The sequence below is a fragment of the Oceanobacillus sp. FSL W7-1293 genome (assembly GCF_037969815.1).
GTDB lineage: Bacteria > Bacillota > Bacilli > Bacillales > Amphibacillaceae > Oceanobacillus > Oceanobacillus oncorhynchi.
This window is the reverse complement of the sequence record NZ_CP150212.1, coordinates 2,295,833-2,353,503: the sequence shown is the minus strand read 5'-3', so window position 1 is coordinate 2,353,503 and position 57,671 is coordinate 2,295,833. Positions and strand designations below refer to the sequence as shown.

Annotated in this window: 58 protein-coding genes (1 of these 58 cut by a window edge); 18 read left to right on the top strand and 40 right to left on the bottom strand. The window is 38.3% G+C overall.

Going from position 1 to position 57,671, the window contains the following annotated elements; genetic code table 11:
* The 6 genes from MKY65_RS11535 to MKY65_RS11510 form a co-directional block, all read left to right on the top strand.
* A protein-coding gene (locus tag MKY65_RS11535) for a betaine/proline/choline family ABC transporter ATP-binding protein (protein WP_339184946.1) crosses the window boundary here: on the top strand, window positions 1–251 show its final stretch. It extends 898 nt beyond the left edge of the window; 251 of the gene's 1,149 nt are visible here — the last part of the coding sequence; the start codon falls outside the window, past its left edge; the stop codon is at window positions 249–251.
* Between the two features lie 17 nt (window positions 252–268).
* Entirely contained in the window at window positions 269–916 is a 648-nt protein-coding gene (locus tag MKY65_RS11530; protein ID WP_042533932.1) for an ABC transporter permease, read from the top strand.
* A gap of 14 nt (window positions 917–930) precedes the next feature.
* Window positions 931–1,842, top strand: coding sequence for an osmoprotectant ABC transporter substrate-binding protein (locus MKY65_RS11525; RefSeq protein ID WP_339184944.1), 912 nt, complete (start codon window positions 931–933; stop codon window positions 1,840–1,842).
* Window positions 1,842–2,483, top strand: coding sequence for an ABC transporter permease (locus MKY65_RS11520; RefSeq protein WP_339184942.1), 642 nt, complete (start codon window positions 1,842–1,844; stop codon window positions 2,481–2,483). Before MKY65_RS11525 ends, MKY65_RS11520 begins: the two co-directional genes overlap by 1 nt.
* 262 nt (window positions 2,484–2,745) lie before the next feature.
* Window positions 2,746–4,131: an FAD-linked oxidase C-terminal domain-containing protein gene (locus tag MKY65_RS11515; protein ID WP_339184940.1), complete on the top strand. Its 1,386-nt coding sequence runs from the start codon at window positions 2,746–2,748 to the stop codon at window positions 4,129–4,131.
* Window positions 4,128–5,087, top strand: a complete 960-nt coding sequence (locus tag MKY65_RS11510) for a bile acid:sodium symporter family protein (protein WP_339184937.1) — start codon at window positions 4,128–4,130, stop codon at window positions 5,085–5,087. The genes MKY65_RS11515 and MKY65_RS11510 overlap by 4 nt, the downstream gene beginning before the upstream one ends.
* A gap of 75 nt (window positions 5,088–5,162) precedes the next feature.
* On the opposite strand, the gene MKY65_RS11505 is transcribed toward MKY65_RS11510, so the two are convergent.
* The 4 genes from MKY65_RS11505 to MKY65_RS11490 form a co-directional block, all read right to left on the bottom strand.
* Entirely contained in the window at window positions 5,163–5,513 is a 351-nt protein-coding gene (locus MKY65_RS11505) for a hypothetical protein (protein ID WP_339184935.1), read from the bottom strand.
* 440 nt (window positions 5,514–5,953) lie between these two features.
* Window positions 5,954–7,474: a plasmid pRiA4b ORF-3 family protein gene (locus MKY65_RS11500; RefSeq protein WP_339184933.1), complete on the bottom strand. Its 1,521-nt coding sequence runs from the start codon at window positions 7,472–7,474 to the stop codon at window positions 5,954–5,956.
* Window positions 7,475–7,572: 98 nt separating this feature from the next.
* Complete coding sequence (locus MKY65_RS11495) at window positions 7,573–9,444, bottom strand: serine hydrolase domain-containing protein (protein WP_339184931.1); 1,872 nt, start codon at window positions 9,442–9,444, stop codon at window positions 7,573–7,575.
* Between the two features lie 218 nt (window positions 9,445–9,662).
* Window positions 9,663–10,061, bottom strand: a complete 399-nt coding sequence (locus MKY65_RS11490; protein WP_339184930.1) for a cytochrome c — start codon at window positions 10,059–10,061, stop codon at window positions 9,663–9,665.
* A gap of 733 nt (window positions 10,062–10,794) precedes the next feature.
* Between MKY65_RS11490 and MKY65_RS11485 the strand changes: the two genes are divergently transcribed.
* Window positions 10,795–11,697 carry an alpha/beta hydrolase gene (locus MKY65_RS11485; protein WP_339184928.1) on the top strand — a complete coding sequence of 301 codons (903 nt, stop codon included), beginning with the start codon at window positions 10,795–10,797 and terminating at the stop codon, window positions 11,695–11,697.
* A 358-nt stretch (window positions 11,698–12,055) separates the two neighbouring features.
* On the opposite strand, the gene MKY65_RS11480 is transcribed toward MKY65_RS11485, so the two are convergent.
* The 6 genes from MKY65_RS11480 to MKY65_RS11455 form a co-directional block, all read right to left on the bottom strand.
* Entirely contained in the window at window positions 12,056–12,238 is a 183-nt protein-coding gene (locus MKY65_RS11480; protein ID WP_339184927.1) for a hypothetical protein, read from the bottom strand.
* Between the two features lie 350 nt (window positions 12,239–12,588).
* Window positions 12,589–12,918, bottom strand: a complete 330-nt coding sequence (locus tag MKY65_RS11475; protein ID WP_339184925.1) for a PadR family transcriptional regulator — start codon at window positions 12,916–12,918, stop codon at window positions 12,589–12,591.
* A 1,121-nt stretch (window positions 12,919–14,039) separates the two neighbouring features.
* Window positions 14,040–14,795 (bottom strand): hypothetical protein, encoded by a 756-nt coding sequence (locus MKY65_RS11470; RefSeq protein ID WP_339184923.1) that lies wholly within the window; start codon window positions 14,793–14,795, stop codon window positions 14,040–14,042.
* Window positions 14,792–15,601 carry a hypothetical protein gene (locus MKY65_RS11465; RefSeq protein ID WP_339184921.1) on the bottom strand — a complete coding sequence of 270 codons (810 nt, stop codon included), beginning with the start codon at window positions 15,599–15,601 and terminating at the stop codon, window positions 14,792–14,794. The genes MKY65_RS11470 and MKY65_RS11465 overlap by 4 nt, the downstream gene beginning before the upstream one ends.
* Window positions 15,601–16,347 carry an ATP-binding cassette domain-containing protein gene (locus tag MKY65_RS11460; protein WP_339184920.1) on the bottom strand — a complete coding sequence of 249 codons (747 nt, stop codon included), beginning with the start codon at window positions 16,345–16,347 and terminating at the stop codon, window positions 15,601–15,603. The genes MKY65_RS11465 and MKY65_RS11460 overlap by 1 nt, the downstream gene beginning before the upstream one ends.
* Window positions 16,348–16,625: 278 nt before the next feature.
* The gene (locus MKY65_RS11455) at window positions 16,626–17,495 is read right to left on the bottom strand and encodes a DMT family transporter (RefSeq protein WP_339184918.1); all 870 of its coding nucleotides are present in this window, start codon (window positions 17,493–17,495) and stop codon (window positions 16,626–16,628) included.
* Between the two features lie 126 nt (window positions 17,496–17,621).
* Here MKY65_RS11455 and MKY65_RS11450 point away from each other — a divergent pair, with 126 nt between their 5' ends.
* Entirely contained in the window at window positions 17,622–18,992 is a 1,371-nt protein-coding gene (locus MKY65_RS11450) for a PLP-dependent aminotransferase family protein (RefSeq protein WP_339184916.1), read from the top strand.
* Window positions 18,993–19,132: 140 nt separating this feature from the next.
* On the opposite strand, the gene MKY65_RS11445 is transcribed toward MKY65_RS11450, so the two are convergent.
* From MKY65_RS11445 to MKY65_RS11425, 5 genes are read right to left on the bottom strand one after another with little or no spacing between them, the layout of a single operon-like run.
* A complete protein-coding gene (locus MKY65_RS11445) occupies window positions 19,133–20,182 on the bottom strand; it encodes an ATP-binding protein (RefSeq protein ID WP_339184914.1) in 1,050 nt (349 codons plus the stop codon).
* Window positions 20,179–20,904 carry a response regulator transcription factor gene (locus tag MKY65_RS11440; RefSeq protein ID WP_339184913.1) on the bottom strand — a complete coding sequence of 242 codons (726 nt, stop codon included), beginning with the start codon at window positions 20,902–20,904 and terminating at the stop codon, window positions 20,179–20,181. Before MKY65_RS11440 ends, MKY65_RS11445 begins: the two co-directional genes overlap by 4 nt.
* Window positions 20,905–20,942: 38 nt before the next feature.
* Entirely contained in the window at window positions 20,943–21,731 is a 789-nt protein-coding gene (locus MKY65_RS11435; protein WP_339184911.1) for an ABC transporter permease, read from the bottom strand.
* A gap of 31 nt (window positions 21,732–21,762) precedes the next feature.
* Complete coding sequence (locus tag MKY65_RS11430) at window positions 21,763–22,536, bottom strand: ABC transporter permease (RefSeq protein WP_339184909.1); 774 nt, start codon at window positions 22,534–22,536, stop codon at window positions 21,763–21,765.
* Window positions 22,536–23,270: an ATP-binding cassette domain-containing protein gene (locus MKY65_RS11425; RefSeq protein ID WP_339184906.1), complete on the bottom strand. Its 735-nt coding sequence runs from the start codon at window positions 23,268–23,270 to the stop codon at window positions 22,536–22,538. The genes MKY65_RS11430 and MKY65_RS11425 overlap by 1 nt, the downstream gene beginning before the upstream one ends.
* A gap of 418 nt (window positions 23,271–23,688) precedes the next feature.
* On the opposite strand from MKY65_RS11425, the gene MKY65_RS11420 reads away from it, so the two are divergent.
* Together MKY65_RS11420 and MKY65_RS11415 are read left to right on the top strand one after the other, a co-directional pair.
* Window positions 23,689–24,156 carry a DUF6323 family protein gene (locus MKY65_RS11420; protein ID WP_339184904.1) on the top strand — a complete coding sequence of 156 codons (468 nt, stop codon included), beginning with the start codon at window positions 23,689–23,691 and terminating at the stop codon, window positions 24,154–24,156.
* 3 nt (window positions 24,157–24,159) lie between these two features.
* Window positions 24,160–25,596: a DUF6179 domain-containing protein gene (locus MKY65_RS11415; protein WP_339184902.1), complete on the top strand. Its 1,437-nt coding sequence runs from the start codon at window positions 24,160–24,162 to the stop codon at window positions 25,594–25,596.
* A 176-nt stretch (window positions 25,597–25,772) separates the two neighbouring features.
* Here MKY65_RS11415 and MKY65_RS11410 read toward each other — a convergent pair whose 3' ends face one another.
* From MKY65_RS11410 to MKY65_RS11390, 5 genes are all read right to left on the bottom strand, one after another.
* Complete coding sequence (locus MKY65_RS11410; protein ID WP_339184900.1) at window positions 25,773–26,411, bottom strand: methyltransferase domain-containing protein; 639 nt, start codon at window positions 26,409–26,411, stop codon at window positions 25,773–25,775.
* 30 nt (window positions 26,412–26,441) lie between these two features.
* On the bottom strand, window positions 26,442–27,203 hold the full coding sequence (locus tag MKY65_RS11405) for an ABC transporter ATP-binding protein (protein ID WP_339185221.1): 762 nt from the start codon (window positions 27,201–27,203) through the stop codon (window positions 26,442–26,444).
* Window positions 27,204–27,206: 3 nt separating this feature from the next.
* Window positions 27,207–29,522, bottom strand: coding sequence for an FtsX-like permease family protein (locus tag MKY65_RS11400; RefSeq protein WP_339184898.1), 2,316 nt, complete (start codon window positions 29,520–29,522; stop codon window positions 27,207–27,209).
* 10 nt (window positions 29,523–29,532) lie between these two features.
* Entirely contained in the window at window positions 29,533–30,165 is a 633-nt protein-coding gene (locus tag MKY65_RS11395) for a TetR/AcrR family transcriptional regulator (protein ID WP_339184897.1), read from the bottom strand.
* Between the two features lie 220 nt (window positions 30,166–30,385).
* Window positions 30,386–30,796, bottom strand: coding sequence for a MerR family transcriptional regulator (locus MKY65_RS11390; RefSeq protein ID WP_339184895.1), 411 nt, complete (start codon window positions 30,794–30,796; stop codon window positions 30,386–30,388).
* Window positions 30,797–30,890: 94 nt separating this feature from the next.
* Here MKY65_RS11390 and MKY65_RS11385 point away from each other — a divergent pair, with 94 nt between their 5' ends.
* Window positions 30,891–31,901, top strand: a complete 1,011-nt coding sequence (locus MKY65_RS11385) for an aldo/keto reductase (RefSeq protein WP_339184893.1) — start codon at window positions 30,891–30,893, stop codon at window positions 31,899–31,901.
* A gap of 99 nt (window positions 31,902–32,000) precedes the next feature.
* On the opposite strand, the gene MKY65_RS11380 is transcribed toward MKY65_RS11385, so the two are convergent.
* The 3 genes from MKY65_RS11380 to MKY65_RS11370 form a co-directional block, all read right to left on the bottom strand.
* The gene (locus MKY65_RS11380; protein ID WP_339184891.1) at window positions 32,001–33,209 is read right to left on the bottom strand and encodes an MFS transporter; all 1,209 of its coding nucleotides are present in this window, start codon (window positions 33,207–33,209) and stop codon (window positions 32,001–32,003) included.
* Window positions 33,210–33,500: 291 nt separating this feature from the next.
* Window positions 33,501–34,043, bottom strand: a complete 543-nt coding sequence (locus MKY65_RS11375; protein ID WP_339184889.1) for a PadR family transcriptional regulator — start codon at window positions 34,041–34,043, stop codon at window positions 33,501–33,503.
* A 278-nt stretch (window positions 34,044–34,321) separates the two neighbouring features.
* Entirely contained in the window at window positions 34,322–35,440 is a 1,119-nt protein-coding gene (locus MKY65_RS11370; RefSeq protein WP_339184887.1) for an Rpn family recombination-promoting nuclease/putative transposase, read from the bottom strand.
* A gap of 386 nt (window positions 35,441–35,826) precedes the next feature.
* Between MKY65_RS11370 and MKY65_RS11365 the strand changes: the two genes are divergently transcribed.
* A complete protein-coding gene (locus MKY65_RS11365) occupies window positions 35,827–36,354 on the top strand; it encodes an isopentenyl transferase family protein (protein WP_339184886.1) in 528 nt (175 codons plus the stop codon).
* Between the two features lie 162 nt (window positions 36,355–36,516).
* On the opposite strand, the gene MKY65_RS11360 is transcribed toward MKY65_RS11365, so the two are convergent.
* Window positions 36,517–36,807 (bottom strand): CD3324 family protein, encoded by a 291-nt coding sequence (locus tag MKY65_RS11360; RefSeq protein WP_339184884.1) that lies wholly within the window; start codon window positions 36,805–36,807, stop codon window positions 36,517–36,519.
* A 505-nt stretch (window positions 36,808–37,312) separates the two neighbouring features.
* Between MKY65_RS11360 and MKY65_RS11355 the strand changes: the two genes are divergently transcribed.
* Window positions 37,313–39,079 (top strand): DUF2207 domain-containing protein, encoded by a 1,767-nt coding sequence (locus tag MKY65_RS11355; RefSeq protein WP_339184882.1) that lies wholly within the window; start codon window positions 37,313–37,315, stop codon window positions 39,077–39,079.
* A gap of 283 nt (window positions 39,080–39,362) precedes the next feature.
* Here the strand turns inward: MKY65_RS11355 and MKY65_RS11350 are convergent, their stop codons facing one another.
* The 6 genes from MKY65_RS11350 to MKY65_RS11325 form a co-directional block, all read right to left on the bottom strand.
* Window positions 39,363–40,847 (bottom strand): helicase-related protein, encoded by a 1,485-nt coding sequence (locus MKY65_RS11350; RefSeq protein ID WP_339184880.1) that lies wholly within the window; start codon window positions 40,845–40,847, stop codon window positions 39,363–39,365.
* 372 nt (window positions 40,848–41,219) lie between these two features.
* Window positions 41,220–41,651 carry an IS200/IS605 family transposase gene (gene tnpA, locus MKY65_RS11345; RefSeq protein ID WP_339184878.1) on the bottom strand — a complete coding sequence of 144 codons (432 nt, stop codon included), beginning with the start codon at window positions 41,649–41,651 and terminating at the stop codon, window positions 41,220–41,222.
* A gap of 670 nt (window positions 41,652–42,321) precedes the next feature.
* Window positions 42,322–43,059, bottom strand: a complete 738-nt coding sequence (gene erm, locus MKY65_RS11340; RefSeq protein ID WP_339184876.1) for a 23S ribosomal RNA methyltransferase Erm — start codon at window positions 43,057–43,059, stop codon at window positions 42,322–42,324.
* A 259-nt stretch (window positions 43,060–43,318) separates the two neighbouring features.
* Window positions 43,319–44,725: a HAMP domain-containing sensor histidine kinase gene (locus tag MKY65_RS11335; protein ID WP_339184874.1), complete on the bottom strand. Its 1,407-nt coding sequence runs from the start codon at window positions 44,723–44,725 to the stop codon at window positions 43,319–43,321.
* 1 nt (window position 44,726) lies between these two features.
* Window positions 44,727–45,425 carry a response regulator transcription factor gene (locus MKY65_RS11330; RefSeq protein WP_339184872.1) on the bottom strand — a complete coding sequence of 233 codons (699 nt, stop codon included), beginning with the start codon at window positions 45,423–45,425 and terminating at the stop codon, window positions 44,727–44,729.
* 263 nt (window positions 45,426–45,688) lie between these two features.
* The gene (locus tag MKY65_RS11325) at window positions 45,689–46,873 is read right to left on the bottom strand and encodes an IS110 family transposase (RefSeq protein ID WP_339185204.1); all 1,185 of its coding nucleotides are present in this window, start codon (window positions 46,871–46,873) and stop codon (window positions 45,689–45,691) included.
* A gap of 316 nt (window positions 46,874–47,189) precedes the next feature.
* On the opposite strand from MKY65_RS11325, the gene MKY65_RS11320 reads away from it, so the two are divergent.
* From MKY65_RS11320 to MKY65_RS11300, 5 genes are all read left to right on the top strand, one after another.
* Entirely contained in the window at window positions 47,190–47,945 is a 756-nt protein-coding gene (locus tag MKY65_RS11320; protein WP_339184870.1) for an ABC transporter ATP-binding protein, read from the top strand.
* Window positions 47,942–48,667 (top strand): ABC transporter permease, encoded by a 726-nt coding sequence (locus MKY65_RS11315; RefSeq protein ID WP_339184868.1) that lies wholly within the window; start codon window positions 47,942–47,944, stop codon window positions 48,665–48,667. The genes MKY65_RS11320 and MKY65_RS11315 overlap by 4 nt, the downstream gene beginning before the upstream one ends.
* On the top strand, window positions 48,664–49,416 hold the full coding sequence (locus MKY65_RS11310) for an ABC transporter permease (RefSeq protein ID WP_339184867.1): 753 nt from the start codon (window positions 48,664–48,666) through the stop codon (window positions 49,414–49,416). The genes MKY65_RS11315 and MKY65_RS11310 overlap by 4 nt, the downstream gene beginning before the upstream one ends.
* An 8-nt stretch (window positions 49,417–49,424) precedes the next feature.
* Window positions 49,425–49,703 carry a hypothetical protein gene (locus MKY65_RS11305; protein ID WP_339184865.1) on the top strand — a complete coding sequence of 93 codons (279 nt, stop codon included), beginning with the start codon at window positions 49,425–49,427 and terminating at the stop codon, window positions 49,701–49,703.
* Window positions 49,704–49,798: 95 nt separating this feature from the next.
* Window positions 49,799–50,050, top strand: a complete 252-nt coding sequence (locus MKY65_RS11300) for a hypothetical protein (RefSeq protein ID WP_339184863.1) — start codon at window positions 49,799–49,801, stop codon at window positions 50,048–50,050.
* Between the two features lie 130 nt (window positions 50,051–50,180).
* Here MKY65_RS11300 and MKY65_RS11295 read toward each other — a convergent pair whose 3' ends face one another.
* From MKY65_RS11295 to MKY65_RS11250, 10 genes are all read right to left on the bottom strand, one after another.
* Window positions 50,181–51,218: a serine hydrolase domain-containing protein gene (locus tag MKY65_RS11295; protein ID WP_339184861.1), complete on the bottom strand. Its 1,038-nt coding sequence runs from the start codon at window positions 51,216–51,218 to the stop codon at window positions 50,181–50,183.
* A 73-nt stretch (window positions 51,219–51,291) separates the two neighbouring features.
* The gene (locus MKY65_RS11290; protein WP_339184859.1) at window positions 51,292–51,990 is read right to left on the bottom strand and encodes a DJ-1/PfpI family protein; all 699 of its coding nucleotides are present in this window, start codon (window positions 51,988–51,990) and stop codon (window positions 51,292–51,294) included.
* A gap of 197 nt (window positions 51,991–52,187) precedes the next feature.
* The gene (locus tag MKY65_RS11285) at window positions 52,188–52,958 is read right to left on the bottom strand and encodes an NUDIX domain-containing protein (protein WP_339184858.1); all 771 of its coding nucleotides are present in this window, start codon (window positions 52,956–52,958) and stop codon (window positions 52,188–52,190) included.
* A 44-nt stretch (window positions 52,959–53,002) separates the two neighbouring features.
* Window positions 53,003–53,635, bottom strand: a complete 633-nt coding sequence (locus tag MKY65_RS11280) for a response regulator transcription factor (protein ID WP_339184857.1) — start codon at window positions 53,633–53,635, stop codon at window positions 53,003–53,005.
* Window positions 53,628–54,680, bottom strand: coding sequence for a sensor histidine kinase (locus MKY65_RS11275; RefSeq protein WP_339184856.1), 1,053 nt, complete (start codon window positions 54,678–54,680; stop codon window positions 53,628–53,630). The genes MKY65_RS11280 and MKY65_RS11275 overlap by 8 nt, the downstream gene beginning before the upstream one ends.
* Window positions 54,677–55,411: a cell wall-active antibiotics response protein LiaF gene (liaF, locus tag MKY65_RS11270; RefSeq protein ID WP_042533856.1), complete on the bottom strand. Its 735-nt coding sequence runs from the start codon at window positions 55,409–55,411 to the stop codon at window positions 54,677–54,679. The genes MKY65_RS11275 and liaF overlap by 4 nt, the downstream gene beginning before the upstream one ends.
* Before the next feature lie 105 nt (window positions 55,412–55,516).
* Window positions 55,517–56,152, bottom strand: coding sequence for a PspA/IM30 family protein (locus MKY65_RS11265; protein ID WP_339185219.1), 636 nt, complete (start codon window positions 56,150–56,152; stop codon window positions 55,517–55,519).
* A 30-nt stretch (window positions 56,153–56,182) separates the two neighbouring features.
* The gene (locus MKY65_RS11260; protein ID WP_339184855.1) at window positions 56,183–56,536 is read right to left on the bottom strand and encodes a flagellar basal body rod protein; all 354 of its coding nucleotides are present in this window, start codon (window positions 56,534–56,536) and stop codon (window positions 56,183–56,185) included.
* Window positions 56,537–56,747: 211 nt separating this feature from the next.
* Entirely contained in the window at window positions 56,748–57,041 is a 294-nt protein-coding gene (locus MKY65_RS11255) for an RNA polymerase alpha subunit C-terminal domain-containing protein (protein WP_339184853.1), read from the bottom strand.
* Between the two features lie 79 nt (window positions 57,042–57,120).
* The gene (locus MKY65_RS11250) at window positions 57,121–57,564 is read right to left on the bottom strand and encodes a GNAT family N-acetyltransferase (protein ID WP_339184851.1); all 444 of its coding nucleotides are present in this window, start codon (window positions 57,562–57,564) and stop codon (window positions 57,121–57,123) included.
* Window positions 57,565–57,671: the final 107 nt, after the last annotated feature.

Genomic DNA, 57,671 nt, shown 5'->3' with positions numbered 1-57,671 from the left:
AAATGGTCGACTCCAATTATAAAAAGAAAAACCATGTTCATGAAGCAATGGATACAGCAAAATATGCCGTGGATAAAAACAGTCTGCTTCGGGATACCATGCACCGCATGCTTCGCCGCGGCAGCAGTTACGTACCCGTTGTAACAGATAATAATAAATTAGCAGGAATCGTAACAAGGGCAACCCTTGCAGATATGGTTTTTAACACTATCTGGGGCGATGAAACAGCAGATGTTGCTGCTATAGAATAAAAAGGAGGCAGAAAATAATGCAAGCTATTAGAGATACACTCGCATCTTATGGATGGGAGTTACTCGAAAAAACAGGAGAACATATGTACATTTCTATCGCTGCGATTGTTTTAGGTATACTGGTTGCGGTCCCCTTGGGAATTTTACTCACTCGTATACCAAATAAAACAGCGGATCGGTTTATATCATTTGTCGGGATATTACAAACTGTTCCAAGTTTAGCTATTTTAGCTTTTTTGATGCCTTTCTTAGGCGTAGGTGTTGTACCTGCGATTATTGCTTTGTTTATTTATTCCGTACTTCCCATACTTAGAAATACGTATACCGGCATCATGGAAGTAAATACAAGTTTAAAAGAAGCGGGTAAAGGCATGGGAATGAACACCTTTGAAGTTATCCGAAAAGTAGAGCTGCCTCTTGCTTTGCCTGTTATTATGTCAGGCATACGGTTCGCAACCGTTTATTTAATCGGCTGGGCAACACTGGCAGCGTTTATTGGCGGCGGCGGTTTAGGTGACCTTATTTTTGACGGCTTAAATCTATATCAGCCTGAACTCATTGTTTTAGGTACTGTGCCGGCAACGATTTTGGCTTTACTTGCCAGTGGCTTATTATCGCTTCTTGAAAAAGGATTAACACCTAAAGCCTTAAGGAAAACTGTTTAAAAAGGAAGGATTATATGATGAAGAAATTATTACTGATTCCCCTTCTTTCGGCGCTTCTCCTTTCAGGATGTGCCCTGCCAGGTCTCAGCGGGCCTTCAGAAAGTACGGTTCGAATTGCAACCTTAGATACGGTAGAATCCGAAATTTGGGGCAATATACTGTCTCAGATGATTGAGCATTATACAGATTTAGATACGGAGTTAGTAACGAATTTAGGATCAACGATGGTCCTGCATCAAGCAATGATGCAGGATGAAGTAGATATGACTGCTACCAGATATACCGGCACAGATATTGCCGGCGTTTTAAATTACGAAGATATTACTGACCCTGAGGAAGCGATGGAAATCGTACAGCGGGAATTTAATGAAAAATTTGACCAGACCTGGGGTGACTCTTATGGTTTCGAAAACAGTTATACGATTTCTATTACACAAGAATTTGCAGATGAAGAAAACATTACACATGTGGATGATCTGGAGCCCTTTGCCGATGACATGAATTTTGGTGTAGATAATGCCTGGGTCAACCGTTCAGGTGACGGCTACGAGGCTTTTACAGAAACACACTTTGCTTTCGGCAATGTCTATCCAATGGCAATAGGCTTAGTATATGAAGCTGCTGCTTCCGGTAATATGGATGCAGTTCTTGGTTATTCTTCAGACGGGAGAATTGCGGCGTATGATTTAAAAGTATTGGATGATGACTTCTTCCCTCCTTACGATGCTTCACCTGTAGCCAGAAATGAAATCCTGGAGGAAAATCCGGAAATCAAAGAAGTCATGCAAAAGCTTAGCGATACCGTAACAACAGAGGATATGCAGGAAATGAACTATCAAGGTGACGTGGAATTAGTCAGTCCTGCCACCATTGCCCGCGAGTTTTTGGAAGAAAACAACTACTTTGAAGATAAGGAGGGCATGTAATGAGTGTCTGGGAACAATTGATAACCTATGTATCTCAAAATGGTTCTTATATTTGGACAGAATTTTACCGTCACTTCTTAATGGCCGCTTACGGCGTATTGTTTGCTTCCGTCGTCTCTATTCCTATCGGTGTACTTATTGCCAGATATGGTAAATTAAGCGGGTGGGTACTCACGCTTGGAAGTATTATTCAAACTATTCCCGTATTAGGTTTTATGGCCATCACCATGGTTGCGATGGGATTAGGAACAACAACCGTCGTAACAACTGTGTTTTTCTATTCCCTATTGCCAATTATTCAAAATACCTATGTAGGGATAACCAGGGTTGATCAAACGGTGAAAGAAGCTGCCTACGCTTCAGGAATGACACGGTTCCAGCTGCTGATGAAAGTAGAATTACCCCTTGCTATCAGTGTCATGATGGCTGGAATTCGTACAGCACTTGTTGTTGGGATTGGCGTTGTAGCAATTGGAACGTTTGTCGGCGCCGGAGGACTTGGTGCTATTATTGTGCGCGGAACAAACGCTACCGATGGAACAGCGATTATTTTAGCAGGTGCTGTTCCTACAGCCTTGATGGCAATTGCAGCAGATTTAATTATGGGTAAGATTGAAAGAATGCTAAACCCAGTGAAGTAAAATAAATAATAGAAATCATTATACGTGTGTGTTCAAACATCCCGGCTTGTTACCAGAATTAACATAAACAAGCCGGGATGTTTATGTTTTATAAATGGCTTTATGCAACTTTTCTGGACTAGTCCCCTATCCAGCAGGATTTCTTTTTTAAATCATTGAATTAATCTGAAAAATCTTTATAATAAGGATAATATATATTATCCTTACAGCAGGATATATTTACAAAGGATTTTCCATTTTAACGATTGAAAGGAGTAAAGCTATGAAACAAGTGATACAAGCATTAGGTACAAAATTAGCGCACGATCAAATCTCTGACAATGATACGGTGAGAGAGCTACATAGCAAAGACGAAACCTATCAACAGACAAGTCTTCCTGATATCGTTGTTTTCCCAAAATCAACTGAGGATGTTACACATATTATGGAGGTTGCCCAGAAATACCAAACGCCGGTAACGCCGTTTGGAGTTGGGACGAGTTTAGAAGGACATGTCATTCCTTATAAAAACGGTATTACCATAGACTTTTCATTAATGAATCAGATTTTGGAAATAAAAGAAGGCGATTTACTTGTCAGAGTCCAGCCAGGTGTAACAAGAGAACAGCTGAATAAAGAATTAAAGAAATATGGTCTCTTTTTCACTGTTGACCCTGGTGCAAATGCAACGCTTGGCGGGATGGCAGCAACCAATGCCAGCGGTACCACAACCGTAAAATATGGCGTGATGCGTGATCAGGTTCGAGATATGGAAGTGGTTCTTGCGGATGGAAGTGTAATTCACACGGGGAATCTGGCTGCCAAGTCTGCTTCCGGCTATCATTTGAACGGTCTTTTCATCGGTTCTGAAGGAACACTTGGCTGCTTTACCGAACTGACACTTCAGGTGTATGGCATACCAGAACATATTGTTGCCGCACGGGCGACGTTTCCGAGTCTGACGAATGCCATTGAAGCGGTAACTTCTATTTTACACGCGGGCATCCCTATCGCCAGAGTGGAGTTTGTAGATGGCGCCTCTGTGGAACAAATCAATAAATTCAGTGAAACCGACTATCCTGTTAAGCCGACGCTTTTCCTGGAATTTCACGGAAATGAATCCGGTTTACAAGAAGACCTTGCATTTTCTAAGGAAATTATGCAAGATCACGGCTGTGACCATTTTAATTCGGAAACAGACAATGCTGCCCGTAACCGTTTATGGGATGCGAGGCACAATTTGGCATACGCTTATATTCATGATTATGTCGGTAAAAAAATGATGCTGACTGATGTTGCTGTACCCATTTCGGAATTAGCAAATTCCGTTATTTATGCGGGAGAAGAATTAAAAAAACTAGCTATTCCGGGAGGGATATTAGGACATGTCGGTGACGGAAACTTCCATTCATTGATTATGATTGATATGGAGAATGAAGAAGAAGTTAAAAAAGCAAAACAATTTAATGAAAAAGTCGTTCAGTATGCGCTAGAGCGCGGCGGAACCTGTACAGGTGAACATGGTATCGGCGTTGGAAAGAAACCTTATCAACGCGCGGAGCATGGCGCAGCTCTCGATGTTATGACAAATATTAAAAAAGCGTTAGATCCAAATAATATCTTAAACCCTACTAAAATAGTAGATATCGATAACGAGGATAAGCTATGAAAACTTTAGAGAAGATAAGCGCATTAGCCGGTAAATATTTTGCAGTCCTAGTCATTATAGCAGCTGTTATTTCGTTTATCTTCCCTTCCGTTTTCCTTGTTTTTGGAAGTTTTATTACACTTTTGCTTGGCGTGGTTATGTTTGGTATGGGGCTGACATTAAAGCCTGTTGATTTCAAATTGGTTGTTACAAAACCATTGCCGGTAATTATCGGCATAGCGGCACAATATACGATTATGCCCCTCGTTGCTTTTGGTATCGCTTATTTATTAAGACTGCCCCCAGAGCTTGCAGCCGGACTTGTTTTATTAGGCTCTGTTCCAGGAGGCACCGCATCGAATGTAATGGTTTATTTAGCAAGAGGAAATGTTGCCCTATCTGTTGCAATGACTTCCTTTTCAACGATGCTGGCTCCAATTATGACACCATTACTGCTTTATTTGTTAGCGGGTCAATGGCTGCCCGTTAATCCGGTAGCCATGTTTCTGTCCATTATCCAAGTTATTATTATCCCAATTATTCTTGGTTTCCTGGTACAGCGTTTCTTCCCTGTTGCCGTGGAAAAAAGTATTGCCGTTGTTCCGTTAATATCTGTGACAGCCATTTTGATTATCGTAACAGCAGTAACGGCTGCAAATGCTGCCAATGTTGCTTCTGCCGGAGCGCTTGTATTTGCTGCAGTGTTCTTACACAATAGCTTTGGTTTATTTTTAGGATATTTAGCAGCACGCTTGATGGGCCTTAATGAAAATGACCGGAGAGCCATTTCCATTGAAGTGGGAATGCAAAATTCAGGACTTGGCGTTTCCTTGGCAACAACGCATTTTAGTCCGCTTGCGGCCTTACCAAGTGTCTGGGGTGCGATTTGGCATAATATCTCAGGTCCTGTTATCGCAACCATTTGGGCAAACAAATCACCCGATAAACAAGATGTGAAATTAAAAAAAGCAAATTGACGTCAACTCTATCATAAAAAATCCAAGCCGAAAATTTCAGCTTGGATTTTTTATGATGATCTCTGCCCTAGACGTTCAATCAGTCTTTACTTTACGTACAATTCCTAATATACCCGCAATCAGATAAAAGAAAGCACCAATAAATGCACCGCCATAGGTGATAAGTAACGTAGCTGCCGCAAAAACAAGCAGCATAATGCCGGCAGCTTTTGATTTCTTAACCCCACTAAACCATATAATGGCAAGGATGCAAACGATAATTGCTATCCCCATAATGCCGAAACCAACAGTAAATGCTTCCAATAACCCACTCAAATGATTCGGTTCTCCATATGCCTTATCGATGGTTTCCATGTACATTCCGACGGAGAATACATAAGCTAACCCGCCAAGGAGGCTAAAGCTTATTTCTATGGACCTCTTCATATACCGGCTCTCCTATTCTTTTTTAAATTCTATGAGGATTAATTATTAGAACATCAGCGCTCTGGACTGCTGGATTTACACGTTATTAATGTATTCTTTGTATCTTAATACGGTTTCGTTTGTATTGCCGGTTTTTATGATAAACAAATCCATTTTTTCTAACTAATTTACCGCAGTGTAACTGGCTGGGACTGGGACTGCGATTACTCGTCCCGCCGAAGAGCTTTTGTAAGTCCCCTGCTTCAAGAAAGGAGGGAGAGTTGCAGGATTGTACAGACATCAACAAAATATATTAAAAATGATGGAGTATTTTATCGCTTAGTCCATCAATATAACTAGCATTCTTTTTATTTAAAGTCAATCAAATGATAGAGAAACATCCTTTCTCTGTATAGGGGAACGAAGAAAGGATGTTTCTATTATTTATACTCAGAAGTTTCTTAAAAAGGATTGTCCTCTTCCATCATTTGAATAAATTGAGTCACGCCATGTAATTCCTCTGTTTTTACTAAAGGAAGAGACAATTTATCAAACAACGGTTCCGCTTGCGTTGCAAAGAAATCATCAAACATATGGACCGCTTGCGGCAAGGCTTCTATTTTTTCGAAAAGCTGAAATATTTTTTCTTGGACACCTTCCGAGTAATAAATCGAGTCTACTAAATCATAATGTAATACCGCTCCCGTTTGTCGATCAAGAAGTACAAGGATATACGGAAGAAATGGCCGGGATTCAGGTGTCCTTTGTACCGGCTCTCCTGCTTGGATAAATGCCAGTTCCGCCTCCACGCCATTGATTTTATCTATTTTATTCTTCATCCGTTTCCATTCTATTTCCGACAGGTTCAATTCTAAACCAGGGTCTTGGACAGCTTTTTCAATCAGGTCAATTGTTGACAAAATGATTTGCTCGCCTTCTTTATTTAAAGCGAGTATTTCGCCGCTATCAAAGCTCGGAGCTACGCTAGACAGATTATCCGTACGTGAAAGGAATGATTCCAGTTTAGACAGCACTTCTGTGAAAATCAAGCTTTCTTCTTGATTAAAACTCCATGGGACGGTATCCGGAATCATGCTGGTAAATGAAGGCCATTGATTTTTCCCACGATATTTTCTGTTGAGACTTTTAATTAAATCATATTCGTCCTCATTCAATTCCTCTCTGCTATTAAAATTAACCGTAAGAGAATACTGCGTGAAAAGAACTGCTAAATCATCATCAAATGGATCGTCATCCAGCATATCCAGATAAGATAATAACCCTCTGCTACCCAGAAAACCGGAGACGCCATAACTTTCTTCTGCATTCCCCATGATGGAACAATAGACATAATCATTTATTCTATCCGACCAGACCGCAATAAATTGATTATCTTGAATTTCTAGCCATGGTTGTTTTTCTTTCACTTGATCAGATACATCAAATAATTGATTCCATTCCGATTCATCCGGATCTATTTCCTCAGCCTCTTCTTCACCAAGAAGCCAGTCTTCGTAAAACACACTTAATTGATGATTGATGTATTCTACAAGTTCCTCATTGTCGGAAAACGTATACGTATCCTCGAAACCTTTCTCCAAAGACTTGTTCCCTTCTGCTGCCAGACAGAATGGTAATGGCAGATCCATCGGCAACTCTACTTTTTGTTCCAGAATAATCTCATGCTGCCAATCCACATTCAAATCATAAATATAGGTCAGCTTATCGCCAGGATTTTTCAAGAAATCCATTAAGATCGTCGTTTTTTCATCAACGGCCCCTGTCTGTTCAAGTAAATCTCCTGCTTGTGGCACAATCGAGATGCTATTCTGTGAAAAAAGGTGCAAATGTTCGTCAGACCATGCAAATGCAGTCTGCAGGTATAAATGCAATTCTTCAAAAGTGCTCTGTTCTGATACGATTAGTGTTCGCTGTTTCGCGGGGTTCACATCTTTTACTTGAATATTTAATTGAAGAACCAAGAAAATACATCCCCTATCTATTTTCATTTTTTCTGTTCATTTTCTATTATAGCTTTCACATTTAACTTAGACTTTCATAGTAAAAAATGCAACTATTTTTATGCGTACATCTGCCAGATAATCAGCCAAATAATAAACAGAATACTGCTGATACCCGTCAGCAGATAACCGGTCTTTTGCATTTTGGACAACGAAGCTTTTTTCCTGACCAAAATCATCATTACAACAGCGATAATACTGGTCACGGTAAAGAGATAATTCCCTATAAAGTGCGGCAGCAGCTCTGAATAGGTGCGCATCGGATTAGATAGCATACGGATAACCAGAGCAGCTATATTCACTGCCAGTAAAGTTCCTGATAGCATTAATAGCCAATTCCACTTTGCAACTGCTGCTGTTTTTTGTTTTCTTCTCCTGCGCAAAAACGCAAGTACCATTAACACAAAAGGAGAAATTAGAAAATATACCATGCACCAAATAAACACTCCTAAGCTGATGAGCAGAAAAGGAGTACTTTTGTCCATAGGAAGATAATCCGCATACGCAGTTGAAATCTGCTCGGCCATCCCATCATTTACATGAAAGTACATGACATTACTTGGTATAAATACGTCATCTCCACTTTTTAATTTATAGACATAAGGACTTGTTTGTACATAAGTTGCTTTGAACCCTGCTAAATCCAATTCAATTTCATTATTATCCATTGGTTTAACATTGAGTGGTGCAAGGTATGCGTAAAGATTCATAAAACCGCTATACGTACGGCGTGCCGATAAATAAGACCCTTCTACTTCAGCAGCCGGCGGGAGGCTTTCTTGAACTGTTTGGTCCCCTCTGCCCACTAATTCATCTGTCAGGCCAAATAAAAGATCGACTTCATCTGCTTGATTAGTTAAGATGATAATCGCAAAATTATCTTCCGGAACAATTTGCATATTACTGGAATAAGCGACTGTATTACCAGAATGGGTCAATCCTCTGTATTCGCCATCATATTCCCAAAAACCGTGAGCAAGTCCGGGAACTCCTTCTTCAGGAGCATAGCTTGTTGTAAGTAATTCTTGAAGTGTCTGGTCTTCTTGGAATAAAGAAGTCTTTTCTGGTTCAGAGGGCATCAAAGCCTGTGCGAACTTTGCTAAATCGGCTGCTGTTCCATTTATGCCTCCGCTGGGATACATAGAAATATAAAAAGGCTGTGATTTGATAAAATCACCATTCTCTCCAGGAAAATAACCTATCCCTTTATAACGCGTAATTTTCTGATTATCTTCTACAGGTAAATGCATGGTGGAATGATTCATTTCCAATTCATCAAAAATATGCTCATTCACATACTCATAAAACGGCTGTCCAGTAATCTCTTCAATAATATAAGCTGCTAAAGAAGTTGAATAATTGGAATAAGCAACAACTTCTCCCGGCTTATAAACCTGTTCCGGTTCTGCTAATTTTAAGGATTCTTCCAAATCAACCAACTGCTTAGGAGATTCAAACAGCAAATCAAAAATATATTCTTCAAAGCCCGCATTATGATGCATTAAATTCAAGATGGTAATGGGCTCATCGTAATTTAATTTGGTCAAAAAATCCTCCGGCAAATAAGTTCGTATATCTTCCTCTAAATCCAGTTCTCCCTGTTCAGCAAGCTGCATCGCAGAGACCCAAACAAATAATTTTGTAATCGATCCCCATTCGAGAACAGTTGTATCCGGGTCCATTGGAATTTGATTTTCCACATCGGCGTACCCATATCCTTTAGAGAGGACGATTTGATTGTCTTTAATAGCAATGATTGCCGCTCCTGCTACAGTACTACCTATGTATTCTTCGGCATAATCGTCTACGAACTGCTCCAGTTCTTCTATTGGAATACCAGATGGCGTTGTATTTTCTGCCGCTGAAAAAGTATAGGGAAAACATAGGCTGAATAAGAGTATGTAAAGAAAAATGCTGATTCTTTTTATCATTTTGCTACCCTTCTCTCTTCTGGGTTAAATAAATTTCTAAATAAACTGTCCAATTATATTGAAATAACGTTAACATTACAAAGCTCCTCCGCCACAAAATGATTTTTATATATTAATACTTCTTCAGAGAGGCTTTAAATCCCTTTTTATTTACGGATATGGCAAAAGAAAAACAACAGCTGCATGGAAGCTGCTGTTTTTCTGATCATTGCACTATATTATTTATGCTCACTCAGCCATTTTGCAAGTTCATCCAAATCATCATCCTCAAGATCTGAAAAGGCCGGCATCCCCCCATCTGTTCCATTTTCAACGATATCAGCAATCTCATCCTGTGAATAATTGCTGCCGACTTCTGTTAAATCCGGACCGGCTGCTCCTGACAAATCTTGACCATGACAGCTGGCACAATTATTTTGAAAAACTTCTTCTCCAGCTTCAACACTTGCAGACTCTCCATCCTCCCCTTCTTCCCCTGGGTCAGATGATTCTGTTTCCTCGCTGTTTTCTGTATTATCTGTCCCTTCATCACCGCTCTCACTGCCATTGTCCCCGCCACAAGCCGCAAGTACAATTGCTAAAGTGAACGCTAAAAATAAAAGATAGAATTTTTTCAACTTACTTCTCCTCCTTTAAATGATTTGAATTTTCACAAAATACGGGTAATGAATAGGCTATCTCGTATCAAATCAACTTCATGATTATCTCGAAGAAGCTTGTAAATCGAGACCCCGCAAATGTGATTGAGCCAATAATGTGAAATTATATTTTCAATTTTCATTTTACTCCTCTTTTCTTTTTAAATCTTTATATATACTTAATCCCCTTAACAAGAAAAGCATATATCATTTTTATCTATAACAGCTGGTGCTAATCATCTCACCCAAAAGCTTAAAGAATAATGATTAGGTAAAGTGACAGAAAAATGTTGATGGTTTCAATTCTGTAAGCGAGTTAAATTTTATAAAAGCGTTAAATAGCGGAGAGCAGCATATACTTGTATGGTATGTAGAATTTGCCGCTTATATATTATAATAGAGACAGACATTTTATATTCATGTAAAAAGCGCATAATCGAGAATGGTATGATTGAAATTCAGGGATACAGTTACCCTCTTTTGTTTAAAAATGAAGTTATACTGGGGTTTATACTTACAAAGGAAAGTGCTAATGGTTGTACAAAGCTAAACGATTACTGCTAGTATAAAGGATAAGAACAGTCAACAGCAGGTATTCCTGATGAATACATATTTTACAAATTAGAAAATGGATATTATCAGCGAGACTCCCCGCGTATTGCCCAAGATTTATTAAACACTGGTGGATAGTGACCTACAGGAGGAAAAGAATATGAGAAGTTTTCAAAGCCGGATTGCGGAACGTATCCTTACACGGCTGAGTAATAAAGACAGTTTTACCGATCCTCAATTATTCAAATCGTTTCTAAAAGAAAAACAAAAAGAAAATGAGAAACCATATGACCTGCCAAAATATATCCAGACAAGGTTCAACATTAAAAAACAGATGTTTGATGGAATGGAATGGTATATCTTTAATCAAGAAGAGAATCACTCAGGAAAATCCATCCTCTATTTGCATGGAGGCGGTTATATCAAGCAGCCTTCGTTATATCACTGGCATTTTCTTGGGAAAGTAGCAAAAGAAACCAAAGCTAACATATACGTTCCGATTTATCCGAAAGCACCCAACCATCATTATAAAGAGTCTTTTGAAAAAGTGCTTCCAATATACAAATGGATGTTAGAAACAACCGATAGCAATAATATTATTTTGATGGGTGACTCTGCCGGTGGAGGATTTGCATTAGCGTTAGCACAATTGCTTTTGGAAAAGGGGTTACCACAGCCCCGGCATATCATATTAATTTCGCCTTGGCTTGATATTACGATGAAAAATCCGGAGGCTCATGCACTCGAACATAAAGATCCCATGTTAGGTATCTATGGGCTGATTCAAATGGGAAAGGCATATGCAGGAGGTACTGACCGAGATAATTATTTACTCAGTCCAATAAATGGAGAGATACATGGATTAGGAGAAATCACTTTGTTTATTGGGACACATGAAGTTCTTTTACCAGACGCAAAAAAATTCAAAGAGATGGCTGTATCGCAAGACATTCACATTAATTATTTTGAATATCCGGAAATGAACCATATCTTTGTGCTTTACCCCATTCCAGAGGCAAGAGAAGCAACCAAAGAAATAGTAGATATTATAACAAACAGCTGATGATGCAGGGTTCCCGTTCAGAAAATTTGTTATCCCGCGGTTTTACTGTGTCAGCTTACAAGAAAGTGCACCAACAAAAAGCAGCTGCTAAAGAGTTGCTTTTACTGCTTTTCTTTACAAAATATAAATTAAAAAACTATCCCTTTATTTACTAAATACACCAACACTATCAGAGCCCCAAATATGATGGAAAATCTAAGCCATTTGGGCACGTTTGAGAACCATTTAGATGCCATTTCCTGACCAAATCCTGCTTTTTTATCATCATTCATTTTACCAATCCTATCTGCTATAAAAAATCGCTACTTTTTATTACCGTCAGTTTGGGAGTAAACCGTAATTTTATTCACAAGAAAAGCTATTTATCTTTCTCTGACTGTAATTTATCGATTTTTTCTTCCAATTGACTTATTTTTTTATTTCTTTTGACGCACATGACGATGAGCGATACGATTCCTATAACGAGTAAAATAACAAGTAACAAAAAGAGCAATTGGATTATTACGTCTCCCATATTTAATCCACCTACAGATGCTGACAACACAAAATTCTCCTTCCCTTCACAATTTTTCTTTAAAAAGATAATTTGCACATCGTTACCTATTCCGAAAATGTGCCCTGATATGGAACAGGTAATAATACGTTAAAGATGCATAATAATTTATAAACTTCCAAAAATATCCCATATCTAAATGATATAACTTAACTCTGTCTTCTTCAATACCTGTTTTTAAAACGACTTCATTTTTAATTCACCAAATGAATCATTTACATCATCCATGCCCACTTTTTTCGCCGTTAAAAGGTCCGTGATCGTTTAAAGACATCAAATCGTTGCCTCCCAGACTTCTTAATACTAGAAAACAATTCCAAATTAAAGCTGCATCTTCTTCAATCTAATCCTTCCATAAACAAATCAATAATTTCTTTTGTTTCCTCCCACTCTCTGGCTGTCTCTTTTAAATATGCTTTCCCTAACATCGTAATTCTATAATATTTTCGTTTTCCGCCATGAGACACTTTACCATTATAAGATTCGATTAATCCTTTCTTTTCAAGACGCTGGAAAACGGCGTATAGTGTCGCTTCTTTAATCTGAAAACGATTTTCTGTTCGTAGGCTGATTTGTTTTGATATTTCATAACCATACTGATCGTTTTCATAAATTAAACGCAGTATAATTGACTCTAAATGTCCTCGTATAATATCACTTCTAATCATTACATACCCTCCTTATCATATAATTCTATCTGATAGAGTAATATATTTACTAATTACTCTTCCTGCCAAAGTAATTATATATAAGATGAATTTATCATTTCAAATATCTATAAATATTATTATACCAGATTTTAACACATTAAAATAACATATGAAACTCATAATTATCGTATTGTATTTTTATAAAAGAGTAATTAATTATATAACCACTCTTTCTATATTAGTAATTTATTATTGTTCTCTTTTAGATATTTAATGAGCTCAACTTTCGCACCTAAGAATAAGCATATATATCTTGCTATTCCAGGGTGAACATGTTCTCCATTACCATGCTTGCATTTTGGTGAAATATCCAGCCTTTTTGGAATTGGTGATGGCGCATAGCTCCGCTCCGGCCAACCACTCCTCTTTCCATGGGGACGGCTTCAGCTAACTTGAAAAGAAAACCGCTTTTCAAGTGGATCTTCAGCTCGCCCTGTTCCCACAGGAGTCTGCGTGGTTGGCCTGCGCTCTGATAGGATTCTACAGCGAATGAAAGAAATAACATTTTGATGAGCTGAACGAAATAGCAGCTTTCGTCTGAACAACCCAATCATGACAGTATGGATATGAAATACAAGGAATCGCTTCGATGCACAGAAAGGAATCTTGGCGGAACATGTTACCATGCAGCATGAAAAAGATGTTCTATCTGATTAAACATCTATTTGGTGAGTTTTTTTCACGTATAGAATATCCTACTAGCGGAGGCGGACCGTTTTGACTCCTGAGGGATCAGCACCATCTGAAGATCCACTTTTGCCAAGTGCTCTTCTTGGCAAAAGTTAGCTGAAGAGCGTGCCCCTAGAAAAGCAAAATGGTCCGCCGCAGCGGTGCTTTACACTTCACCTTTTATTCTTTGTCAAGGGTGTTATCGAAGGAACGATCAACTCCTGTTTCTATAGAAACGAAATTACTTTTTAATGTGCGAGAGTTGAGTAATGAGGTTTTATAAATGAGTGAGGAAAAGTCTTACAATATAAAAATACTATAAGATAAACAATCCGCACCCTGCTTTTTTAAAGACAAGATGCGAATGCTTCAAAGTTTTTAGCTGCAGCTGATGCCTTCTTATTCGCTGCTTAACTATCCCTCTGCAGAAAAGACAGCCAATAAGCTATTGTACATATCAATGCCCAAACGAAAAGCGTAAAGAAAGCAATCCACGGCGGCAGCTCGGTCACTTCATAAGCAGGCGTTCCGAGTAAGCTCATACTCGCTTGATCCGGCAGGAATCGCAGTCCTTTTGGCCATTGCAAAATACCTGTTCCAATAAATATAGGAATCATAATTAAAATGGAAAGTGGAACGATGGTGCTGCGTGTTGTACCTGCAATGCTAAAAGCAATGATAGACATAAGCAAGTAGACCGCTGTCCAACGTGTGATATCAATTAACATATAACTCATACTTACATCTGAAAAGATATTAATGATCAATCGTGAAGGGATGATAGCTACTAATATTCCACCTAATATTGCCAGTACAACCGCAACTACTTTTCCGTTCATTAATCGTTGTCGATTTGGGGTAGCGGTTAACGTCATACGATACTGGCCCCCTTGATATTCACTGCTTGCTGCATACACAGGCAGAATAAGGAATGCGTATATAGGAGCAAACATAACCATGCCAAAGTCTGACACCTTAGAAGGCGTCACTTCATCTCCTGTATAAAAACCGAGACCACTTGCGTCTACTATAGCGATTCCAAGATTCACAATCATAGTGATAATGATAAATAGTACGATTGTTGGATGGAAGAAAATCTTCATAAATTCAGAACGGACTGTACTTGAGAAGCGAATAACAGATTGCTCAGAAGTTGAAATATTCATCGGGCGTCCCTCCGCTTCATTAGTATAAGCGAAAAAGTTATTACGCCGATAAGCCATAGCATTAATACTACGCCCCCTGTTAGATTACTTGAAGTAAAATCTGGACCTACCACAGGCATCGCCGTATCTTGCAATAAAAAATTACGTGCCGCACTAATCGGCGTCAAGGCATCCATAGCAGTCGACAATAAGGCAATAATTCGAGTCATGGTTACACCGATAAATCCACCCATGATCAAAATACCCAAAAGAGTTCGCCGAGTAATTATCGTGAAACCTAAAGTAATCAAGGTAATCACAACAAGAAAAAAGATACCTCCTAAAATTTGAAGAAATACTCCAGGAGACCATAAAAGATCAGGCTGCCAATCTTTAACCATAAGATATGCTGTAACTAGTGACATGACGGCATAACCGATTCCAATACCTAATGTATAAAGAGTAGTCGCAATGATCTTACTGATGACCATTTTAGTACGGGAAGGTACTGCAAGTAAACTTACCCCTAATTGACCTGTACGGAATTCTGCTCCAGCAATGGTTGCACCAAGTAATGGAAACAGGATTCCAGGATTAAATATGGCTACACCTATTGTGGAATAAAAGTCCAGTTCTGCATCAATAGGTCTTCTAAAAAACCAGTGCATGCCATTCTCATCTATGGTTGTTAGCTTTTCTAAAAAGCCGCCCACGCTTAAGTAATGAAAAAAAAGACCCGCCCCCAATAAGATGAACGTGATAACCCAAACACTGCGCAGTGTAATTATTTTTGTGAACTCAGATCGTATCGCTGCTATCATGCTCATCACCAGCTTTCTCCGCTCTTGATACCAGTTAAGGCAAAAAAAGCTTCCTCAAGAGAATCATGATCCGCAATAACATCTTCCAGTGAACCTGAATCAATAATCTTTCCTTTATTGATAATCACAATATCATCCACTATTTTTGATGTTTCATCCATTAAGTGACTGGAGAGTAACACCGTATTCCCATTCCTTGCATAGTCTTGCAGAAGCCGCCGCACGCTCCGAATCCCTTCCGGATCTAACCCATTTACAGGCTCATCGAGTATGAGTATTCGCGGCTTTCCTAATAATGCAGCTGCTAAACCAAGACGCTGCTTCATTCCGAGAGAATACTTTTTTACTCTTGTTTTTGCCGCATTAGACAAACCCACCATTTCCAGTACTTCAACGATTCTTTCTTTGGGGATACGATTCGATTCAGCTATCCATTTTAGATGATCGATACCCCGGCGCTCTGGAACAGCCGCAGCACCATCTAGCATCGCACCAACCGTTCGCAATGGCTGATGATGTTCGACAAAGGCTTTCCCTTCAATAAGAGCTGTGCCGCTGGTAGGACGATCCAAACCAAGTAAAATACGCAGTGTACTGGATTTCCCCGCTCCGTTCGGCCCTAGAAAACCAGTTACCCGGCCCGGTTGTGCTGTGAACGATACATTTTCAACGGCTGTTTTCTTACCGTATCGTTTTGTTACATTGTTAACAGTGATTGCTGCTGTTTTTGTACTGCTAGTTTTCGTATGCAAGTACGCCACTTCCTTTCTCCCAAACGTTATTTTTTCATGTACCTCATCAGTATAGTAATGAAAAATAAACTGCTGCATTTGAATTGATATACATCTATTGACAAAAAGATTAAAATTCAATAAACAAATAACAGGTATACAAATTCAACTGTTTTTAAAAGAAAGTAATGTTTTCAATATAAAAAGCGGCCAGAAATACGTTTTTTCCAGCCGCTCATTAATATAAGAGTATTAAACTTTAACAGTATTTCCTTTTATACCCCTCCAGTCCCCTGCCTTCACGCTGCGTTTTTACCAATAATCACGCAGCTGACGGTTACAACAGCAATAATTATAGTATACAAATTAAATACTTCATTCAAAAATAAAAAAGAAAAGGTAATCATTAAAAAAGGTTGTAAATATTGCAGTTGACTTACTTTGGAAATTCCTCCGACCGACAACCCTTTATACCAAAATATATACGCCAAAAATTGGCTGATCACTGCTAAATAAATAAAACTTACCCAGCCCGATATAGGTGCAGCTAAGATTTCTTCTACACGAATAGAACGAATAACAGGTATGAAAAATAAGGGAGCTCCAATAATGACAGACCAAGCTATGGTTTGCCAGCTGCCAATTTCTTTAGCTAATTTAGCCCCCATTGCATAACTCAACCCCAATATAATGACAGATACAATCAACGCCATATCTGCCAAATGAATAGTGCCTAACCCTAAAGTAAAAGCATATATAATCACAGATAAAGAGGCGATTGAACTAGCTATCCAAAATTTTAAACCAGGTCTTTCATTCGCTATAATCATCGCAAAAAAAGCTGTGGCTAACGGAAGCAACGCCAGTTCTACCGCTCCGTGAGATACCGGTAAATCTGCCATCGCATAGGTTGTTAACAGCGGAAAAATTAAAACTGCCCCAAACGCAATAATAAAAAGATCTCTAAATTGTTTTTTGGCCGGTACAGGTTGTTTATTAATAATCAAAAATAAGACAGCTAATAACGAGGCAGGTATCGTTCTGCCAAGACCAACAAAGGTAGAATTAAAATATTGAACCGCTACATTCGTTGCTGGTAATGTCAGGCTAAAGCATAATACTCCAAGCATCCCCCAAACAAAACCAGATAAATGATTACGCTCATCCATAAATACTTCTCCTTTTCATTGATTTATTGTACCGGTACATATAACATACTAATATAATAGCCATCATCATAAAAGAAGATTTATCACAATGTGTACCGGTACAAATCTATGTTGGGAGGTATTTCAATGAATAAATTTGAAAAAGTGGTTCGTTATATTATAGGTTTGATTAAAGAGGAGAAATTAAAGCCAAGTGATAAGCTGCCCTCGATTAGAGCAATGGCAGAAGAATTTTCCTGCAATAAAAGCACCATTATTAGAGCTTATCAAGAATTGGAGGATAAACATTATATATACTCCGTCAGCAAAAGCGGATATTATGTAGTCGAAAGTATGGAACGTGAAGAAGACAGCCTTGAGATTTTTGATTTTTTATCGGCAAGCCCTGACTTAAATGCCATGCCGTATAAAGATTTTCAACATTGTATCAATCAGGCAATCGACATATATAAAAATGAAATATTCTCCTACTCCCATTTCGAAGGTATTTATCGTCTCAGATGCGAAATACAAAAATATCTGCAGGATTTTCAAGTTTTCGCAGATGTGAATAATCTATTCATAACCACCGGAGCGCAGCAAGCTATTAATTTAGCTGTAAATATGCCCTTGCCCAATAAAAGAACGAATATTCTTGTGGAACAGCCTACGTATTATGGCGCATTAGAGTCAATCAAAAATACCAATTGCAATATCTATGGGATAGATGTTTCGGAAACCGGTATTGACCTAGAAAGACTGGAGCATATTTTAAAAAATCATGATATCAAATTATTTTACGTGATGACCAGATTTCAGAATCCCTCCGGCTTCAGTTATTCGAACGAAGATAAAAAAAGAATCCTCGCTTTGATTCAAAAATACGATGTTTACTTAGTGGAAGATGATTATTTAAGTGAATTAGATCCAGACACGAAAGCAGATCCTTTTTATAGCTTCGATGATACAAATCGAGTTATCTATATCAAAAGCTTTTCAAAAGTTTTTCTGCCAGGGATGAGGATCGCTTCGATTGTCGTACCTGATAAGATGAAAAATGCGTTTATTAACTATAAGTTCGCATCTGATTTTAATAGTCCGGCTATCTCGCAGGGTGCGTTTGAAATATACCTTAAGAGCGGTATGTTTCATACTCATATTGAAAAAATAAAGAAGGTATACAAAAACAAGTTAGATATCCTGCTTGAAGCATGCAAAACATATTTTGATGATTCTATTAAATATAGCAAACCCAATAATGGTTTTTTTATTTGTATTTACTTGCCTGACAATATCAAGGCGGCCTATATAACCAATATACTGAAAGAAAAAAACGTGTACGTCAAAGATTGCTCAGATATGTACTTAGATGATTTTAATAAGGACAATGCAATAAGAATATGTATTTCAAAAATCGAGGAGAATAAAATAGACAAAGGAATCGACATCATCTCAAACGTAATAAAACAGAACCGGAAAAGATTGAACTATATTGCGGATAATATAATGATCCCTTAATCATTATTTTATTTTTGGCAAGAATTGAAAACCCAGCTAAAAAAGACAGCTGGGTTTTCAAAGTAACTGAAGGATGTTCAAATATTTACTACAAACATCACCTTTCCACGCATAGCAATACAGTTCACGTATATATCCATCTAAAACGAAACTGGAATTGTAAAATAAAAGGATGTACCCTTACCCCATTCACTCTCTGCCCAAATCTTACCGCCATGTTTATCAATTATTTTCTTACAGATAGCTAGTCCGAGCCCCGCACCGCCAAAATGCCTTGATCGGGATTTTTCTGTACGATAAAACTGATCAAATACAAATGGCAGATCTTCTTGTGCAATACCTGCTCCATTGTCTGTTACAGATACTTTTAGTTTTTGTTTATCCACATTCACTCTAATCGCAATAACCCCTTCTTCATCAACATATCTTTTCGCATTGCTTACTAAATTATCGAAAACCTGGGCGAGCTCGTTTGCATTAACAAACAGCTCCACCTCCGGAAAAGGCTTTATCACTTCTAATTGCATCGGCGCATCCATAAACTCCAGCTTTATTGGATGGATGAGCGTTTCCAGCAGCTCTTGGGAATTCCAAACAGAAAAGCTTTCTTCTGCAGTCTTTATATCTAATTGCGAATATTGGAATAGCGCTTCAATTAAGTGATCCAGATTTTCCGTTTTATTTTTAATTACCGAAATATAACGTTGAAATCGCTCCTCATCATGTATAACTCCATCCTGTAAACCTCCTACATAGCCTTTAATCGATGACATCGGCGTGCGTAAATCATGTGAAATACTGGCAATCAACTCTTTCCGGGCAGTTTCGTGAGCAGCCTCTTTTTCCCGTAATTCTTTTAACTGATCTTTCATTTCATCAAAAGCACGGGATAAATCACCTATCTCATCATTTTCCCGATAGGAAACAGCAAAATCAAGATTTCCTTCCCTGATATTTCTTGTTGCCTTTCCTAATTCTCCTAGAGGCTTTAAAACATTCCGGGAAATGACCCATCCAGTAATCATGGCCCCGATAATAAATGGGATAAGCAGAGCCAGCAAAACCGGAAGAAGCGTGCTAAAGGAAATACGATTGTTTGTATTGACTCCAGAAAGCAGCGCAACCACTATCGGCAGCACCAGCATCGATGAAAAGGACAAAATCAATTTCCCTCTTACACCCAGCCTCATTTTTTATCACCCACAAATTTATAGCCTACGCCCCAGACAGTCTGGATCCATTTAGGGGTGGCAGTACCCTCTTCTATCTTTTGACGGATTTTTTTAATATGGATGGTTACAGTGTTTAAATCACCAAACTCATTGATTCCCCACACGTGGTCATAGATTTGCTGGCGGGTCAAAACATGGTTAGCGCTCTTAGCTAAAAAACGCAGCACCTCAAATTCCTTTGTTGTCAGCTCTACTTGTTTTGCATTAACTTTGACTGTATAAGCATTTATATTAATCTCTATATTACCAAAGGATAAGACTTCTGTGTTATATTCTGTTGATGCGCTTCCCTCTTTTTCAAGCGTTAAAAGTTGATCATATCTTCTTAACTGCGCCTTTACACGAGCAACTACTTCTCTTGGGCTGAACGGTTTCACAACATAATCATCCGCCCCTAACCCCAAACCTAAAACTTTATCTATCTCTGATTTTTTTGCACTCAGCATAATGATAGGGACAGCTGATTCCGCCCTTATCGTCCGGCATACTTCCATTCCGTCTAACCCAGGAAGCATAATATCCAGTACAATCAAATGTGGCTGGTATTCCCGAAAGACTGCAATGCACTCCTCTCCATCCGTACTAATCTCAACATCATATTGTTCCTCTTCCAAATAATCTTTGATTAATTCCGCAATCTCCAGCTCATCATCAACGACCAGAACCTTTTTATCCCGCATGACGCAGCCCCTCCTAATCCCGTCTTAAATATTAATAATTATAACAATACATCCTTCTTTTTGATAAAAATAAGACTGCCTATGTAAAAAATGGCGATATAAACAAAGATGACGCCTGTATCAAAAAGAATTTCGCGGGATGCTTCCTGGTTGATAAATAAAGCAGGAAATGCGTTCATGATATGGACAATGGAATAAGCTGTAATCTCTCCATTTAATAAAGGGGCAAACATAAATAAAGCCAATGCTGTACCGATGGTTATTCCAACATTCAGTGATAATAACGCAATAAACATGAGCAGCATAGCAAAACCAAATACAGGCAGAATATAAGCAAACGCAGCTGTGTAAGTAAGTACGACCCCCTCTCCACCATAGATAGACGCCCTCTCTGAAAAAAGCGGTTCTCCTTGAACCACCAGCTGCTCGCCCCAGCCTAAGAAAAAGAAGCCTGTACCGTAAGCAGTGAGGGTGGTAAAAACAACCATAAAACAGATACAGACCAATACGCCGGCTGACTTTGCAGTTAAAAATTGGATACGAGTAACAGGGCGTAATAATACCAATTTAAAGGTGCCGCGCTTATATTCTTCCGCTATCGATTCCGCAATAAAAACAGCCAGAAACATGATGATAAAAAGGGAGGATTCGGCTAGCGCCTCCAACGGATACGACTGTCCGTTCAATAGATAAGAAGCTTGCTCTCCCCTGTCCGCTTGATACTGTAATATATTTACCAGCTGAACGGCAATCATAACCCCCATAAACAAATAGAGCTTTTTTTGTTTAAAGAATTTGTAGATTTCATTTTTGATTAAACCTGTCATTCAATTCCCTCCATGCTTCCCATTAAATCAATTAATATAAGATTTCTTTCTTTTTAAATACCCAGAAGGATAATCCTGTAAATAAAACTCCGTATATGAGGACAACTCCAATATTTTGCAGTATTCCAGACCAATCCTGTGTCTGCATCAACTCCTCAGGGAAGTACATTAAATGATACGCTAAGGAATACGGAGCAACTGTTGACACATCATTTAAATTTAATCCAACCGTAATCAGAACCAGCGATATAATAATCGCTGTACTCATATTTTTAGATAAAACGGCGATAAAGCCTGCAAATATCCCATACGCCATCGTCGGCAGCATAAATAAAGCATATACCCCTACGGTTACACCAATTCCTTGCATTGGCAGATAGCTGACTCCCATGTACTCCGTCACCTCTCCCCAGCCGATAAAATAAACTCCTAATGTATAGGATAAAATCAAAAAGAGAATCGTTGAAACAATAATGAATGCAAACAAAACCATTAGCTTTGCCGATAACAGCTGCCATCGCGTAATCGGGCGCTGCAGGGATAATTTTAATGTTCCATTCCGGTAATCATTACTGATACTATCCGCTATCACGATTGGAATAAAAATAATCATAAATTGAGAAAAAATTGGAATCATCGAAAGCGGAACAGATTGACCATAATAAAAATCCCAAATCGTCATTTCCGAACCGCCTGGCTGATAATCATATAAATTCAAAAAGGTGATTCCCAGCATAACTGCTGCAAACACATAGATTTTTTTCATTTTAAAAAGTTTATATAACTCATTTTTTAATAAGCCCATTAATGTTGACCCCCGGTGGTTATGTTAAAGAAGACTTCTTCCAAGGAGTGAGCTTCGCTATCATTAATCAGCTCACTGACATCGCCTTCCGCAAGAAGTTTTCCGTCATTAAGAATCCCAACACGGTTACAAATTTGGCCAACTTCGTGCAGTAAATGGCTCGAAATAAAGAAAGTAATCTCTTTTTCCGAAGAAAGCTGCAGAATCATTTCTTTGATTTCTATCATCCCTTGTGGGTCCAGTCCATTTGTCGGTTCATCGAGAATAATTAATTGCGGATCATTTAAAAGCGCATTTGCAATCCCCAAACGCTGCTTCATCCCTAGTGAATAAGCAGCAACTTTATCCTTCGCTCTCCGTGTCAGCCCGACGAGTTCTAACACTTCATTTATTTTCTCTTTACCAATACCAGGGATTAAATTAACCATCAGTGACAGGTTCTCATACCCGGAAAGATAATCATAAAAGACAGGATTCTCTACAATCGCTCCAATTTGTGAAATTGCCTGTTTAAAATCTTCCCTTAGATTCAAACCGCTAATGACAACCTCCCCCGAATCAGGAAAAATCAAGCCGGTCAACATTCGGATCGTAGTTGTTTTTCCTTGCCCGTTTCTGCCCAGAAATCCATATACATCCCCTTTTTTTATATTAAGATTTAAGTTATCAATGATTGTTTTCCCTTGAAATGATTTCGTCAGTTTATGTGTTTCTAATAATGTTTCAGCAGCCATTTTATTATTTCCTTTCTGTTGTTTTATCGATATATTCCCAAGTGTAGATGCCAAAAATAAACTGCCGCATTTGAATTAATAAACAAGAGATAACAAATAGATTACATTGTTAAAACTCCAGCAAAAGAAACCCAACTCAGAATGAATACATCTCCTGGGCAGGGAGTGAAATAGAAAATAATAAACCTTTGATTATTTTTTTGCTATCAAGGAGGGTGGCTCAGAAAACAATAACTCAAAAAACTTGTCCTCAAAAACCACACTGCTATTAGGGTTCATTATCCAATCTAAATATTTGACAAAAAAGTTTATTTATGCTATAATTTACTTTTATTATTTTTAAATATATAATAGGGTTCCCTTGACCAGGGGACCCTTTTTTGCGTTCTAAATATCCTTACAGGAAAGGTGATACGTTATGAATTTATCCGATATGTTGAACGCCATCCAATTATCGCAGAATTCTAATACGGTGATGGAACTGGTTCATTTAAATGAGAAAACGAAAGAGCGAGGCCTGGTTCTGACACCGGATGATGCAAAGACGCTGATTGCTTCCAGAAATAACGTACTGCGTAATCACGCGAGAGTTGAACTGAGTATCGGCGTACTAAAGGAGTTCATCGAGGTATTTTCCGCCTCCCCTTATATGGAGCAAGCGTATTATGTTGATACACTGAATGAAATTCAAGAAATTTTCTATTACCTAAGAAATGAAACAGAAGATAAAATTAGCGATGCCAAGCTTATTCAACTGATGAGTGACTCTTATAACGGACCTTGCGCAGGGTCTATCGAATTGTTAAGAAGCAAAACGGAAGAATTTGCAGAGGATTTCAGAAGAAATATAGCACTTCCCAATTCTTTATTCAAAGGGGATGATTAACGCATGGAATCAGGTAACAAATCAGCTCGTTTCCGGCAGATTTCTAATAGAAGGATTGACCGATCGCGGTTAATACGAAATCAATACACCTTGTCCCTGCTGCAAGAAGGTCAGCGTTCAGGTATCATCTCCAGTCAAAAAGCTTACCAGATACAAGCAGAGATGATGCAGGTTCTACAGCAATTGATTCTGCAGCATACTCAAGGCGAAAGTACATCAGTGACAACAGAAACAGCAGAAGGAATCATGGCCTCTCTGCTTTATGCTATTGATACCTATGCTTTTCAGTGTAAGCAGCCTGAAGAGGCACTTGCCCATTTTAATGTAAAAAGTATAAAAGATATACATTCTCAGGGAGTTGAATTACTCCGTCACTATTTTGAAAAGACGAAAAAAATATATCAAGAAGTGAAAAAGATAAAATTAGATGTGCCCGTCGATGCCTATAATATGACGATCGATGAATCATTACCTCTATTTATGCAGCACTATGATATTATTTTTGAAGCTCAAAATACCATGGCGAGCATTGATTATCCTTTAGCCATAGACGATATGCGGATCCAAGGCGTTTTCTATATAAAGCAATATGTAGAACGCTTGCGAATGGAGACAGAATTCTGCCGCTTTTTTAGTCACCAGGATGTCATGTATGTCTTGATAAATTACGGGAAAATAAGCCGATTTCAATATCAAATTGAATTATTCAATATATTTGAGCTAATGATAAACAATGCTGTTTTTTCACTGCTATCTGGAGGAAAGCCTGATAATGTTCGACTTTCGAAAGTTCAATTTGAACAGTTAAATCGAAAATTAATAAACTCCCCTGCTGAACAAAGGACGAAGCTGATTCATGAAGCAGTCAATCAATTGCAAAAATCCCTACACACGGAACAAGCACTTACAGATTACATCAATTTGTACCGGGATGAATTGATGCAAAGGGTGAATCACGCTGCAAAAATCGGCAGCTTCGAAAAACTTATCATCAGAGAAATAAAAGAAACCGAAAAAACAATGGAATTCAAGTTAAATGAGAATGATCGGATGAGTGATATGGACTTACGCAGCCTGGTAGATCGTATCTTAGAAATTGACAATACTGAAGAAAAAGTACAACTTATCCGGAATAATTTTGTTTCACTGCATGATTATCTGGATCTTCTCCAGGCAGAATGTCTGTTTAATGGTGATTATGAAGCGCTTTTTAAAACTTTTGGAGATATCGAGCTAGCTATTTTAGCCAAAATTGTTTTTTACGAGGAGTTACGGGAAGGTACTTATGAATTCTCCAATATGGTTACTGACAGCGTTGAAACAGAGAATGAATGGAAAATGTACTATATTGCGTTCTTGCAGCAATTGGAGGAAACGCGAATTAGAGTTATTGGAAACCTTATCTATAAAATCGATTATGAGGATATATCATTTGATTAGACAGGAATTATGGAAATGAGTTAGCCTCAGTAATTCACAGGGGCGGCGTCCATAAATCTCCCTACTATATAAATTTAGTTTTAAAACAGAAGATTTACGGACGCTCCTCCTTGAAAAATCATACTTTTGAAAATAGCCATGAAGATTATTTATGTTTTGATAGTCCGTTATTGTTTCTAACGAGAAACGGGTTTCCTTAATAACAGCGAATACGCCGCCCAATTCCCATTAAAACCTGCTTCATAAAATCCTGCTTTATCAGCGAGCTTTAAAACCTCTTCTCTCCTCTGAAAATGTGGATCAAATACGGTCTCCGCTACCGTCAGGATACCACCTGGCTCTAAAATATTAAAAATTTCTTCCAAGGCTGCTTGCCGATCTGGTATTTCCCCAAAGACATTGACAAGCAAGGCATGATCACACGGTGATTGCCGCAGTTGACCCAAACCAATTTTTCCCTGCACCAATTCAATATTCTTTAAATTTCTTCTCTGCGCCTTTTTTTCTACCCTTTGTAACATTTCATCCTGAATATCTACCGCAGTTATTTTTCCGTTGGAGCCAACACGTTCTGCCGCTGGAATCGTCACCCTCCCAGGTCCGCATCCTAAATCAATCACATGCATTCCCGGCTGAATGCCGGATTGCTCAATAATTTCATTCGCTTTATTCGTTTTGGTAAAGGGATTATCCAGTTCCACCAGCCAGCGAAGCCAGAATGGACAAGGAATTTCACGTTTTCGCGAAGCAAACCTCCAGGCATAGAAGATGCTAATGCTCAAAGGAACCATTGCGAAAATAATCATTTTAAGCATTTTTGCCCAAAGCCCTCCTTTTGATGTAGGCTACATTTCTATCCGTAACATCTTCCTTGTTACTTTTTCTATCCGGTTCTCCATTCCCCGCTGATACGACAGCTTCCCTAATCGCAATTCATCAACAATTTGCCCGTCTTTCATAAATAAGACCCGTTCACTTTTAGCAGCAACTTTCGCATCATGTGTCACCAGCATAATCGTTGTTCCTTCTTGATTAACCTGAAGGAAGTGATCCATCATTCCCTCCGCAGTCTTTGAATTTAAAGCCCCTGTTGGTTCATCTCCAAAAATGATTTTCGGTTCATTGATCAAAGCCCGGCAAATTCCTGCCCTTTGCAGCTGCCCTCCAGAAACCTGGTTCGTCATGCGATATGCCAAATCGCCAATTCCGGTGTTTTCTAAAAGCTGCTGTGCTTTCTTTGCCAATGCTTTTGCTTTTTTCCTGTTACCCCGCACCGCTGGAAGTATGATATTATCAATAATTGTTAAATTCTTCAAAAAAGTCGGCTGCTGGAAGACAAATCCCATTTGCTGGCGACGGATATCAGCAAGCTCTGATTCTTCACATGCTGGCAGACGTTGATTATTGAATATTATTTCGCCGCTATCAACGGTGTCCATCCCGCTTAGAGCATAGAGAAGTGTTGACTTTCCTGAGCCCGACGGTCCCATAATAGTGATAAATTCTCCTTCATATATGGTGATGGATACATCTCGTAAGACCCTGATTTTTTCTTTTTCTATATCAAAATATTTATGAATTTGTTGGCCATCCAATATTTTTTTCATCATTTACTCCTTTATATTTTCTGCAATTGATATTTTACCAGCTTGATTGGTTCCCAACTTTGTTGCCAATAAAGTAACAATAAGCATAAGGGATGGAAACCCCAAATAGATAAACGGATGACTGATAAAGGTAAGCGAATCTACACCAAAGGAAGAAATAGCCATCCCTGCGATTGCTTCCCCAAAGGTATTCGCTAAGATACTGCCTCCTGCTACGCCAATTATCAAAATGAAAATTCCGCGAGTTGCATATTGTTTGGTCAAATCCTGATTCGTAAAACCAATTGCTTTTAATGCGGCAATTGCCAAACGATCCTTAGTAACCACTAATTTCATAAATAACAAGCTTACTAGCCCTGTAATGAACAAAGCCACGATTAAGGCAACATTCGCTGCTGTTTTCATCGAATCCATCGTAGAACCAAATACTTGCTGCTTATGGTGATGCGCATCTGTTATACTGGCAAATGGCAAAACCTGTGACATTTCTTTAGCAGAAACAGCTGCATGATTAGCATGATTAAGCTGGATATAATAGTTTAACCACATCGCTGGAGCGGTTTCATCTGAAAAAGCAGCTTTTGCCGTTTTACCTCCATTTAAAATATTGGAGTATATCCCGGAGACGACAAAGCTTTCCGGACCTTCACCGGTAATGATTTCAATCGTATCACCAGCTTGTTTTCCAAACTCCTCTGCATTCAAAGAGGATAATGCAATTTCATTCGGTGCTTCTGGTGCTTTTCCTGCATTGTATTCGATTGGAAACGCAGCATGATCGCCAAGTTCAACGATTATTTTTTCTTCTGAGCCATCCTCTTTTACAGCTCGAAAGGATTTGGAGGTAATCTCAACATACTGGTGAATAGAAGCATCATTATTTAAATAATTTACAATCTGTTGTTTATTCTCCTCCGTTTCCTCAGATGGATAGATACTGACCATCAGGTCCATTTCTCCAAAGCCAAGATATTTTGTGAAAGATGGCGAAGATACGGTATGGTATGTGTTCCAGGGAACAATCATGATAAAACAAGAAAGCAGAAGAACAATCAACATTGTGGCATAAAGCTTCTTACGGGATAGTACATCCTTTATCCCTAAAAAAACATTGGCAGGCAATAGCTTATTTTGACTGAGTAAGAAGTAATTTTTACGAGCAGTGTTTTCCTCCGGACTGCCCGTACGGATTGCTGATGCAGCAGAGATTTTTCTAAAACGTCTCAACAAGAAATAAATGTAACCAATCACCAGCAGGAAAACAAAAATACTTCCAAGTATGGCAAGAAAAATACTCCAGCTATCATATTGGCTTTCCCCCATATACAGCCGGATATTCTCTAATAAAGGGTTACTGAAAATAAAAGATACTAACAGCCCGAGCAAGCTCCCTGCTAAAGCAAGGAATGCATATTTAGCAAGATAAATTTTTTTAATATCAGCCAGGCGCAGACCGATTGCTTTCATCGTGCCAATCTCCCGATAATCCTCTTCTATCTGGGTTAATAGCGTGAAACGAATACACATAAATGCAATGAGTACGATTAGAAAACTAACCAGCAGGATGATTGCAATCATGATTCCATCAGATAGACCGTTGATTACTTTAAACAAAGTACTGGTCAGTGTCGGGCCATTGGCTTCTAACCCTGCATCGGCATATGCTGTTTCAAATTCATTGGTTTTAGACGAATCATGCAGCTGAAATTCGATTAAATATTCCAGCGTGCCTTCTGCTTCCAGGTCTTGATAATCGTTTTCGTGCACTAAAAAACGCTTGGAGGAAGCTAAGGGCGAATTCATTTGCGCATCTCTGAGGAACCCGGCAACTTTAAATGCTTTTCCGGCAATCATTGCTTCATCCCCGATTTGAGCTGTTCCATCTTTCATATAGCCGATGGGAACGTATAGCTCCCCCTCTGCCGGCTGGATTGGCCTTCCCTCCAAATCAAGCAGAAAATCAAAGGAAGAACTTTGAGTAGTAAAACCATTGTCCTGAACATTATCAATCAGGTTATTTCCACCTACTTGAATACTGGAATTGGTAATATTTAAAAAATCCAACACCTGATATTTTTTTACATTTTCTTGTTCTTCTGCAAAGTTATTTAAGCGCTCCTTATCGATATTCCCGTTATGCATTTGCAGGAAGTTTGGCACTTGCGCCTGTTTCGTGAGTGTCTCAATCGAGCCGATAAGGTTCAGGCTTAAAATAGCTGCTAAGCAGACAAGTGCTGTTGCCGCAGAGATAAATAACATCGTCGTGATACTAATCAGCTTGTTTCTAAAAAGATCATTACGTATAATCCGAAAATACATACCCTCTCCTCTATTCTTTTGCCAAGATTTTCAGCAGCTTCTCACTGATTGCTCCTTGTTTTGTTCCGAGCAGTCTTTCTGCGTTAAAAGCAAAAGCTGTCATTCTTTGCAATTGCTCTTCCTTCGATAATTCAATGCTTCCATCATCAAAAACTGTAGAAGCATAGACAAGCAGCATCTCCACACTTTCATAAGGGTAGTCTGTATGAAACAGATTTTCTTCTAATCCATCTTGAATAATACTTGTAAAAATCGGTGTGATTTCTGTAATCAATACCTTCTGGATTTTCTGATGCATCAAAGCGTTTTGCGGTTTATGAATCTGCGTCATCAATTCTTTAGAGATTGTTCCGCTTACATTTAAAGAAGTAATCGCCATAAGCAACCGTTCAATAACCGGCACTTCTTTTCTCCCCACAATGGATTGAGCCGCTTCAATCACTTTTTTGTTATAACGATCAATTATTCCATCCATAATTGCTTCTTTGCTTTCAAAATGATGATACAGCGTTCCTCTGGCAATCCCGATGCTTTTCAAAATGTCCTTCGTGCTTGTTCTGTCATAGCCCTGCTCATTAAACAAAGCTTCAGCTACATCCAAAATTTCATTTTTTCTTTCTTCTGCGTTTTTGGCTCTTTTCATTAATCTTCCTCCTTTCTTTTTTAGACCGGCAGTCTGTCGGTATTGTGGTGTAATTAGATTATAAGAAAAATACCTCGAATACGCTATTGGTCTCTGGTCTGATTTTTGTGTATAGAACGAAATTTCATTCATTAGGAATTTTGTTTCCACTGAATGAAATTAAGAGAAGGTTCAAGGAGTCAGCTTACCTAACCTTTTTTATCTAACATTTCATTTGTAATTACGCCTCTTCTGACCCGCTCCACTTTTTTGGATTCGTATCATCAGATATTCTCTCACTTACGATATCCTCGTAATGTTTTACTTTATTTTCAAGAAAGTTTACTCTGTCTTTTGCTTCTTCCAGTTGAGAATACGCTATTTCTTTTAAGTTCAAAAATATTTGATAACGCTTCTCTATAGTCGAATCTCCTTGAAGACTCAGTGATACATAGCTCTTTATTTCTTTAATGGTCATGCCGCATTCCTTTAAGATTTTTATGCCTTTGAGCCAATTCATTGATTCTTGATTAAACAATCTCTGTTTATTTTTATCTCGAGTTAATGATGGAACTAAACCACAATCCGTGTAATAACGAATGGTATGCTCACTCATTTCCAAAATGCTGGCAGCTTCTTTTACACTGTACATTATCATTTCTCCTTTACAAATAAGCATTGACTTCGTGTTACTCTAACCTGATATAGTAATTATACTTTAAATAATAGAGGGAGGAAATATCGATATGAAGACAAGAAAAATTGGAAAGCTAGAGGTATCCCCTATTGGGATGGGATGCATGGGCTTTTCCCATGGTTATGGCAGTGTCCCTGATGAGGACTATGCAATTGAAGCAATCCGAGAAGCTTATGACGTTGGCTGTACATTTTTTGACACAGCAGAAGTCTATGGAAAGGAAATGTTTTACCCAGGGCATAATGAACAATTATTAGGTAAAGCTGTAGAACCTTTTAGGGACAAGGTTATTCTAGCAACAAAATTTCATCTAAGTGCAAGAGAAGCTGAAAAAGCAGCGGATTTATATGATCCAATCCGCCGTCACCTGGATGCTTCCCTGAAAAACTTAAAAACAGACTATGTGGATCTTTACTATCTGCATAGAATCAATGAGTTAATTCCAATAGAAGACATTGCTGAAGTTATGGGAAGATTAATCGAAGAAGGACTAATTAAAGCTTGGGGATTATCACAAGTTTCTGTCGATACAATCGAAAAGGCTCATCAAATCACCCCTGTCTCAGCTGTACAAAATCTATATTCCATGATGGAGCGCGATTGCGAGGAGGATATTTTCCCTTACTGCATAGAAAATAATATTACTGTGGTTCCATTTTCACCGATTGCGAGCGGATTTCTTTCCGGAAAAGTAACGACACAGACAAAGTTCGAAGGAGATGATGTGAGAAAATTTGTTCCTCAATTATCCCAGGAGAATATTGTAGCAAATCAGCCAATACTGGATGTTCTTGAAAAATTCTCAAAACAGAAGAATGCTGCTAATGCACAAATATCGCTCGCCTGGATGCTTCATAAATATCCGAACGTAGTGCCGATTCCAGGATCCAAAAATCAAGATAGAATAATGGAAAACCTTGGAGCGTGGAATGTGCGTTTAACAGAAGAAGAATTTGAATCCATTGAAAATGCTCTTGAAGCGGTTACTATCTATGGGCACAGAGGACATGTAGAATCAGAGCAAGCATCTTTCGGAAATAACTGGAAAGATAAAGAATAATAAATATACTGTTATGAGGGGATAAACGAACTTCATTCAATGGGAAAAAGCAAAAATTCCCGCTGAATGAAGTTTCGTTTTTATCAAGTCTTCTAATTTTTAATGAGAACCTTCTTTAACTTTTCTATTATTCCTTTTTAACTGTGTCATTATTGCAAAAAACAGCATATACACCAACACCATAACAGCAATTGCTAAATAGCTTGATTGTAATCCGAAAATATCGGAGGCTGCACCACTGCTTATCGGTCCTAGCATCATTCCTACAGAATAAGCCGTATTGTAAATAGCAAAGGTAACCCCATATGCTTGAGTTTGGCTTTGCTCGGCAATATCAGCAAGTTCAGGAAGCGTCGGTGCAAGAACTGTTCCCATACTAATGCCAATCAACGCTAATGCCGCCACTTGCAGCCACATTGTTGTCGGCATAACAACAAGTGCCAGTGATACTGCAGTAATTGCTAATCCAATCGTAATTGTTTTAGGATGGCCAATCTTTGTTGAAACACTTCCGACAATTGGTGTGGCAAACGCATAAGCAAGGGAGGGAACCCCAAATAATAAGCCAATGATTCCTGGAGATGCATCAAATACATTTTGCAGATGCATTGGAAATGTCGGCTCCAGCACGCTTGGAATGGCAGCTCCGATAACAACTGCTCCAACAACCAAAAGCAAGGTTCGGCTTTTCAATAAATGCCATGCTTCTGCTGCGTCTTCTTCCTTTCGATGAGGTTCTTCCTTCAATAGAAATATACGCAGCAAACCATCAATAAGGGCAATCCCTGCAGCTACAAAGAACGGAAGCATATATCCGCCAAGCTGATAGAGCCAGCCTCCAAATGTCGGACCTAGAAGGATCCCCATTGCTTGACCAGATAATGCGATTCCCATGACTTTTCCCCGTTCTTTGGATGGGTAGAAATCGGCTAAAAGTGCAAGCCCTGCTGTCCAGGTGGCTGCTGCTGCAATTCCTTGTAAAATGCGGCAAATAAGCAAGAGCCAAAACGTGTTTGCAAATGCAAATAACAGGGTTGCAAGCGTAAGCCCTAAAATCCCCCAAAGCATCGGACCACGTCGTCCAACTTTGTCGGATATCACTCCAAAAACGGGAGTAGCGATTAATAGAGCTGCTGCGTAACTGCCGAATAAAATACCGATCGCAGTTTGCGATATGCTTAAAGAATCAGCATAATCCGGCAGTATAGGAACAATCATTCCATATAGCAGCATATCGGTGAAAATGGCCAGCGTGACGACAAACAAGGCGCTCTTTTGAGCTTTTTTTAAATTTCGTTTTTGATTCATTTTCATTCCTACTTTCTGTGGATAGCTTTGTTGTTTTCATCAACTGCATGTCCCCTTTTGCAATAGATAAATTTCCTCCCTTCTGCGTTTCTTCCTCAAGAGGAAAAAGAAGAATCCGTTTTTACCGCCACGTTAACACTCCGCCTCCACCGATAACTGCAGTAAGACATTGCTGTTGTTATGTTACTGCCGCAACCCATTCTTAAATAATGGATATCTTCTCAATCAACTTTGTATAGTCAACGTTGACTATATAGGTATTTTTTTCTCCCTCCTGTAACAGAGAGAGAATTAGTTATTGCTTTGTTCTAAATAAGCCAATGCTTTCCGTACAAAATCCTGTTGCTGGCTAATAATAGCAAACATATTATCAAAAACCATCTGCACCATGGGAGGAATATTACCGTCCAATGCTGCCTCTTTTTCCTTCCAGCCTTCCTGCACACTTTGATATTCCTTCTCCAAAAGAACTTGCTGCTCTTTCAAAGCTTGACGTGCTTCCTCTGCAGGCAGCTTATCAAAAAAAGAAATACCTGCATATAAAGAAGATGGATATTGAACAGATGAGCTGGTTAACGCCTCACGAATCAAATCTTTAAGGTGTTCTTTTCCTTCTACGGTGATTCGATAGGTAAATTTTTGCCGGTGACCAGTTTGTTCCACCTTATCAATCGCAATATACCCATCCTTTTCCAATTTTTTAAGCGCATGATAAATCGAGCCAATTAATACACCGCCCCATCTTTCTGCATCTGTCATCCGCAGTGCCTGTTGAATATCATAGCCGGCCATCGGTTTTGCGTCTAACATGCAGAGCACAAGCAATCTTGTCATTAATGTCACACCCTTTACTTAACGTTGAGTATTATATGATGAATATATGAGAAAGTCAAATGCTTACGATACAAATGGATAAAATCGAATCTTTCTCTAGCATGTAAGATTACTCTCTTTTCTGCTTCCTATCCGCCTATTTTAAAGCTGAAAATATCCATCAACACCATTTATACTTAAATGCAACGTCTTCACCAGCTATTTTCAAAAAATGAAAAGAACCTATACCTGCTAATGTGAACTAATTAACAGATACAGATTCTTTTTCACATTTGTTTTTATTCATTTTCAAGCGATTCCTGAAGCTTCCTTACTTCTTTAAATTCCAAACCAGTTAATTCAGATATTTCTTTCTCTGAATAATTCCTATCTAGAAGTTTTTTAACAAACTTTCTTTCCGTATCTTCAATGCCTTTTTCGATGCCTTGTTCAATTCCCTGTTCTATGCCCTGTTCAATTCCTTGCTCTATACCTTGCTCTATACCTTGCTCTATACCTTGCTCCATCCCCTGTTCTATACCTTGTTCTATACCTCGTTCCAACCCTTTTCTGGTTGCTTTTTCCTCGATTTCTCTGTACAGTCTTCCAAATGTCGGCGTGTCTCTTAACTTTTCCAAACCCATGATTTTTTTCTCCTCCTTTTCATTTTGTGCAATGGGCAACGTTTCATACAGTTGTTCCTGCAGTTCTGATGGAATCAGCATCATATAATCAATGAAATACAGTAATGCGACGAGGTAATTTGTGTGGTGCGAATATTTTTCAAATGCCAGGCTGATAAGCTGTTGCTTGTAGCAAAACCTTTTTTCATGATCTTCAGCTTCTCTTCTTTTGTTATTGCTGATATATATTCCTGCAAGCACGGCTAAAGCAAATGGATTATCCGATTTTTTCAGTTCTTCCGTATCTTTCCCGTGAAATCGGTAGGTGTTATAGGCATAGGTTAATTCGGTACCGTAAAAAGAGTAATAGAATGTATCTTGATGATCTTTCTGACTGGCATCCGTCAATAGAGCGATGGAATAAATCTGGTGAATTGTTTTCGTTTTGTCGTAAATCCGGTAAAAATATTTAAACATGCGTTCTGCAAATTCTTTTTTTCCGACCGCCTGTACTTCGATATGGATAAAGACGTATTTTTCCTCTCCGTTCTTTAGATGTACTTTGATTATTTTATCTGAATACTTGGTCCCTTTTTTGGATTTCATCACAAGCTGAAAAAGCTCCAGGTTTTTGAAGTCCACTCCCTGCTCAAAATCAATTTCCGGATACAAATCCGGTGCAAAAAAGGCCATAAATTCTTGAAAAAGTTCTTCTATCAAATTCTTCCAAAGTCCATCATAATCGGGATGATTTACGCGATAACTGTTTGTATTTTCTTTGACTGTGTTTAGCATTATTTTATCACATCTCCAAGTAATAATAAATTTGTTTTCATCATAGCGGTTTTGTATGTGGAAGGCAAAACGGTAAAATAGAATTTCTCCTGCAAAAACTGCCTGCGAAATGGGGATTTGTATGCAATGTTTTTCGTTTTTCAATCATCAAATGACATTCATTTTGGATTTTTAATGTTTTTTTGGACAACTGAAAATGGGGGCTGTCTTTTAGATCAAACGTGCTACGATGGAATAAGCAATGATATATTTTAATAAAGAGAAGGTTGTGCTTACCCCCTTTTCTATTGTAGGCAGCTCAACAGCATCAAATATTAGTATACATTTTTAAACCCGTGATGTTCTTGTGATGATATTGCTTATTGAAAAGACTGGAGGGAAAGAAAATGGAAGAAAATAAGTCCATTGCCAATCGAATCATGGTCATTGGCTGTCCTGGCGCAGGTAAATCAACATTATCCGCTCAAATTGCTCAAATAAGAAATATCCCCTTGGTACATTTAGACAGCATTCAATGGATCGACGATAATACCACCGCCTCTCAAGCAACTTTTGATGCTAAACTAAAAGAAGAAATTCAAAAAAAGGAATGGATTATGGACGGGAATTATGCCAGGACGTTAGCCTTGCGAATGGAATGTGCAGATATGGTTATTTGGTTAGATTTCCCCCGCAGCATCTGTTTCTATCGTATAATCAAGCGCTATGTAAAGAACAAAGGAAAGCAAAATCCGCACGGGAATCCAGATAGGCTGGATTTTTCTTTCCTGCGTTTTGTTTGGAATTATAAGAAAGAAAATGATTCTCAGATAAAGTCATTAAAGATTAAATACCAGGAGCAGCTTCATTTCATTCATATTCATTCTGGGCAAGAGCTCAAAGAATTCATAAAAAAAATTAAAAGCCTTCCTTAGCAGGAATATACGTATCGATATGAATATTTTTGAAACGAACCTTCATTCGGCGGGGATTTTTATACACTAAAAAAGAGTGGTCTCGCTAAGACGTTAGCGAATGCCACTCTTTTAATTAAAGGGATTTGGTTTCAAGTTCCCTACAGATATAAACACGCCTGATTATTGTTTTACGTCACTATGGAGCTCACGTGTTTTATAGATGATTTTACGAATACTATCCATCGACAGATTATAGATTTGCTCCAATTCCTCAAATGAATAGCCTTTTTCATATAATCGGTAAATCTCTTCATTTCTTTCAGCCAGGGCAAGGCGTGATCCATTCGCTTCTCCCCATCCCGCCCGCCGGTTGGTTTGCTTTGGAATATAAACAAGCTCTCCTTGAATATATTTCTGAAGCTCCTTCAACAAATGAGGTGGAAGCACCTCTTTTCCATTTTTATATGACAAGCTGAAACATCCTTTCTATCAAGATGTATGGTCCGGACATGCATTAATTTTTTATTCATCATTAAAAACTCCTTTCATTTGATTTTATTTTACGTAAGCCTTTTCACTTTTAGTATACATTAGTTTAGGAAAGAAAAGGAGACCGCAACATAAATGCGGCCCCGTCTTTTATGATTCCGCTATGCGGAAATCACCTCATATTTTGTGATCAATTTCAATCAGCCTCCTTTCCGATATTCTATCGGTCCGACACCCTTATTAACTCATATATTGCCCCTTCTGAACAAGGGGGAAAACGATTATAATTATTTTTTACCTCTTTCTCCGATTCGTCATTCTCTGATTTAAACACTCCGCCACCCCACGTATATCCCATTTAAAGTAATTATCTGCTACACTATAAGTAAAGATAAATTTCTGATTAGCAGTGCTTTAAATTGGGTAAACATAATAAAATCATTCACAAAGACTGCATTATAATGAATAGAGGGAGCGATGGACACAAATGAATAAATGGATGAAGATAGTTGCTGCCTTGACGATGGCAATCTCAATAAACATGGTACTTACACTCACAGCATTTGCTGAAAATGAAATGAGCGATTTACATATTGAAGTAGAATTGCAGGAGGATGGTTCAGGCGTTGTAACAGAACATCGTCAAATGAATATGGATGAAGGTACCGAGCTTTTCATCAATATGGTCAACCTTGACGAGTCAGAGATACTGGATTTTTCAGTTGAAGGGTTTACAAAAGAGCCCGATTGGGACTCTGATGATTCACGGGAAGAAAAGGCAGGAAAATATGGAACAATCTCTACTAGTGATGGAATCGAATTAGTTTGGGGAATTGGTGAATACGGGGAAAATACGTATACAGTAACCTATACATTATCTAATCTTGTACGCAATTTAGAGGATGGTCAGGCCATGCTTTGGAACTTCGATACCTTCTCCGATATTCCTGCGCAAAATTTGACAGTTGAAATCTCTGGATACCAACCATTTACACAGGAAAACGTTAATTTCTGGGGATTTGGTCTTGATGGAGATATACAGCTGGAAGGCGATCGTATTGTATGGGAGTCAAATGGTGAAGCCGATGGAGATGTAATTGTTTTAACACAATTTCCGGCTGATTTCTTCCAAGCTGAACGAACAGTAGACATGACGTTATCCGAGCAGCAAGAAGAAGCAATGGATGGGTCCACTTATAATTCAAGTGACAATTCTACGCTAGCTGTTATCATCGTTAGCGCAATCGCTGGTTTTTCTTTATTAATTGGTATCGGAACCTTCTTCTTTGTCCGTAAAACAAATCAAGTAAAAAGAGAAGCTGGCGCGATGAAGCCTATCCATAAACGGATAGCGGAAAATAAAGGCAAAACGTATGCAGCCGTGCCTTTCGATGGAGAAGACTATGCAGGTTTAAGCGCCCTTTTAACGCAGATGAACCTTGGATATTTTGAAGATATCTTCCAAGCTTATCTGCTGAAATGGTCTGTGAATGAGAACATATCGATGGAAGCAGAAGAAGAAAGCAAGGTGTTTGGAAAAAAATATCGAACGACCCTTACCATCAACGATATGGAAAATGAACGTAATAAACATCCGTTAACCTTTAGTGAGCTTACGAACCAAATAGAAGATGAATCCTATGAGGGAACGTATGAAATGGCGTTGTGGACCATGCTCTTGGATGCTGCAGACAGGAATGGCGTCGTCACAGATAATGCCATCCAGAAATGGGGTAAAGAGCATGCGAAGGAAGTCAGCACTATTGCCGATTATCTCAAAGACTATTCCGAAGCCTATCTGGAGCAGCAAGGATTGTTCTCTTTTGAAGAAATAAAGGTGTTTGGATTTTTACAATCTATTACGGTACCAAGTAAAGAGGGAGAACAACTAGCGGATCGTTTAATTCAGTTTGATAATTATTTGAAGGAATCAGATATCAATCAATTTTCGAATGCTTCGAAGCCGCTTTCCTTGAAAGATATGATGCTATGGAGTGCGTTACTAGGTAAAAGCGATAAAGTATCTAAAAAACTAGAGGATTTAGTCCCTGAAGACAGGTACGAAGAAGATCGGGTATACCTGCAATTCTGGTATGGAACTTACTACACCCGTGCCAGCTGGACCACCGGGCTAGCCAGCGGCGGATTTCATTCCAGCACTTCAGCTGCTACTGCGGCAGGCGGCAGCGGTGGCGCCACCGGCGTCGGGGGCGGCGCTGGAGCTGGCGGAGGTGGAGGCGGCGGTGCCCGCTAAGCAAAGTCTCTCTAGCTGTCAGCTTTAAAAATAAAATATAATGTATCTACATTGTGAGAAAAGCTCAAATTACTGTTTTGAGCTTTTCTTACTTTTACTTATTATAATATGCTTCTATATACTTTTTCTTTTTGAGAAATTTCCGAATCTACGAAGTTAACCATTCTTACTGTCAGGATAAATTTTGCTCTACTGCTTAAGGATTCAGTATTTATCACGATATTAAAGACATTAATCGAGTTCATTTCTATCCGTATTATGCTTAACATGCATTAGCAACTGGTTAAATCAACCAATATTCTTCCCTTTTAAGAAAATGTTCCATACTACACTTCTCACAATAATCTCCTGCTTCAAAATATAATCTGTTTTCACCGCAACCTCTGCACGAGATAAATATATTTAAATCCTCCCCTACTAAATACTGCATAATAAGATTAGACACCTTTTGGCGGTGTATTGTAATCCATTCTTGATTCAATTGTTTCTGAAACATTTTAGAAAAAGAATAATATAAATCTAATTGTTTATATTTCGTTTCCAATACATCTAAACTAGTCTTTTCGAATATTTCTTCAAACGGTTTTTCTAGTCGTTGATTATTTTCACAGACTTGGAAAACATAATTTTTCCACTGCTGTGTTAAAATTGGATTTCTTTTTTGAAAAGAAATATGAATTGCATGATATAATAATTTATCCTTATTACTTTCTAATATTATCTTTGGCAAAATCATTAATAACTCTATTTGCTTACTTATATCTGCTTTTTTGAGGTAATTCAATGTATAAGTAAAGTTATTCCAATGCCTTAATTTATCAATTAAATTGCCATACTGAATTTGTAAAATCGTTTCTTCTAATGGCTCAATTACTGCTTTTTTTATTATAGAATCTTTTTGATTAAGTTTACTTTCAATAAAGCTTGCTTTTTTTGTCATGCTCGCAACCCAACCAACATTATATATACCTCTTCTGCCGGACCTGCCAGCAATCTGCTTTATTTCTTGAGAAGTTAACTTTCTAATGCCTGTACCATCGAATTTTTCAAGTTCTGAAAAAATAATTCGTTGTATAGGAAGGTTGATGCCCATTCCAATAGCGTCTGTTGCAACAACGACATCCGCATTCCCATTATTAAAAAGCTCTACTTGTTTTCGTCTGGTTATTGGAGGTAACGCACCATAAATAATCGCAGGCTTGAAGCCGTTTTTCCTCAGGTGTGCAGCCATACGCAAAACTTTCTTACGTGAAAAGGCAATAATGGCATCTCCTTTTTTAATATCTGCTGGAAATGCAACTTTTTCTTTTTGAACGATTAAAGGTGTATTCCGTTCGTGATAATGAATTTCCAGCTTATCATTACAGTCCTCTACTATCCTTTTAATCAGCTTTACTGCATTTAGAGAACAACAAATATGGATTTCTTTTGCTTTTATCCCTAAAATAGCACGGAGCCAGGCACTTCCTCTCTCTCTGTCAGAAATCAACTGTGCTTCATCAATAACAGCGGTGGAATATTCGTCTTGAAAATTTGCTTTCTCCACAGTAGATGAGAGATGTGTGGCATATGGAACAATCATTTCTTCTTCTCCGGTGATTAAATTACAGCCTACTCCTTTGTCATTCATTTTTTCAAATACTTCTAAAGCTAATAAACGGAGCGGTGCTAGATAAATTCCTTTTTTTGCTGTTAATAATGATTGAATAGATTGATAAGTTTTTCCAGAATTCGTAGGACCGGCATGAATAATGAAATGACGCTTCATTAATCTTGCTTCAGGATATTCTTCTTTTGGATGATCGGGTATTCCGTTTTCAAATGCTTTTTGATAAGCAGCGGGGATAAGCTTTTCATGAATATATTCCTCAACGCCTCTTTTTAATATAAATAGCCGATTAGCCTTATCTGTAATCCATTCTTCAAAGCTTTCGTTAAAACGATAATGCTGTTGTAACCGTTGATATTCTTCTTTTTCATAAGATAATAGCTTATTTTCATAACACTCTAAATCTGACTTAAACGACCACCTGCTAAAGCAGGTGGATTTGGACATGAATGTCGGCGACTAAAGTCGCTCTTCAGGCTAAAGTCCTGCTCAAAGTCATTAAGCTGAAGCATATTCAAAATAAGACTGAACTCATTCTTCAATCTTGAATATACCGTCTTTGTTTTCATTGAATTGATTGGCTATATAATTTCTTATTATCTCTTCCGTTACTGTTCCAACTGTGGCGCAAAAGTACCCTCTTGCCCACAAATGCTGTCCCCAATATCTTTTCTTTAGTTCTGGAAATTCGTCCTGTAATAACCTTGATGATCTTCCTTTCAGATATTGCATGATTTTACTTGGCGCAACACTTGGTGGACAAGATAATAATAAATGGATATGGTCTTTGCCAACACTACCTTGCAGGATGGTTATTCCTCTTGCTTCACATCCTTGCCTAATCAATTCTCTTGCTCTAACTGCTATATGACCTTGCAATACCTTATATCTATACTTTGTTACCCATATAACATGGTACTTTATATCATATACTGCATGACCGCTTTTTCGATATCCGTCCATACTATCACCTCATCCATTAGTATGGACAAAAAAGATAAGGCTAAAAGCGGATACCGTCTAAAGACGGTGGAGTTAGACCACGCATTTGGAAATTAAAAAATTGTTTTTCCTCGTCATTAAAAGTATGAGCTTTCCGTACTAAATTTCGATATTGGCTAACAAGATTTCTGATTTTTCGAATTTCGTTCTTTTTGTTCTCCTTATCCTGAAGTGCTTTATTTATGTGACCTTTGCATTTATAAATGGCTGTTAACCGGCTTTTCTTCGTTTTATGCTTCGTCATTTTGTCACTCTTTTCTGATTTTTATTTGGGTAGCTTCTATTAAACCCAATATCGTTTGTTATTCACATTTTTTGGTGATAGTAATATTGAATAGAGTCTTTTCAGTCTGTTCTGTAGAAATGAATTTGTGGCCGTTGTAGAAGTTAAAGAGGCGGGGCTAAGGAGATATAAAAATGTATTGTTTTAATCATATTAAAAACATACTCTGAGAGATGCTTTAATCATATTATACAGAACCTACGTTCGTGAATCAAGTAATTTATCATGATTAATTATAGATAAAAATCACCACTTATATCGACTTCGGCCAATAGTAAGTGGTGATTTCTCTTTTAAACTATTATTTTTTGCTTCTAAAAGAAGCAAGTTGGATGGGTTTTATATTATTCAATTCAGAAATAATTTATAACTATAAAACATTGATAACACCTGTTCACCAGTTAAACGATCTATATTTGTTACCCCGGCATGCTTCAATGCCTGCTTCAACTGATTTTTTGTAAATAGCTTTTGATATTCCTTATTTACCAATTTATAAACAAAATGTTGATACAAATCTTTGTCTCTAGAATGAATTTCAGATTCTTTTCTTGTAAGTTGAATAAAAACAGAATCAACTTTGGGTTTGGGATGAAAATAATCTCTAGGAATTCTTCTTAAAACCTTTATATCAACCTCAGGAAATAGGAATAATCCTAAAGCCCTTCGATAATCTGTCAGCCGCTTCGCAAACCCTTCTTCCACAATCAGAAAGCAGAACTCGGCAGCACTTTCAAATACAATCTTTTTTATTATCTTTGTACTTATATTGTAAGGAATATTCCCGTAAATTTTATACGGCTGATTTCCTTTTGGAAACCTATAGTTTAATATATCTGCATGGACAACCTGGACGTTTTCAGAACGATTGATAGACTTTTGCGTCATAGATACAAATTTAGGATCTATTTCAACAGCAGTAATAAAATCACATATCTTCACAAGCTCTCTTGTGAAATGACCTCCCCCTGAACCAATTTCAATAACGATATCTTGTTTATTAATATTTGTTCGAGATAATATCTCATGAATATGCTTTTTCGACGTAATAAAATTTTGACTGTCTTTTGGATTTATTCTGTTCATTATAACCCTCTATCCCATTGGTTATAACGAACTTTATTTACTGTTCATTATAACCATTTTGTATTTTTCTTGGTTTATAATGAACGTTTTTAACAACAGCAATGCTGCAAATCCCCATGCCTGCCCTCCTCTATCAATTTTTTAGAAGAGCAGACGCTTATCTACAACTGCAATAGATGTAATTCCCATGGCAATTACCTCCAAATATAATTTTACAGATTGATTATAACAAAAGCTGGCAACGAAAAATAGTCTATCTCTAACATTCAGCTGCCGGCAATATTATCCGTACCGCCAAACCGCCATACCTGCTCTGTTTAATCACTGTCTCTCCCCCATGGGAAGAAATAATCTGTTTCACAATTAAGAGCCCTAACCCATGCCTAAGCTCACCAGAACGATTGCTCTCAAGCATATAGTGCGGTGTATTGTTTAAATGTTGAATTTGTTCCTCTGTTGTACCCTTACCATTATCCTCAACCGAAATAATACATTTACTTTCTCTTATAGCAATAGACAGATAAATGATACAGCCATCCTCATTATGGTTCATACTGTTTTGAATCAGATTGCTTATCGCTCTTTTCAATAAGGGTCTGTCTATAGGAATGATACAGGCAGTGATCTGCTCATCAACATTCCATTCTACCGGATATTTGCCGTCCAAATCGATATTCATAAATTCCACTGCTACTTCTCGTACAACAGCTATTACGTTCTCGTCTTTTAAATGAAACGGCTGCATATTATATTCCAGCTTCGATGCTAAATTCAAATCATCGATAAGCCGCTTCATTTTTTCACTTTGTTTTCTTATGACCGTTATTTTCTGTCTGGATTCTTGATCCAGATTATTCTCCTCTTCCAATTGCCCCACATAACCCATTACCATAGATAAAGGAGTTCGTATGTCATGCGAAACACCAGCAATCCAATTCGATCGTGCTTCTTCTTTTCTTTTCAGCATCCGCTGCTGTGATTGTAAAATTGCAGAGGTCTGGTTAATATTTGCGGCAAGCTCCGATAAAGCTCCTTTCTCCTTGACATTGACCGTCTCTTTTTTCGGCAGATATTGAATTCCTTCTACAATCGGGCCGACAGATTTTAAGAATTTATAATTTGTCGCCATATAAATAATAAAAATAAGTGCAATATTGCATATCCCAAGGATAAATAAAGTTATCGGCACATTTTTGATAAATTGATAATCCCAGGCCGGCTGCATGTATTTCCAATAGCTGTCTTTCGGAAATCCGACCACCATCAATCCATCTTCACCCTCCCCCGTAAAAGTTGGATAGTCATCCAAATATCCTCTGGTTAAGGAAGCAATGTCTGATAACCTATATTCTTTTGGAATATTTTCCGGCACATCGTCCGAATTCCATATCACTTCCCCGGAAGTATCATCAATAAAAACGGCCCAGGCTTGCTCTTCTTTCAGCTTTGCTTTCATTTCCTCCGATAGTGTATAATTTTCGTTTTCCTGATGCATAGCTTCCGCAGAATCCTCCGCCACCTGCCAAGGAGAGGTTCCCCTATTCTCATTGATTGCAAAAAAAGAGATAACGATTAAATTTAATAACACTAAAACGGCGGTACTTATCATGAGCAACCCGAGAAACCGCATCGATAATTTAGAAATACTTTTTAGTTCGCCTTTCATGTCAGCGTTCCTCCACGATCAATTTATATCCCAATCCTTTCACCGTTAAAAGCGATACCGGCTTAGACGGGTTTGCTTCTATTTTTTCACGAATCCGCCGAATATGTGCCATCAAAGAGTTTTCGTAGCCGAAAGGATTTTCTCCCCAGGCCGCTTCACATAATGCGTCGATTGTTACAATACGTCCTGCCTGACGATACAATGCTGACAGCAGTTCAAATTCTTTAGCAGTTAGCGGGCGTTCCTCTCCTTCTTTCACAACAACTGCTCGTTCAAACTCAATTTCACAATGCTGCAAAAGAACTCTGGGATTCTCCCCTTTGTAGCTTCGCCGGAGAATGGCTGTGACCCGAAAAATCAACTCCTTGGGTAAAAAAGGTTTTACCAGATAATCATCTGCTCCTGAATCAAATCCGGCAAATTTATCCTCATCCTCTCCTCGGGCTGTCAGGAAAAGCACAGGATAATCAGCGATCTCTCTTAATTGTTTTAATAAAGTAAACCCATCTCCATCCGGCAACATGACATCGAGGATTGCGAATTCCGGTTTATACGCATTCGCTACTGTAATTGCTTCTTTCATTGTCTTCGCCGTACGTATTTGTTGAAAACCATTGTTCTTTAAAATAGAAGTCACCATTTCCAATAATGCCGCTTCATCATCCACCAGTAAAATTCGTTTTTGTTTGATATAATCCATATTTATTCACCCTTTTTATACCTGTATGATGTATTATAGTACATTACTGCAACGTTCCGGATCCTTTTTTGAAAATATAAGGGAATTGTAAGGTAACGAGAAGGGAGATGTCAGCTGCAAACGTTATGCTGAGATTATCAATAGAAAGACTAACTATATAAAGTCAAGTGAGAAATAAAAGAGATGGTTTTAGAGTTGAATAATGATTTTACAGAAATGAAAGCACACGAAATAAACCTGAGAAAAGTTCTTTTTTCGCAAGGTTATTGTCTAATTTCATAGGGTTCATTCTTCTTGAGTATCGCATGAATGATATAGCACAGTTTTCTAGCGACAGCTCCAACAGCCGTGAGGTGATGCTTTCCTTCTGAACGCTTTTTTTGATAGAAGTCTTTAAGAACAGGATCGTGTTGTGATGCCACCAAAGCAGCTGAAAATAAAGATTTTCGCAAATAAGGTGACCCTCGCTTGCTCATGACGTTATGTGTAGCTTCATATTCACCAGGTTGTGTGACAGAAGCATCTAAACCAGCATAAGCTACTAACTTTGCAGGATTGGAAAACTTATGAATATCGCCAATTTCTCCAAGAATAGAAGCACCGTTAATGGGGCCGATTCCTGGAACGGTTTCAATGACGGAATGTAGCGTATGCATAATTTTCTTGATTTCCATTTCTGTTTCCTTAATTTGTGTTTCGAGAAACTTCAGCTGTTCAATCATAGAGCGAAGTTGGAAAGTAAAGGCATCTTGGGCAAATTTGATTCCAAAAGAGTGTGACGCTGCCTGTTTTAATGATTCTGCTTTTTCCATACCTAATCGGCTTCGACTGGCTTCACTAAGTAATTCAGCTAATGTATCCGCCGGGACTTTATGAAGTTTTTCAGGGGAGCTATATTCAAGTAAAATTTCTTTGGACGCTTTTCCAAAGATACCTATTTTGCTAAATACAGAATCGTATTCAGGAAATACTTGATCCAATACGGCAATAATTTTTCGTTTAAAGTCACTGGATGTGCCAACCAAATAAGTACGATAACGAGACAATTGTTTGAGAGAGAATATGTTCTCATCGGAAAGGGATGTTTCTATGAAAGCTCCATAGCGAATTAAGTCTGCGATTAATACAGAATCGATAATATCATTCTTTCGTTTTCGAATTTCTGTTCCTTTCCGCCAACCATCTGTTTGAATGGGATTCAGGACATGGATTAAAAGATGACGGTCATGTAAAAATGAGTAGATGGCTAACCAATAGTGCCCAGTAGCTTCCATACCTACAGTAAAGTCGTCTATGGAAGGGGAAAAGGATTGGAGTTTTGTAAGTAATTTTTCTCCACCTTCTGTTGTGTTAGGAAAAGAGAATCCTTTAAGTACAACCTTGCCTTCTTCATTCATAACAGAAGCTACATGAGTACGTTTACCAATATCGATACCAAGGTAGAACATGAAATCACCCTTAAAAAATATTTTGGATTGAATGCCACTCATCTGAAAAGCGTTACTACCTTGTCCTAGATACGGAGTAAGGCGAAAGCCTTCAACATCTAACTCATTCGTAAACTGCTTATCAGAGAGAGGCGCCAGTCTTTCGATAACGAGTTCATAGACCCAAGGAGAAAACGGCTTAACCTCTCAATCCAATAAATATATTATCTCAGAAAAACTGAGTTAATATCTAACTAAATTACTTTGGTTCATAGAGTTTCCTATTAAAAATCGGAAGATAAAAACTCTAAATATAATATACAAGGAGAAGATGCAAATGAATATTATTGAGACAAAAAATTTAACGAAACGCTACGGGGATTTTCATGCGGTTTCAGAAGTGGACCTGCATATTAAAAAAGGAAGCGTCTATGGTTTTCTTGGTCCCAATGGCGCCGGCAAATCAACAGCGATGAAAATGCTGCTCGGCTTAACGAAACCGACGAGCGGAAATTTTACGATCGACGGGAAGACCTATCCTGAAAACCGAATCGCTATCTTAAAAAATATTGGTTCCTTTATTGAAGGCCCTGCCTTTTACGGTAACCTTACCGGAGAAGAAAACTTAGAAATTATCCAAAGAATCTTGGGACTTCCCCGCTCTGCTGTTTCGGAAGCGCTGGAAATTGTGGGGCTTACAAAGGCGAAGAAAAAATTAGCAAAGAAATATTCGCTCGGTATGAAGCAACGATTGGGTCTGGCCAGTGCATTAATCGGCAAACCTCCCATTCTGATTCTCGATGAACCGACAAACGGTCTGGATCCTGTAGGTATTCATGAGATTCGCAGTCTGATCCGATCGTTGCCGGAAAAATTTGATTGTACGGTGCTGGTTTCTTCCCATTTACTTTCGGAAATTGAATTAATGGCCGATGATATTGGTATTCTCAACCAAGGGAAATTACTGTTTGAGGGACCGCTGGAAGAATTAAAAGAGAAAGCAATCAAGCTGGGATATCCAGTTGACCATTTGGAAGATACTTTTCTAGCAATGATAGACGCGGATAATAAAGAGCGAGGGAATATACAATGATGCTTATCATGGAATGGAAAAAGAGGAAACGCACTGGATTTATACTGACATTTTTATTCGGAGCTGTTTTAGCAGCCTGTGTACCGGTTTTAAATATGGCTTTTCGATCGGAGTTATATACAGGGCTGGACGGTTCCCCGCTTCAAATTCTATTAGAGGGAAACTGGCAAATGATTGGTCTGCTCAATGTTTCTCTGATCGTTATAGGTGCAAGCATTCTCTATAATACAGAATATGTCCATCAAGCAATACAAAAAATGCAATCACTGCCTATAAAAGAAGGGAATTTATTTCTTGCCAAATTTCTCATCATAAGCATGGCCTGTTTAGGAGTTATTGTGATAGAGGCTATAGCATTCGCATTTAGTTCTATATATTGGTTTCCGAATGATTCCGTATTTACCGTGGAATGGCTGGAAAATATCAGCTATTTTTTCATATTGAGTTTACCGGCGATTGCTTTAGCTTTAATGATTACCTCCTTCTTTCGTAATATATGGATTGCACTTGGAATAAATGTGATCGGCATCTTTTTGGCAATTACACCACTGTCGGATCAAAGTATTATTGTGGCATCCTTTCCGTTTAAATTACCTTTTCAAATACTTCATCAGCCAGCAGTTGCTGGAGCGGATACATTTATTTGGATTGCGTTCATCGAAACCATATTGCTTCTGCTTATTCAAAGGGCAGCTGTAAACATAAGGAGGGTTTTTGTATGAATTTTTTCGATGCAATACTGGTGGAAAGGAAGAAAATCCATCGTTCCAAAATTTTATTGATATTATTTCTGGCGGCTATCATCTTATGGGTTCCATCCACGTTTAACATGGAAATGAATTTAGAACTGCAAAGCGATGCCCCATCTCCGGAGAATAATTTCTTTATTCAAGCTTTTCTGTTGTTTGCCTGGTTTTTATTTCCTGCCGGCATGGTGGTTGCAACCTTAATGCTTCGGCAGCTGGAGCAAGGAAACAACGGAATATCCAAAATGCTATCGTTGCCTGTTCATCCAGCCATGCTCAGCTTAGCTAAGTTTACTATACTAGTTTTTCTGGCAGCACTGTTTATCCTGATAGCTGTTGGAGTCTATTACCTTGCAGCTGTCTTTGGAACGGTTGTGCATGATTATAACTTTATACTATCTCCCTTGTTCGTCATGAAGGTAGCGGCTTTCTTTTTCCTGTCGGCTATTCCTATGCTTGCTGTATTCTGGATGTTGTCTGTCTGCATCCAGTCGCCTATTTTTTCAGCAGGACTTGGACTGGCTTCTGTCGTCCCTTCTGTATTAATGATTAATACAAAAGCTTGGTTCATTTATCCGATGTGCTATCCGTTTTACGTTATAACGATGAAATACCTATCAAATTCCCAGGTTAGCCTTTTTCCATGGATACCTGTTGCAGCTGGTATTACAATTATTTGCTTAGCTGTTTCCTGTATCTTCTTCGGAAAAGCAGAAAGGAGGTAAGCTTAGAGATGAAAAATGTTTTTATAAGCATGTGCACAATGATGCTGTTGATTCCCTGGACGATTTTAATTCTGCGGAAAAACGATTGGGCGCTTGAATCACCGACAGCTGAGATAATGATTTTATCCTATGCCGGATTTATGGTTTTCAGCGGCATTTTTACGATAATCACCTACCTGAAAATAGATAGAGGAGCGTTGATGAAAATTTGTCTGCTGATCCACTGTTTATATGCTGTTGTCGGGGCAGCAGCCATCTTTCTTATTGTATTTCCTTCTTCTAGCTAGTAAATAGCTATGACGTTTAAAACCAGTATACGATGGGAAGAGGCTTAATATGGAGAACCTAAAGGAAACACCCGCAATGCATGGAGGTCATAAGATTGATTATTGTTTTGCTCATTTTCATTTTACTTATTCTTGTCGTAAATAAAAAGTTTTCGGATAGCGAGTCAAAATCAAAATTCCCCGCTCAGATTGCAATGGCAGCAGTTGCTATTGCTGCAACAATCCCTATGCTGTTTAATGATAACGCAGGCAATCAAGCTTTCAACTATATTGCTGCTGGAATGGGTTTATTTTCTGCAATAGCGATTTTAACTGAAGCATTTATTACAAAAGCAGATAATCAATAGCTGTTCAAAAGATTATAAAAAATAGCAACATAATGATTTGGTTGCTATTTTTTATAACCGGGCAGTTTAAGTATATGAGTCAAATTTAATAGAATAATCTGGCTATTCCTCTCTCATAGTATAATACCTTTTAAGAAAAAAGCGATTTATATATTTCTCCGATGATTCCTTCCATTTGATGCACACCTAATTCTGCATTTGTCATAATCACTGCGCCTTTTCCCTTATAGGGAAATGCTGCTATCATACATTGAAATCCTACACCCCAGCCAAGCGATGCGATTTCTAATTTTTCTCCAGATCCTTCGAGAAATACGCCTAATCCGGCCCAGTTTTTTCCCTTTTGCGGCTTTATCATTTCCTTTGCAGAACCTTCTGAAATACCTATTTTGCTTTCTCCCTGTAAAGCGTGTATTAATTCGAGAATTAATTTAGCTAAATCAACAGAGGTCGTCCATAATCCAGCAGCTGCCGGATAAGGATATATCGGATATTTTCCATTTACTAATTCACCTTTTTTGTTATGGCCACAAGAAAAGTTTTCTCTATTCAGTTCCGTCTTTGCTGCATCTAAATAGCTGTTTTTCATTCCAAGCGGTTCAAATATCTGCTCATTCATAACCTGATGAAAGGCTTTTGCAGTAACATCTTCTATCAATTGCTGAATAATACAAAAACCTGCATCCGAATAATGGAATTCACTCTCAGGTTCACAAGTTACTCTAATAGGAGCTTTACAATAAGGCGTTTCTCCTTCTAGTATTGCCGTCATAGAAGGAATTCCTAATTGCGGGTTCAATTCAGAAAAACTGCCTTCAGGATCTGTTATTCCGGATTGATGACTTAATAAATTTCTCAGTGTAACTTTCTTATTTTTAGTAAAACCATTTTCCGGTACTTTCCAGGAGGCAAGACTCTTATTTACATCCTCATCCAAATGAAGCATTCCCTCCTCCACCAGTTTTACAGCAAGGAATCCTGTTAAGAATTTGCTGATAGAACAAGCATTAAATACCGAATCATCGTTCACTTTTCTGTTGCCTTCAGCTTCCAGCTCTCCTTTATTTTCCGTTCTGTTGATTTGCCCGTTTTCAAGCACTGTTATATTTAAGCCAGGAACACGATAAAATTTCATCCGTTCTTCCAAGTCCATGTTTTTCAGCTCCAAATTATCCCCTCCTAATCTGGTAATTTTAATATCTTTATACTAGAGCTTACATTACTTGATTGGTATTTCGCATTTATTTCATCATTTTAAGGATACTTTTTGAATGCTTTATCATGCCTAGTAATCCAATCCCTTTTTTTGCGTCTTTCGTTAATTTCGCCCCAGCTATGTTTTTAATCTTTTCTTCCACATTAGAATAATTACCAGCATCAAAAATCGGTTGCGGATCATATTCAATTGCTAGTTGAATTGCTTTCGTTTCCTCTTCTCCTACAATCTTACTCGCCAAATATAAAGCCATATCTATACCAGCTGATACACCGGCAGCAGTTATATATTTTTCTTGCTCCACGATTCGTTCTCTAACAGGAACTGCTCCATACTCACTCAGTAGATTGATTGGTTTCCAATGAGAGGTTGCTTTTAACCCAGCGAGCAACCCAGCTGCAGCCAACAGCATAGATCCTGTACAAACAGACGTCGTCCAGCTTGTGGTTTTGTCTACTTCCTTTATCCATTTCAACACTCGATTATTTTTCATCTCTTTCATAAATCCAATTGTTGAACCTGGTATTACTAAAATATCCGCACTTCTCATTTCATCGATACTATATTTTACATTAATATCAACAAAACCTGAATCCGCTTTTATTTCTCCCTTTTTTTCTGCGACAAAATATACTTCTGTATCGTCCATATTCCTTAAAACCTCATAAGGACCTATGGCATCCAGCATGGTTATGCCATCATACACATAAATGATTACTTTCATATTTCCCTCTGTTTTTAATCAAAATTATTAAGCCTCTATTCTGAAACATAATTCTTTGGGTTTCTGATTAATACATCAGCTATACATCTGATATTCAGACAACAAACCTATATCGCAGCTAAAAAAGGATATACCTTTTATAAAAAGCATATATCCTTTCGTTTATGGTTAAGTAACTGCTAAAACAACAAACAGTTCTAACTGGAAAGAATAAGATGAGAAACAACTATTTTAGACCACGACTCCAATGTGTCAAAATGCTGTTTCAGTTCGTCTTTTTCCATCCAAACCCCTGTAAGCTCTTCTTCCTCTGACTGAATATCTTTATGATTTAACACGATTTCATAAACAATCCCCAGATGGTCACTATCCACACCATCATTCGATTTGATAATACCTTTCATTTCCAGCTTTTTAACCATTTCTGCTTTTATTCCCGCTTCTTCTTCCAATTCGCGCCAAAGCCCATTCTCAATAGAAAGCTGAATATTTCCAGACACTGCATCTGTTTCTCCAACGTGCCCTCCTAATAGCCCTTTTCTTCCAGCTAATCTGCTTTCTCCGACATTTGCTCCCCGCAAAATAAAGAAATATTCCTCGTTATACCGGACAATAACATAGGGAATTGGATGGCGTTGACTTGGATGGTACTCTAGTAAACTGCGTTCTGCAATTCTATAATCCATGGAAGGCAATTGCTTTGCTTTGCTGAACCCTAATGGAATTCTTTCTAAATCCGTTTCTTTGAAATATACTATTTTTTCTTTTGTACTCGGTTTATTTTTTTGTAAAACGTCTGATTTTATCTTATTTAAACGTTCCCATTCCTTCGATTTAACAGGATATTGTGATCGCATAGTTAATATTTCTTCCATACTTTTTTCTCTTAGAGAACTTTCATCGCTATCTAGAAATAAAGCATCCTCATGCTCCTTTTTAAAGGTGTCAGCCATTTCTTGTTTTGTCATAATATCCCCTTCTCCTGCATTATGCCCCTGTCTTTATACACAAATTATTCCACCAGCTTATTCTGAAAAGCATAAATCACAGCCTGAGTCCGATCTTGAACCTCTAATTTCCCTAAAATATTGCTGACATGAACCTTTACCGTTTTTAAAGCAATAAATAATTCATCGGCAATTTCCTGGTTTGTTTTTCCTTTTGTCATTAGCAATAGAATTTCCTTTTCCCGTTCTGTTAATTGCTCATGTAAAACTGTCTCCTGCTTTGTGCGCATACGGTTCATAATTTTCCCGGTGACTTCTGGCTCCAGAATAGACTGCCCTTCGTAGGTGGCACGAATCGCTTTGGCAATTTCACTGGCTTTCGATGTTTTCAACATATAGCTTGTAGCTCCCGCTTCCAATGCAGGATACACTTTCTCGTCATCTAAAAAGCTGGTAACGATTATAATCTTCGCCTCAGGCCAGGATTCAATTATTTTCTTCGTTGCTTCGATTCCGTCCATTTCCTTCATCACAAGATCCATTAAGATAATATCCGGGCGGAGCTCTAATGCCAGTTCAATTGCGCGGGAGCCGTCATCTGCTTCTGCAACTACCTCAATATCCGGCTGTGAAGAAAGATATGCAGATACGCCGATTCGTACCATTTCATGATCATCGACAAATAAAACATTAATCATTCGTTGTATCCTCCTTTCTTAAAATAGGCACCTTTACTTCCAAACGCGTACCTTCATTGGGAAGACTGATAATTTTCAGCGTGCCGCCAACTTCATAAGCACGTTCATGCATGTTCTGCATCCCGTAAGAGCTTGTTTTGACACTTTCTGTCTGAAATCCAACCCCGTCATCCACGACACGCATAATAATGTTTTCATCACGTTCCAGTAATAAAACTTGCAGGTTTTCCGCTTTCGCATGACGCAATGTATTGGAGATAGATTCCTGAAAGATTCGGAACAGCTGATCTTCTACCCCTTTATCAACCTGGAATGCTTCTATTTTTGCATCGATTTCTAGAGGTACTTTTTGGGTTAATTCCTTTAAGAGCCCTTCTACCCCTTCCTGCAATGACTTGCCTTTTAATGCAACTGGACGCAGATGTAAAAGAAGCGCACGCATTTCCAGCTGCGATTGGTGAATCATATTTTCCACCATATTTAACTGTTTATTTAATGCCGGATCCTCAGGCGGTCCTGCCTCGTTGATAGCCGACATAAGCATCGAAGCTGCAAAAAGCTGCTGGCTCACGGAATCATGCAATTCCCGGGCTAATCGATTTCTTTCCTGTTCCACTACTTCCTGCAGACTTTGTTCCCGTTCAGTTGCTCTTTCCGTCGCAATCTTTTGTACATGTTCGGTTTGTATCCGCAGTTTTTCTTGGACTTGGTTCATCCGTTCCGTAACAGGTTCCAGCTCTTTAGGCACTTCTTCTGTATCCGGATACCTTTCTCCCTTGATAATGCCCGTAAGCATTTTTTCAATTTTTTTTAAATTACCTTTCCAATAATAACCAATAATGGCCCCAACAATAGAACCAAATGTAATCACAAAAGCCAGCACAGTCAAAAGAAAGGAAACATCACCAATTTTCCCTTCCCATAGCGCGCTCCACCCCGCTGATTCATCTACGGTAAATGTAACAAAGGTTGTAACAATCGCGGCAATAGCCAAAACAAAACTGCAGGCGATAGACAAGAGAACAAAACGGATAATCGTATTCATACGCGCTTCACCTCAATGTCCCCGGAAAATAAAGAGGTTACAATCTTCACTCTTTGATGTGCCGTATTATAATTTTTGGTTTCATAGTGAAGTGATTTGTTCATCAGCCGCCCGTGATACACTCCAAAAATAGATGCTCTGCCGAAGATGGAACTATGATGAATACTCACTTCTACTTCATAAGGCACATAAATCTCAATATTGCCTGCGAGATGCCGGATGGAGATAACCGCTGTATCATAAGGAAGGACCGTATTACTTAAGTCAATTACACGGTCCCCATAGATGCCATGCATATTGACGTCCTTCCATTGATAAGCCGTTTCCTCCGTCCGAAAATCATCAAAAAATCGTTCATCAAATAAACGATCCACCTGCACAAGAGGCTCTTCCTCTGTCAAACTTGATTTATTTGGCAGCTCCGGCTTCTCCTTGCTGGGTTCTTTCGTTGATTTGATATAATTTAAAATAATAATGGCAATAGCAACGACAATTAAAAACCGTACCGCAAGTAAATTAAAAACATTTAGAACGAAGGATATTGCAGCAATTGCAAATACAATCTTCCACCCAAGGGAATGCAATCTTTTCCAGCTGAAGTAAACAAAGAAACCGGAAATTAATGCCGATATCAGGGCTCCTCCATGGAAGAAGACAATTTCAAAAACAAGAAGAATGGCGACGGTAATCCATATCCAATTTAGGTTTCTTGTGGGAATCTGCTTGAACATCCTTCCATTCTCCTTTCCTTGATTTCATATGTAAAATATACAGGCGCAAGAACAGCCTGCACCTGTATAAGTATACCATGATTTTTCATTTTCCAGCTATCAATTCTAGTTTATTTCCTTTTCGTCCAGTCTCTTTTCAATCGCAGCAATTTTATTATCGAATGTGCTTTGATAGTAGGCACTGTTTACTCTGTACTCCAGGTTTTCGATATATTGCTCCATTTCTTCAAACTTGGAGAAAGGCTTTTCTGGTGACTCATCCACGACACGATTGATTTGGTGATTTGCTTTGGCTATATTTTCGCGGCCCATCAGCTCCATACGGCGCAGATGCATATCCTTCAGGCGATGCTTCATTTCTTCGTATTTCTGCTCCAAATTTTCCAGCTGCGTGATTGCCTCTTCTCTGGATGCTTTCATGCGATCAGCACGATTTTGATATTCTTCATGCTCTTTTAAAGCAAACGCATGCATTTCCTCTTCCTGCGCACGTTCGGCAATTTGTGCTTGTTTTAAGCGCTTATCTGCAAGTTCTTGTGCTTTTATATACTCACGTGCAAACTCTTCTTTCAATTTATACTGACGGTCAATCAGCTTTCTTACTTTTTCTTTTTCCTGTTCACTTTGGCGTAAATAATGGTTTAGTGCTGCAATCGGATTTTTTTGTTCCTTTTTGTCCATCATCGTGTGTAAATCTGCAGAAATAGACTCCTTCATTCGTGTGAAAATATTTGTTGACATCATCAATCTCTCCTTTGAATGTTATTCATTTTATTTGTTTAACTCTGCCCACTGTTTTTCAAAATTTGTAAATGGGTCATCCTCTTCCTTCATTTCGTGGACAACAGAGCTTTCCGTTGTGTTCCAATTCTTATAGATAAGGTAAAGTGCATAAGCTGCAGCAACGCCTAAAACAGCATAAATGTTAGAGAACGTGATGCTTACAACAATCAATCCCAGGATTATCCATCCTACTTTGGCAGCGGTGGAATCTGTACTGATAAACTTTTTAAAGCATATATAGAGCAGCCATACACTTAAAGCAAGTAAAACCATCGGGCCAAGATTTGCGAGCAGTATCAGTAATGCAACAAGCCCTCCGATAAACAACATGAATTTTTTCATTCCGTTTTCCTCCTTTTGTTATTGTATCTTTATCTTACCGGGGATTTTGTTTTCTCGTAATGAGCCTGAGCAATATCTTTTTCTAAGCCTTAAGGTCTATCTCCTTCTAAACCTCCTAAGCAGCTATTACAAGTCAACAAACAACAACTGCTAAAATGCAAAAATGGAATGATATACCTCTGACTGAGATACCATTCCATTTCTATTCTGCCTATTCTGTTTTAAATGTAAGTCCTTTGTTCTCCAGCGCCTTTGTCAGAGCCGGCATCGATGCTGGACCAATGCCATGCAGGGCTAGTATTTCTTTCTTGGTATGAGCTGCCAGCTGTTCTTCTGTTGAGATACCTTCGTGGATAAGTGCTCTTCTTGCCGGAGCGGAAAGTGTAGCTAGAAAGCCGCTCTTTGGTTTATTTTCTTTGTCACAAGTCGGACAGCTTTCACAATCTGAACTTTTAAAGAAAACATGTCCATTCTTACATACTTTTCTTTGTTTTTGGCTGGTCATCTGATTTCCTCATTTCTTATTTTACGTTTTAAAGAATAACATTCTAACTCATTAGTTTACATAATATAATTACGGTTATCTATAGACGCTTCTCCATGATTATTTCTCCCTCCGGATCATACTCTCCTGTCCGGGTGAACCCATGCTTTTTATATAATTGTTCCGCTTGGCTATTTCCCGGCACAAAGCTTAAACGTATGATTGCCACATCATAATGCTCCTGGATGTACGCTTCAATTAATGGGATGAACTGATTGGCATAGCCCTGCCTTTGATAGCGGTAATCAATCATAAACCTGTCAAACCAGATACTTCTTTTTTCGTCAGAATAAAACCCGACCATAGCATAGCCGACGGGTTTCCCACCAGCATAGAGCCCAAGCGATGTGGTCAATCGTTCAATAAAACTCTCTGCTAAACAAAAGGGCACAGGCTCGATGAATGCTTTTTGATTTTCAGCTGTTTCTAACGCAGCAATTTCTCGCCAATTTTCCTTATTTACTTCTTTGATATAAAAATACATCAATATACACCGCTTTTCATCATTTATTCTTATTATAAGATAGTTCCAGTATATATGAAAATCCCCCTGACAGGATGTATAATTCCATTATCAGGGGGACGGTATAA

Bases quoted from the DNA above. Each gene is read 5' to 3' on its own strand.
- MKY65_RS11420 (WP_339184904.1), top strand. From the start codon at position 23,689: ATGAATTTATCCGATATGTTGAACGCCATCCAATTATCGCAGAATTCT.
- MKY65_RS11310 (WP_339184867.1), top strand. From the start codon at position 48,664: ATGAATTTTTTCGATGCAATACTGGTGGAAAGGAAGAAAATCCATCGT.
- MKY65_RS11425 (WP_339184906.1), bottom strand. From the start codon at position 23,270: ATGGCTGCTGAAACATTATTAGAAACACATAAACTGACGAAATCATTT.
- MKY65_RS11305 (WP_339184865.1), top strand. From the start codon at position 49,425: ATGAAAAATGTTTTTATAAGCATGTGCACAATGATGCTGTTGATTCCC.
- MKY65_RS11400 (WP_339184898.1), bottom strand. From the start codon at position 29,522: ATGTATTTTCGGATTATACGTAATGATCTTTTTAGAAACAAGCTGATT.
- MKY65_RS11285 (WP_339184858.1), bottom strand. From the start codon at position 52,958: ATGACAAAACAAGAAATGGCTGACACCTTTAAAAAGGAGCATGAGGAT.
- MKY65_RS11475 (WP_339184925.1), bottom strand. From the start codon at position 12,918: ATGATTAGAAGTGATATTATACGAGGACATTTAGAGTCAATTATACTG.
- MKY65_RS11380 (WP_339184891.1), bottom strand. From the start codon at position 33,209: ATGAATCAAAAACGAAATTTAAAAAAAGCTCAAAAGAGCGCCTTGTTT.
- MKY65_RS11330 (WP_339184872.1), bottom strand. From the start codon at position 45,425: ATGGATTATATCAAACAAAAACGAATTTTACTGGTGGATGATGAAGCG.
- MKY65_RS11445 (WP_339184914.1), bottom strand. From the start codon at position 20,182: ATGAGGCTGGGTGTAAGAGGGAAATTGATTTTGTCCTTTTCATCGATG.
- MKY65_RS11260 (WP_339184855.1), bottom strand. From the start codon at position 56,536: ATGAAAAAATTCATGTTGTTTATCGGAGGGCTTGTTGCATTACTGATA.
- MKY65_RS11365 (WP_339184886.1), top strand. From the start codon at position 35,827: ATGGAAGAAAATAAGTCCATTGCCAATCGAATCATGGTCATTGGCTGT.
- MKY65_RS11455 (WP_339184918.1), bottom strand. From the start codon at position 17,495: ATGGATGAGCGTAATCATTTATCTGGTTTTGTTTGGGGGATGCTTGGA.
- MKY65_RS11470 (WP_339184923.1), bottom strand. From the start codon at position 14,795: ATGAATATTTCAACTTCTGAGCAATCTGTTATTCGCTTCTCAAGTACA.
- MKY65_RS11350 (WP_339184880.1), bottom strand. From the start codon at position 40,847: ATGAAGCGTCATTTCATTATTCATGCCGGTCCTACGAATTCTGGAAAA.
- MKY65_RS11515 (WP_339184940.1), top strand. From the start codon at position 2,746: ATGAAACAAGTGATACAAGCATTAGGTACAAAATTAGCGCACGATCAA.
- MKY65_RS11320 (WP_339184870.1), top strand. From the start codon at position 47,190: ATGAATATTATTGAGACAAAAAATTTAACGAAACGCTACGGGGATTTT.
- MKY65_RS11465 (WP_339184921.1), bottom strand. From the start codon at position 15,601: ATGAGCATGATAGCAGCGATACGATCTGAGTTCACAAAAATAATTACA.
- MKY65_RS11525 (WP_339184944.1), top strand. From the start codon at position 931: ATGATGAAGAAATTATTACTGATTCCCCTTCTTTCGGCGCTTCTCCTT.
- MKY65_RS11390 (WP_339184895.1), bottom strand. From the start codon at position 30,796: ATGTACAGTGTAAAAGAAGCTGCCAGCATTTTGGAAATGAGTGAGCAT.
- MKY65_RS11495 (WP_339184931.1), bottom strand. From the start codon at position 9,444: ATGATAAAAAGAATCAGCATTTTTCTTTACATACTCTTATTCAGCCTA.
- MKY65_RS11280 (WP_339184857.1), bottom strand. From the start codon at position 53,635: ATGATTAATGTTTTATTTGTCGATGATCATGAAATGGTACGAATCGGC.
- MKY65_RS11415 (WP_339184902.1), top strand. From the start codon at position 24,160: ATGGAATCAGGTAACAAATCAGCTCGTTTCCGGCAGATTTCTAATAGA.
- MKY65_RS11250 (WP_339184851.1), bottom strand. From the start codon at position 57,564: ATGTATTTTTATATCAAAGAAGTAAATAAGGAAAATTGGCGAGAAATT.
- MKY65_RS11395 (WP_339184897.1), bottom strand. From the start codon at position 30,165: ATGAAAAGAGCCAAAAACGCAGAAGAAAGAAAAAATGAAATTTTGGAT.
- MKY65_RS11510 (WP_339184937.1), top strand. From the start codon at position 4,128: ATGAAAACTTTAGAGAAGATAAGCGCATTAGCCGGTAAATATTTTGCA.
- MKY65_RS11485 (WP_339184928.1), top strand. From the start codon at position 10,795: ATGAGAAGTTTTCAAAGCCGGATTGCGGAACGTATCCTTACACGGCTG.
- MKY65_RS11405 (WP_339185221.1), bottom strand. From the start codon at position 27,203: ATGAAAAAAATATTGGATGGCCAACAAATTCATAAATATTTTGATATA.
- liaF (WP_042533856.1), bottom strand. From the start codon at position 55,411: ATGTTCAAGCAGATTCCCACAAGAAACCTAAATTGGATATGGATTACC.
- MKY65_RS11410 (WP_339184900.1), bottom strand. From the start codon at position 26,411: ATGCTTAAAATGATTATTTTCGCAATGGTTCCTTTGAGCATTAGCATC.
- MKY65_RS11430 (WP_339184909.1), bottom strand. From the start codon at position 22,536: ATGGGCTTATTAAAAAATGAGTTATATAAACTTTTTAAAATGAAAAAA.
- MKY65_RS11370 (WP_339184887.1), bottom strand. From the start codon at position 35,440: ATGCTAAACACAGTCAAAGAAAATACAAACAGTTATCGCGTAAATCAT.
- MKY65_RS11450 (WP_339184916.1), top strand. From the start codon at position 17,622: ATGAATAAATTTGAAAAAGTGGTTCGTTATATTATAGGTTTGATTAAA.
- MKY65_RS11275 (WP_339184856.1), bottom strand. From the start codon at position 54,680: ATGAATACGATTATCCGTTTTGTTCTCTTGTCTATCGCCTGCAGTTTT.
- MKY65_RS11375 (WP_339184889.1), bottom strand. From the start codon at position 34,043: ATGACAAGATTGCTTGTGCTCTGCATGTTAGACGCAAAACCGATGGCC.
- MKY65_RS11440 (WP_339184913.1), bottom strand. From the start codon at position 20,904: ATGCGGGATAAAAAGGTTCTGGTCGTTGATGATGAGCTGGAGATTGCG.
- MKY65_RS11435 (WP_339184911.1), bottom strand. From the start codon at position 21,731: ATGACAGGTTTAATCAAAAATGAAATCTACAAATTCTTTAAACAAAAA.
- erm (WP_339184876.1), bottom strand. From the start codon at position 43,059: ATGAACAGAATAAATCCAAAAGACAGTCAAAATTTTATTACGTCGAAA.
- MKY65_RS11325 (WP_339185204.1), bottom strand. From the start codon at position 46,873: ATGTTCTACCTTGGTATCGATATTGGTAAACGTACTCATGTAGCTTCT.
- MKY65_RS11335 (WP_339184874.1), bottom strand. From the start codon at position 44,725: ATGAAAGGCGAACTAAAAAGTATTTCTAAATTATCGATGCGGTTTCTC.
- MKY65_RS11505 (WP_339184935.1), bottom strand. From the start codon at position 5,513: ATGAAGAGGTCCATAGAAATAAGCTTTAGCCTCCTTGGCGGGTTAGCT.
- MKY65_RS11265 (WP_339185219.1), bottom strand. From the start codon at position 56,152: ATGTCAACAAATATTTTCACACGAATGAAGGAGTCTATTTCTGCAGAT.
- MKY65_RS11355 (WP_339184882.1), top strand. From the start codon at position 37,313: ATGAATAAATGGATGAAGATAGTTGCTGCCTTGACGATGGCAATCTCA.
- MKY65_RS11385 (WP_339184893.1), top strand. From the start codon at position 30,891: ATGAAGACAAGAAAAATTGGAAAGCTAGAGGTATCCCCTATTGGGATG.
- MKY65_RS11290 (WP_339184859.1), bottom strand. From the start codon at position 51,990: ATGAAAGTAATCATTTATGTGTATGATGGCATAACCATGCTGGATGCC.
- MKY65_RS11530 (WP_042533932.1), top strand. From the start codon at position 269: ATGCAAGCTATTAGAGATACACTCGCATCTTATGGATGGGAGTTACTC.
- MKY65_RS11315 (WP_339184868.1), top strand. From the start codon at position 47,942: ATGATGCTTATCATGGAATGGAAAAAGAGGAAACGCACTGGATTTATA.
- MKY65_RS11255 (WP_339184853.1), bottom strand. From the start codon at position 57,041: ATGACCAGCCAAAAACAAAGAAAAGTATGTAAGAATGGACATGTTTTC.
- tnpA (WP_339184878.1), bottom strand. From the start codon at position 41,651: ATGGACGGATATCGAAAAAGCGGTCATGCAGTATATGATATAAAGTAC.
- MKY65_RS11520 (WP_339184942.1), top strand. From the start codon at position 1,842: ATGAGTGTCTGGGAACAATTGATAACCTATGTATCTCAAAATGGTTCT.